This window comes from Pseudoxanthomonas taiwanensis, from assembly GCF_010093135.1.
Taxonomy (GTDB): Bacteria; Pseudomonadota; Gammaproteobacteria; order Xanthomonadales; family Xanthomonadaceae; genus Pseudoxanthomonas; species Pseudoxanthomonas taiwanensis.
In genome coordinates this window covers 1-42,771 of sequence record NZ_PDWK01000024.1, presented here as the reverse complement: position 1 = coordinate 42,771, position 42,771 = coordinate 1, and the positions used below count along the sequence as shown (strand labels likewise).

Annotated in this window: 40 protein-coding genes, 1 tRNA gene, 1 other RNA gene and 2 pseudogenes; 32 read left to right on the top strand and 12 right to left on the bottom strand. The window is 73.4% G+C overall.

The window, feature by feature from the left end; all coding sequences use genetic code 11:
• The first annotated feature begins 73 nt into the window (after positions 1-73).
• On the top strand, positions 74-484 hold the full coding sequence (locus CR938_RS06640) for a DUF6165 family protein (protein WP_162124247.1): 411 nt from the start codon (positions 74-76) through the stop codon (positions 482-484).
• On the opposite strand, the gene CR938_RS06635 is transcribed toward CR938_RS06640, so the two are convergent.
• Positions 457-3,507 (bottom strand): spermine/spermidine synthase domain-containing protein, encoded by a 3,051-nt coding sequence (locus tag CR938_RS06635; protein WP_162124246.1) that lies wholly within the window; start codon positions 3,505-3,507, stop codon positions 457-459. The two genes, CR938_RS06640 and CR938_RS06635, sit on opposite strands and share 28 nt — an antisense overlap.
• A gap of 15 nt (positions 3,508-3,522) precedes the next feature.
• Positions 3,523-4,560 carry a glycosyltransferase family 9 protein gene (locus tag CR938_RS06630; protein ID WP_162124245.1) on the bottom strand — a complete coding sequence of 346 codons (1,038 nt, stop codon included), beginning with the start codon at positions 4,558-4,560 and terminating at the stop codon, positions 3,523-3,525.
• 30 nt (positions 4,561-4,590) lie between these two features.
• On the opposite strand from CR938_RS06630, the gene CR938_RS06625 reads away from it, so the two are divergent.
• From CR938_RS06625 to CR938_RS06595, 7 genes and pseudogenes are all read left to right on the top strand, one after another.
• Positions 4,591-5,340 carry a 3-deoxy-D-manno-octulosonic acid kinase gene (locus CR938_RS06625; protein WP_162124244.1) on the top strand — a complete coding sequence of 250 codons (750 nt, stop codon included), beginning with the start codon at positions 4,591-4,593 and terminating at the stop codon, positions 5,338-5,340.
• The gene (locus CR938_RS06620) at positions 5,340-6,098 is read left to right on the top strand and encodes an MBL fold metallo-hydrolase (RefSeq protein ID WP_162124243.1); all 759 of its coding nucleotides are present in this window, start codon (positions 5,340-5,342) and stop codon (positions 6,096-6,098) included. Before CR938_RS06625 ends, CR938_RS06620 begins: the two co-directional genes overlap by 1 nt.
• Positions 6,095-7,113: pseudogene (gene moaA / locus CR938_RS06615) on the top strand (GTP 3',8-cyclase MoaA). The gene CR938_RS06620 and the pseudogene moaA overlap by 4 nt, the downstream one beginning before the upstream one ends.
• Positions 7,110-7,613 carry a cyclic pyranopterin monophosphate synthase MoaC gene (gene moaC, locus CR938_RS06610; protein ID WP_281350240.1) on the top strand — a complete coding sequence of 168 codons (504 nt, stop codon included), beginning with the start codon at positions 7,110-7,112 and terminating at the stop codon, positions 7,611-7,613. The pseudogene moaA and the gene moaC overlap by 4 nt, the downstream one beginning before the upstream one ends.
• Positions 7,613-7,855 (top strand): MoaD/ThiS family protein, encoded by a 243-nt coding sequence (locus CR938_RS06605; RefSeq protein ID WP_162124242.1) that lies wholly within the window; start codon positions 7,613-7,615, stop codon positions 7,853-7,855. Before moaC ends, CR938_RS06605 begins: the two co-directional genes overlap by 1 nt.
• A 1-nt stretch (position 7,856) precedes the next feature.
• Positions 7,857-8,302: pseudogene (locus CR938_RS06600) on the top strand (molybdenum cofactor biosynthesis protein MoaE).
• A gap of 13 nt (positions 8,303-8,315) precedes the next feature.
• Positions 8,316-9,344, top strand: coding sequence for a Vgb family protein (locus CR938_RS06595; RefSeq protein WP_162124241.1), 1,029 nt, complete (start codon positions 8,316-8,318; stop codon positions 9,342-9,344).
• Between the two features lie 235 nt (positions 9,345-9,579).
• On the opposite strand, the gene ffs is transcribed toward CR938_RS06595, so the two are convergent.
• An RNA gene (ffs, locus tag CR938_RS06590) (signal recognition particle sRNA small type) lies at positions 9,580-9,676 on the bottom strand.
• Between the two features lie 861 nt (positions 9,677-10,537).
• On the opposite strand from ffs, the gene CR938_RS06585 reads away from it, so the two are divergent.
• Complete coding sequence (locus CR938_RS06585; RefSeq protein WP_162124240.1) at positions 10,538-11,083, top strand: replication/maintenance protein RepL; 546 nt, start codon at positions 10,538-10,540, stop codon at positions 11,081-11,083.
• 80 nt (positions 11,084-11,163) lie between these two features.
• Here CR938_RS06585 and mobQ read toward each other — a convergent pair whose 3' ends face one another.
• Positions 11,164-12,627, bottom strand: a complete 1,464-nt coding sequence (gene mobQ / locus CR938_RS06580; protein WP_162124239.1) for a MobQ family relaxase — start codon at positions 12,625-12,627, stop codon at positions 11,164-11,166.
• 258 nt (positions 12,628-12,885) lie between these two features.
• Between mobQ and CR938_RS06575 the strand changes: the two genes are divergently transcribed.
• Positions 12,886-13,146, top strand: a complete 261-nt coding sequence (locus CR938_RS06575; protein WP_162124238.1) for a hypothetical protein — start codon at positions 12,886-12,888, stop codon at positions 13,144-13,146.
• Here CR938_RS06575 and CR938_RS06570 read toward each other — a convergent pair.
• The gene (locus tag CR938_RS06570; RefSeq protein WP_162124237.1) at positions 13,143-14,714 is read right to left on the bottom strand and encodes a DUF6538 domain-containing protein; all 1,572 of its coding nucleotides are present in this window, start codon (positions 14,712-14,714) and stop codon (positions 13,143-13,145) included. The genes CR938_RS06575 and CR938_RS06570 overlap by 4 nt on opposite strands.
• Positions 14,715-14,793: 79 nt before the next feature.
• Positions 14,794-14,886: transfer RNA gene (locus CR938_RS06565), tRNA-Ser, on the bottom strand.
• 131 nt (positions 14,887-15,017) lie between these two features.
• On the opposite strand from CR938_RS06565, the gene dnaX reads away from it, so the two are divergent.
• The 4 genes from dnaX (at position 15,018) to CR938_RS06545 (ending at position 18,151) form a co-directional block, all read left to right on the top strand.
• Entirely contained in the window at positions 15,018-16,802 is a 1,785-nt protein-coding gene (dnaX, locus tag CR938_RS06560; RefSeq protein ID WP_162124236.1) for a DNA polymerase III subunit gamma/tau, read from the top strand.
• 3 nt (positions 16,803-16,805) lie between these two features.
• Positions 16,806-17,126, top strand: a complete 321-nt coding sequence (locus CR938_RS06555) for a YbaB/EbfC family nucleoid-associated protein (RefSeq protein WP_162124235.1) — start codon at positions 16,806-16,808, stop codon at positions 17,124-17,126.
• A 7-nt stretch (positions 17,127-17,133) separates the two neighbouring features.
• Complete coding sequence (recR, locus tag CR938_RS06550; protein WP_162124234.1) at positions 17,134-17,730, top strand: recombination mediator RecR; 597 nt, start codon at positions 17,134-17,136, stop codon at positions 17,728-17,730.
• Between the two features lie 64 nt (positions 17,731-17,794).
• Positions 17,795-18,151 carry a histidine triad nucleotide-binding protein gene (locus CR938_RS06545; RefSeq protein WP_162124233.1) on the top strand — a complete coding sequence of 119 codons (357 nt, stop codon included), beginning with the start codon at positions 17,795-17,797 and terminating at the stop codon, positions 18,149-18,151.
• An 80-nt stretch (positions 18,152-18,231) separates the two neighbouring features.
• On the opposite strand, the gene CR938_RS06540 is transcribed toward CR938_RS06545, so the two are convergent.
• From CR938_RS06540 to CR938_RS06525, 4 genes are read right to left on the bottom strand one after another with little or no spacing between them, the layout of a single operon-like run.
• Positions 18,232-18,759 (bottom strand): Slp family lipoprotein, encoded by a 528-nt coding sequence (locus tag CR938_RS06540; protein ID WP_162124232.1) that lies wholly within the window; start codon positions 18,757-18,759, stop codon positions 18,232-18,234.
• A 15-nt stretch (positions 18,760-18,774) separates the two neighbouring features.
• Positions 18,775-20,709, bottom strand: coding sequence for a transglutaminase TgpA family protein (locus tag CR938_RS06535; protein ID WP_162124231.1), 1,935 nt, complete (start codon positions 20,707-20,709; stop codon positions 18,775-18,777).
• Positions 20,710-20,714: 5 nt separating this feature from the next.
• Positions 20,715-21,671, bottom strand: a complete 957-nt coding sequence (locus CR938_RS06530; RefSeq protein WP_162124230.1) for a DUF58 domain-containing protein — start codon at positions 21,669-21,671, stop codon at positions 20,715-20,717.
• A complete protein-coding gene (locus tag CR938_RS06525) occupies positions 21,671-22,627 on the bottom strand; it encodes an AAA family ATPase (RefSeq protein ID WP_246190996.1) in 957 nt (318 codons plus the stop codon). The genes CR938_RS06530 and CR938_RS06525 overlap by 1 nt, the downstream gene beginning before the upstream one ends.
• Positions 22,628-22,666: 39 nt before the next feature.
• Between CR938_RS06525 and CR938_RS06520 the strand changes: the two genes are divergently transcribed.
• From CR938_RS06520 to CR938_RS14795, 3 genes are read left to right on the top strand one after another with little or no spacing between them, the layout of a single operon-like run.
• Positions 22,667-24,535 carry a glycosyltransferase family 39 protein gene (locus CR938_RS06520; protein WP_162124229.1) on the top strand — a complete coding sequence of 623 codons (1,869 nt, stop codon included), beginning with the start codon at positions 22,667-22,669 and terminating at the stop codon, positions 24,533-24,535.
• 30 nt (positions 24,536-24,565) lie between these two features.
• Complete coding sequence (locus CR938_RS06515) at positions 24,566-25,588, top strand: glycosyltransferase family 2 protein (RefSeq protein WP_162124228.1); 1,023 nt, start codon at positions 24,566-24,568, stop codon at positions 25,586-25,588.
• The gene (locus CR938_RS14795) at positions 25,581-27,398 is read left to right on the top strand and encodes a hypothetical protein (protein WP_162124227.1); all 1,818 of its coding nucleotides are present in this window, start codon (positions 25,581-25,583) and stop codon (positions 27,396-27,398) included. The genes CR938_RS06515 and CR938_RS14795 overlap by 8 nt, the downstream gene beginning before the upstream one ends.
• A 4-nt stretch (positions 27,399-27,402) precedes the next feature.
• Here CR938_RS14795 and CR938_RS06505 read toward each other — a convergent pair whose 3' ends face one another.
• On the bottom strand, positions 27,403-27,975 hold the full coding sequence (locus CR938_RS06505) for a Maf family protein (protein WP_211365190.1): 573 nt from the start codon (positions 27,973-27,975) through the stop codon (positions 27,403-27,405).
• Positions 27,976-28,101: 126 nt separating this feature from the next.
• Between CR938_RS06505 and CR938_RS06500 the strand changes: the two genes are divergently transcribed.
• The 13 genes from CR938_RS06500 to CR938_RS06440 all read left to right on the top strand — a co-directional run bounded on the left by CR938_RS06500 (position 28,102) and on the right by CR938_RS06440 (position 39,260).
• A complete protein-coding gene (locus CR938_RS06500; protein WP_162124226.1) occupies positions 28,102-28,626 on the top strand; it encodes a YceD family protein in 525 nt (174 codons plus the stop codon).
• Positions 28,627-28,724: 98 nt separating this feature from the next.
• Positions 28,725-28,919 carry a 50S ribosomal protein L32 gene (gene rpmF, locus CR938_RS06495; protein ID WP_162124225.1) on the top strand — a complete coding sequence of 65 codons (195 nt, stop codon included), beginning with the start codon at positions 28,725-28,727 and terminating at the stop codon, positions 28,917-28,919.
• 86 nt (positions 28,920-29,005) lie between these two features.
• Complete coding sequence (locus CR938_RS06490) at positions 29,006-29,986, top strand: beta-ketoacyl-ACP synthase III (protein WP_162124224.1); 981 nt, start codon at positions 29,006-29,008, stop codon at positions 29,984-29,986.
• Between the two features lie 112 nt (positions 29,987-30,098).
• Positions 30,099-31,040, top strand: coding sequence for an ACP S-malonyltransferase (fabD, locus tag CR938_RS06485; protein ID WP_162124223.1), 942 nt, complete (start codon positions 30,099-30,101; stop codon positions 31,038-31,040).
• Between the two features lie 52 nt (positions 31,041-31,092).
• A complete protein-coding gene (gene fabG / locus CR938_RS06480) occupies positions 31,093-31,839 on the top strand; it encodes a 3-oxoacyl-ACP reductase FabG (protein ID WP_162124222.1) in 747 nt (248 codons plus the stop codon).
• A 177-nt stretch (positions 31,840-32,016) separates the two neighbouring features.
• The gene (gene acpP, locus CR938_RS06475) at positions 32,017-32,256 is read left to right on the top strand and encodes an acyl carrier protein (RefSeq protein ID WP_162124221.1); all 240 of its coding nucleotides are present in this window, start codon (positions 32,017-32,019) and stop codon (positions 32,254-32,256) included.
• A gap of 139 nt (positions 32,257-32,395) precedes the next feature.
• A complete protein-coding gene (gene fabF, locus CR938_RS06470) occupies positions 32,396-33,634 on the top strand; it encodes a beta-ketoacyl-ACP synthase II (RefSeq protein WP_162124220.1) in 1,239 nt (412 codons plus the stop codon).
• Between the two features lie 69 nt (positions 33,635-33,703).
• A complete protein-coding gene (locus CR938_RS06465; RefSeq protein ID WP_162124219.1) occupies positions 33,704-35,065 on the top strand; it encodes an aminodeoxychorismate synthase component I in 1,362 nt (453 codons plus the stop codon).
• A 78-nt stretch (positions 35,066-35,143) separates the two neighbouring features.
• Positions 35,144-36,184, top strand: coding sequence for an endolytic transglycosylase MltG (mltG, locus tag CR938_RS06460; protein WP_162124218.1), 1,041 nt, complete (start codon positions 35,144-35,146; stop codon positions 36,182-36,184).
• Positions 36,181-36,849 (top strand): dTMP kinase, encoded by a 669-nt coding sequence (gene tmk, locus CR938_RS06455; RefSeq protein WP_162124217.1) that lies wholly within the window; start codon positions 36,181-36,183, stop codon positions 36,847-36,849. Before mltG ends, tmk begins: the two co-directional genes overlap by 4 nt.
• Positions 36,846-37,802: a DNA polymerase III subunit delta' gene (locus CR938_RS06450; protein WP_162124216.1), complete on the top strand. Its 957-nt coding sequence runs from the start codon at positions 36,846-36,848 to the stop codon at positions 37,800-37,802. Before tmk ends, CR938_RS06450 begins: the two co-directional genes overlap by 4 nt.
• The gene (locus CR938_RS06445; protein ID WP_162124215.1) at positions 37,799-38,152 is read left to right on the top strand and encodes a PilZ domain-containing protein; all 354 of its coding nucleotides are present in this window, start codon (positions 37,799-37,801) and stop codon (positions 38,150-38,152) included. Before CR938_RS06450 ends, CR938_RS06445 begins: the two co-directional genes overlap by 4 nt.
• Before the next feature lie 94 nt (positions 38,153-38,246).
• Entirely contained in the window at positions 38,247-39,260 is a 1,014-nt protein-coding gene (locus CR938_RS06440; protein WP_162124214.1) for a DUF4380 domain-containing protein, read from the top strand.
• A gap of 16 nt (positions 39,261-39,276) precedes the next feature.
• On the opposite strand, the gene CR938_RS06435 is transcribed toward CR938_RS06440, so the two are convergent.
• Positions 39,277-41,352, bottom strand: a complete 2,076-nt coding sequence (locus CR938_RS06435; protein ID WP_162124213.1) for a 3-hydroxyacyl-CoA dehydrogenase NAD-binding domain-containing protein — start codon at positions 41,350-41,352, stop codon at positions 39,277-39,279.
• Between the two features lie 278 nt (positions 41,353-41,630).
• Here CR938_RS06435 and rpoE point away from each other — a divergent pair, with 278 nt between their 5' ends.
• Both rpoE and CR938_RS06425 read left to right on the top strand, forming a co-directional pair.
• A complete protein-coding gene (rpoE, locus tag CR938_RS06430; RefSeq protein ID WP_246190995.1) occupies positions 41,631-42,263 on the top strand; it encodes an RNA polymerase sigma factor RpoE in 633 nt (210 codons plus the stop codon).
• Positions 42,260-42,771 (top strand): sigma-E factor negative regulatory protein (locus CR938_RS06425; RefSeq protein ID WP_162124211.1); only part of this gene is annotated, 512 nt, incomplete at its 3' end. The genes rpoE and CR938_RS06425, both read left to right, overlap by 4 nt.

The following is a 42,771-nucleotide window of genomic DNA, read 5'->3' as shown; positions in this document are numbered from 1 at the left end:
GCCCCCGCGTCAGCCCCCGGTAGACCTGCCATGGCCTAGACTTGGCATCTTTCCGTCAGACCGTATTCCGCTCATGTCCGAGATCCTGGTGCCCGTTTCCTTCGGCGAACTGCTGGACAAGATCGCGATCCTGCAGATCAAGTCCGAGCGCATCCGCGACCCGGAGAAGCTGGCCAACGTGCGCAAGGAGCTGGAGGCGCTGGAGCGCACCTGGATGGCGCACCCGGTCGCCGCACGGGACATCGCCGGCCTGCGCGCCGAGCTGAAGGCGGTCAACGAGCGCCTGTGGGTGATCGAGGACGAGATCCGCCTGAAGGAGAAGGCCCAGGAGTTCGACGAGGAGTTCATCCGCCTGGCCCGCAGCGTGTACTTCGAGAACGACGAGCGCGCGCGGATCAAGAAGGCCATCAACCTCGCCCTGGGCTCGGCCTACGTCGAGGAGAAGTCCTACCAGGACTACCGCGCCGGCGGCTCCGCGCCCTGAGCCCGGCCCGCGCGCAGTTCCAGCGCGCGGACCCGCACCAGGTGCCGCACCAGCCGCAGCGGCTCGCCGTGCGGCACCGCCACCCCGTAGCCCTGGTGCAGGCGTTCGCCCTCCTCCGGCCGGCCGGCGCCCAGCGCGCCCAGCTGGGCCAGCAGCAGCGCCTGCTCCTGCCCCTCCAGCGGCAGCGCCTCCGGGCGCAGCAGCACCGCCTCGCCCAGGCGCAGCATGGCCTCGGCGTCGCGCGCGGCGGCCGCGGCGTACAGGTCCAGCAGGGCGCGCACCGGCGCCGGCTGCGCGCCGCGGTCGATCCAGGCCGGGGCGATCCACACCCGTTCCAGGGCCGCCGGCGGCAGGTGCCCCAGCGTCGCAGCGGCCATGGCCGCGGCCGCGCGCGTCCAGGTCGCCAGGTCGGCCACCGGGCCGGTGGACAGGCCCAGCAGCGCCTGCAGCTCCGGTTCGGCCGCGGCCAGCTCGTGCTGGCGGGCTGGCAGGGGCGTGGCGCGCGGCTGTTCGCCGGCCAGGGCGCGGGCCAGCGCCACGGCGCGCTGGCGGGCCAGCAGCCCGCCGTGGCCGGGCAGCGCCGGCACCTCCGGGCTGGCCGGCGGCGGCGTCCGTCCTTCCAGGAAGTCCAGTACCGGCAGGCCGTTGTCGGCCAGCCGCTGCAGGGTGTCGGCGCGGTCGGCGCGGAAGCGGGTGCGCGGCCCTTGCAGCGCCACCTGCGGATCGAAGTCGCTGTGCGGCCGCGCCCGGAAGGCGCGCACGTAGGTGGCCAGCAGGGCGCGGCCGCCGAGCCGGCGCAGGGTCAGCGACGCCTGGCCGTCCAGGCCCACGCGCGCGGTCTCGCGCGCCAGCGCCGCCGTCTCGCGCAGGCGCGCCGCGTCCGCCGGCGGGCAGCGTCGCGGACAGGCCCCCCCCACCAGGTCGTTGTCCTGGGCCAGCCACACCTCGGCGTCGCCGAAATGCTCCAGCAGCGCGGCCAGGATCGAGGCCAGCAGGGTGTCGTCGATCTCGTAGGTCTGCAGCCACTGCACCAGCAGGCCGTCCCCGGCCAGGTGGCCGCGCAGGAAGCGGTAGAACTGGCGCGTGAACAGTCCGGCCACGCCGCTGACCCAGGGGTTGGACGGCTCGGACACGATCACGTCGTAGGTGCGGCGGCCGCTGGCGTAGAAGCGGCGCGCGTCGTCGAAGTGCACCTGCGAGCGCGGGTCGTGCAGGGCGCGGTCGATGCGCGCGGCGAACAGGGCGGCGCCGGCGCGGTGCACCAGCGGCTCGATCTCCACCGTCTCCACGCGCCGCACGCGGTCGCTGCCCAGCAGGGTGTGGGTGGACAGGCCCAGGCCCCAGCCGATCACCCCGACCTGACGCGGCTGCGGGTGCAGGGCCAGCGGCAGCGCGCCCAGGGTGACCATGGTCAGCTCGTCGCCGCCGGGCGGCAGGTCCAGGCGCGCGGCCATGGCCCCGTCGGACTTGCCGTTGGTCAGCAGCGACACGGTGCCGGTTCCGGGTGCGCGCACCACGCCGATGGTGGCGGTCTTGCCGTCGCGCAGGAACGGCACCTCCAGCGACGCGTCCAGGCGCGCGTGGCCGGTGCGGAACACGCCGGACAGCTGTGCGCGCGGGTCCGGCCGGCCCCACACCAGCGCCACCAGCAGGCCGGCCGCGGCGGCGCCGGCCAGCAGCGCCAGGCGCGCGGCCGGCAGTTCCCGGCGCGCATGGGCCAGCAGCCAGAAGCCCACGGCGATGTCGCCGGCCGCGGCCAGGGCCACGCCCGGGCGCACGCCCAGCGCGGGCACCAGGACATGGGTCATCAGCAGCACGCCGGCGATGGCGCCCACGGTATTGGCCGCGTACAGCCGCCCGATCGAGGCCTCGCCGCCGCCGCCGCGCAGCAGGGCCAGGCTGAACAGCGGCAGGGTGGTGCCGGCGAAGAACGCCGCCGGCAGCATCACCGCCATGGCCACCCCGGCGCTGCCGAGCAGGAACAGGCGGTAGCCAGCGTCGGTGCGGGCCAGCGCCCGCATCAGCGCCGCGGTCCAGTCGAAGGACTGGGCGAAGGCCAGCAGCGACAGCAGCGCGGCCAGGCCCATGGCCCCCTGGGCCAGGCCGGCCGCGCGCAGCGGGTCGTGCAGGCGCGTGCCGCGCCGCCGCACCCAGGCCCCGCCCAGGGCCAGGCCCAGCAGGAACGCGGCCAGCATCAGCTCGAAGCTGTGCACGGTGGTGCCCAGGGCCTGGTTGAGCAGGCGGATCCAGCCGATCTCGTAGACGAAGGAACAGACCCCGGACACCAGGCCGGCCCACAGCACGCCGCGCAGCAGTCGCGGTGTGGTGGCCCCATGCCCGCGCGCGGGCGCGGCGGCCGGGGCGGCGTCCCGGTCCGCCCGGCGCGCCAGGCCGAGGGCGGCGGCGGCAACCGCCCGGTTGGCCAGGCCGGCCACCGCCCGCGCGCCGGGCCTGCCCAGCCGCGGCAGCAGCACGAAGGTGGCCAGCAGGGCGCCGCCGGCCGCGCCCAGGCTGTTGGCGAAGTACAGCCCGCCCAGCACCCGTGCGTCCTGGCCGCGGCTGGCGCGGATCCAGCCGGCGCTCAGCAGCGGGAAGGTGGCGCCCAGCAGCACGCAGGCCGGCAGGATCAGCAGCGCCGCGCTCAGCCACGGGTAGGCCTGCGCGGCGGGGCCGTCGCCGAGCGCGGCCAGGACGCGCTCCGACAGGCCGGTGCAGGCCAGGAACAGCGGGTGGAAGGCCAGCCCCAGCACGCCGATGGCGGCCTCGGCCACGGCGTAGGCCAGCACCAGGCGGCGCCAGCGCAGGCCCAGACGCGCCGCGGCCCAGGCACCCAGGGCCATGCCGCCCATGAAGATCGCCAGCACCAGGTTCTGCGCATGGGCGGTGGGGCCCAGCACCAGCCCCAGGTAGTGCGACCACAGCGACTGGTACACCAGTCCGGCGAAGCCGGAGACCGTGAACAGGCCCAGCACCGCCGCCGCGGGCAGGGCGGCGGGACGGGCGGGCGCGGCGGCGTGGCTCACGCCGCCACCACCGGGTCAGCGGCCGTGGTCGGCGCGGTAGCGCTCGAAGGCCTCGATGGCGTCGTCGACGGTGACAAGGTCCATCACCCCCTCGTGCTCGATCTTGGTGCCCCACCGCAGCGCCGAGGCGGGCTTGCCCAGGTAGCGGCGGGCCGCGGCGTCGGAGCGGGCCACGCAGTAGCGGCGGTCCGAGTACGGACCGCTGCGCGCCGGGTCGGTGGCCGCGTGCAGGCCCAGCACCCGGGTGCCCATGGCGTTGGCGATGTGCATGGGCCCGGAGTCGGGCGTGACCAGCAGGTCGGCCCGTTCCAGCAGGGCCGGCAGCTGCTTGAGCGTGTCCTTGCCCACCAGGTCCAGCGCCGGGGCGCGCATGGCCGCCAGGATGGCGTCGGCGGTGCGGCGCTCCCGCCCGCTGCGGCCGCCGCACAGCACCACGCGCCAGCCCCGCGCGGCGGCGTGGTCGGCCAGTGCGGCGTAGCGCTCGGCGCGCCAGTTGCGGCGGGCGTGGCTGGAGCAGGGCGAGACCATCAGCACCGGCGTGCCGTCCTCCGGCCACTGTGCGCGCGCCCACTCGCGGGCCGCCTCCGGCACCGGCAGGTTCCATTCCACCCGGTCCTGCCTCAGGCCCAGGGGCTCGGCGAAGCTGCCGATCACGTCCAGCACGTGCTGCAGGCCGGGGCGGTCGGGGATGCGCTCGCGTATGAACAGCCCGTGCAGCTCCTTCGAGCGCGAGCGGTCGTAGCCGATCCGGCGCCGGGCCGGGACGAAGGCCGACAGCAGGTTGGCGCGCGCCGACAGCTGCAGCTGCAGCAGCGCGTCGAAACGGCCGGGCAGCGCGCGGCGCAGGGCGCGCATGCCGGCCAGGCCGCTGGCCTTGTCGTAGACGTGGAAGGTCACGCCCTCCAGGCCCTCCAGCAGGCGGAAGCCGGCGCGGTCGATGACCCAGTGCAGCGGCGCGTCCGGCCAGGCGCGCTGGATGGTGCGTACCAGCGGCACCACGTGGGTCACGTCGCCGAGGGCGGACAGGCGCAGCAGGCAGATCGAGGGGGGCATCGGTCTCGGGGTGTTGTTAGACTCACGCGGATGGTCGCGTTCGACGCCAACGAAGCCTTGATGCCGTACCGCGCCGACGACGGTTACGGGGCCATTCTCTTCGACCGTGAACGGCTGCGGCAAGCCGGCGCGGAACTGTTCTCGCCCACGGCGTGGGGTGAACGTGCGCGGCCGGTGTCCTCCGGAGGACGCGGCGGCGCCTGGTTCGTGGACGCCCCGTTCGGGTCGTGCGTGCTGCGCCACTACCTGCGCGGCGGCCTGGCCGCGCACCTGAGCCGCGACCGCTACCTGTGGCGCGGCGCCGCCAGCACCCGCAGCTTCGCCGAGTTCCGGCTGATGCGCGAGCTGTACAAGCGCGGCCTGCCGGTGCCGCGGCCGCTGGCGGCCTGCTACCTGCGCACCGGCCTGCGCTACCGCGCCGCGATCCTGATGGAGCGGCTGGAGGGCGTGCGCTCGCTGGCCGACCGCGCCCTGGTGGCCGGCAGCGGCGCGCCGTGGGAGGAGACCGGGCGCCTGATCGCGCGCTTCCACCGCGAGGGCCTGGAGCACGCCGACCTCAACGCCCACAACATCCTGTTCGACGGCAACGGCCGCGGCTGGCTGATCGACTTCGACCGCGGCCGCCTGCGCATCCCGGCCACCGGCTGGCGCGAGGCCAACCTGCGCCGCCTGCACCGCTCGCTGCTGAAGGTGCGCGGCGAGCGCGCCCGCGAGGAGGTGGACAAGGACTTCGCCCGCCTGCGCCGCGCCTACGAGCTGGCCTGGAAGCGGGGCTGCTGATGGCCGCCTGGGCGCTGCGCCTGCACGGGGTCGGCAACGCGGCGGCGGTGGCGCTGGGTTCGGCCATGGCGAGCATCGAGCGCGACGGCGCGCCCTGGTTGACCATCGACTGCGGGGCCGAGGGCCTGACCGCCTTCCAGGCCCGCTACGGCCGCAGCCCGGACGCGATCTTCGTCACCCACGTGCACCTGGACCACGTGGCCGGGTTCGAGCGGCTGTTCGTCTCGGCGTATTTCGACCCGGCGCGGCGCGGCCGCGTGCGTCTGTACGTGCCGGCGCCGGTGGTGCCGCTGCTGCACCGCCGGGTGGGCGACTATCCCAACGTGCTGGCCGAGGGCGGTGCCAACTTCTGGGACGCCTTCCAGCTGGTGCCGGTGGGCGAGGCGTTCTGGCACGACGGCGTGCGCCTGGAGGTGTTCCCGGTGCGCCACCACTGGCCCGACACCGCCTTCGGCCTGCGCCTGCGAGGCAGCGTGGTCTGGAGCGGCGACACCCGCCCGATCCCGGAGATGCTGGCACGCTATGCCGACGCCGGCGAGCTGGTGGCCCACGACTGCGGGCTGCGCGGCAATCCCTCGCACACCGGCATCGACGACCTGGAGCGCGAGTACCCGGCCGAGCTGCGCCGGCGCATGCTGCTGTACCACTACGCCAGCCCGGCCGACGGCGAGGCCCTGGCCGCGCGCGGCTACGCCGTGGCGCGCCCCGACCAGGCTTGGCCCCTGGCTCCGCCCACGGCGATGACGGCGCAGCCATGAACATGGCATCCCACGGCGGCGGCCCGCGCGACCTGCGCGGCAGGCCGCTGCGGGACCTGCGCCTGTCGGTGATCGAGGCCTGCAATTTCCGTTGCGGCTACTGCATGCCGGCCGACCGCGTACCGGAGGACGCGGGCCTGGCCCCGGCCGGGCGCCTGTCCTTCGACCGGATCGAGACTCTGGTGCGCGGCTTCGCCGCCCTGGGCGTGCGCAAGCTGCGCCTGACCGGCGGCGAACCGCTGCTGCGCAGGGGGCTGCCGGAGCTGGTGGCGCGCCTGGCGCGCATCCCCGGCATCGCGGACCTGGCCCTGACCACCAACGGCGCGCTGCTGGCCGGCCAGGCCGAGGCCCTGCGCCAGGCCGGGCTGCACCGGCTGACGGTGAGCCTGGACGCGCTGGATCCGGCGGTGTTCGCCGCCATGTCCGGCGGCCGCGGCCGGGTGGAGGCGGTGCTGGAAGGCATCGCCGCCGCGGAGGCGGCCGGCTTTGCGCAGCTGAAGCTCAACTGCGTGGTGGTGCGCGGCCGCAACGAGGACCAGGTGCTGCCGCTGCTGGAGCGCTTCCGCGGCAGCGGCCACGTGCTGCGCTTCATCGAGTACATGGATGTGGGCACCTGCAACGGCTGGCGGCCGCAGGACGTGGTGCCCTCGGCCGAACTGCGCCGGCGCGTCGCCGCGCGCTGGCCGCTGCGGCCGCTGCCGCCGCGCTACCCGGGCGAGGTGGCCGAGCGCTACGCCTTCGCCGACGGGGCGGGGAGATCGGCTTCGTCAGCGCGGTGAGCGCGCCGTTCTGCGGCGGCTGCCACCGCGCCCGGGTCTCGGCCGACGGCCGCCTGTACACCTGCCTGTTCGCCACCGGTGGCTACGATCTGAAGCCGGCCCTGGCCGGCGGCCCGGAGACGGTGGCGGCGCAAGTGGCGGCCCTGTGGGCAAGGCGCGCCGACCGTTACAGCGAGCTGCGTGGCCGCCCGCGCACGCCGCGCAAGCACATCGAGATGTTCCTGATCGGAGGTTGAGTGGCCCGCAAGTCCCCCCCCGAACCGCGCTGAGCCACCTGGACGAGGCCGGACGCCCGGCGATGGTGGACGTGTCCGCCAAGGCCGTCACCGAGCGCGCGGCCACCGCCGAGTGCCGGGTGCGCTTCCCGGCCGCGGTGGCCGCGCAACTGCGCCAGGCCGGCCTGCGCACCGGCAAGGGCGGCATCGTCGAAACCGCGGTGGTCGCCGGTACCCTGGCGGCCAAGCGCACCCACGAGCTGGTTCCCTTCTGCCATGCCCTGCCGCTGGACGGCATCCGCATCACCGTGGACTGGCACGGTGAGCGCGAGCTGCGCATCGAGTGCGCCGTGCGCACCACCGCCCGCACCGGCGTGGAGATGGAGGCGCTGACCGGCGCCACCGTGGCCGCGCTGACCGTGTACGACATGAGCAAGGCGCTGTCGCACGCCATCGTCCTGGGGCCGGCGCGGCTGCTGGGCAAGCGCGGCGGCAGGCGCGACTTCGGGCAGGTGCGCTGATGGCCCGCCTGAGCCTGCTGTACTTCGCCGCGCTGCGCGAGGCCACGGGCCTGGCGCGCGAGGAGGTGGACAGCGCCGCCCCGGACCTGGCCGCGCTGTACGCCGAGGCCGCCGCGCGGCACGGCCTGGCCTGGCCGCGGCAGCGCCTGCGCGTGGCCGTGGACGGCGCCTTCGCGCGCTGGGAGGATCCGGTGCGCGAGGGCAGCGAGGTGGCCTTCATCCCGCCGGTGTCCGGAGGCTGAGATGCCTGCGCCCGTGACCGGATTCGAGCTGGCCGCCGCGCCCTTCCGGGTGGCGCCGCTGCGCGCCCGCCTGCTGTGTGCCCGGGCTGGCGGCTACGCCAGCTTCGAGGGGCGGGTACGCGATCACCATGACGGACGGCAGGTGCTGGGGCTGCGATACGAGGCCTACGAAGCACTGGCGATCAGCGAGGGGCGGCGCATCGTGACCGAGGCTGCGGCGCGCTTCCCGCTCACCGGCGTGCTGTGCGTGCACCGCACCGGCGAGCTGGCGGTGGGCGAGCTGGCGGTATGGGGGGGGCGGCCGCGGCGCACCGTGACGCCGCCTTCGCCGCCTGCCGCTACGTGATCGACCAGATCAAGGCGCGGGTGCCGATCTGGAAGCACGAGCGCTACGCCGACGGCCGGGCGCGGTGGCTGCACCCGGACCCCGCATCACCGGTTCCATGAGGGAGGGCAGGAGATGGCATTGGCAACACCCTGGGTCCGCCTGGCGGGCCTGCTGACCCTGGCCGCGGCCGCGGCCGCCACCGATGCGCAGGCGCGCGGCGCACTGCTGGTGGGCAACAAGTCGGCCAACACAGTGTGGTGGCTGGCGCTGGAGGGCGGCCGCCGCCTGCACGAGGCCGGGACCGGTCCCGGCCCGCACGAGATCGTGGTCAGCCCCGACGGCCGCACCGCCGCGGTCAGCGAGTACGGCCACGACCGGCCCGGCAACACCGTGGGCGTGTACGCCGCGCACGACGGCCGCCTGCTGCACCGGGTGGAGCGGGGCGGACACACCCGCCCGCACGGCATGCGTTTCGCCGCCGACGGCGGCCTGCTGGTGACCACCGAGCGCAGCCAGGCCCTGCTGCGGGTGGACCCGGCCGGCATCGAGCGCGTGTACGAGGTCGGTCCGGGCCTGGGCCACATGGTGGCGCTGTCGGCCGACGACCGTTACGCCTACGTCAGCAAGCTCACCGCCGGCAGCGTGGCGCGCGTGGACCTGGCCAGCGGCGAGGTGCTGGAGCGGCCGGCCGGCAAGGGCGCCGAGGGCATCGCCGTGGCCCCCGACGGCACGGTGTGGGTGAGCAACCGCAGCGCCGACACCGTGACCGTGCACGACCCGGACACCCTGGAAGTGCTGGCCACCCTGGACAGCCCGGGCTTCCCGATCCGCGTGGCCTTCACCGCCGACGGTGCCCACGCGGTGGTGACCAACGCCAGGGCCGCCACCCTGGCGGTGTTCTCCACACGGGACCGCACCCCGGTGGCCACGGTGCCGCTGGTGGAGGAGGGCGCGCGCTTCCGCGACACCATGCTCGGCCGCGACGCCCTGCCGATCGGTGCCATCGCCGACCCGGACGGCGGCCGCGTGTACGTGGCCGTCAGCGGTGCCAACCAGATCGCGGTGGTGGACACCGCCAGCTGGACCGTGGTCGAACGCTGGTCCACCGGCGACGAGCCGGATGCCCTGGCCATCGTCAGGGACTTGCCCGAGGCGCCCTGAGGGGCGGATGTGGGGAGGGGCGGACAGGGCACCGCCGCCCCGCATCCTGCAGGAAGACAGGAAACGCGCTGGCCCGCCGGCCTGCCCCGGCGCCCGCGTCGATCGATGCGCGCAGCCCGGCGCTGCCCCGTCCGCGGGATGGCCCGGGCCGTCGCCACGGCCCGCCAATGCGGGAGCCAACAGGCAACTGGCCGTGGATCACGGGGCCGGCTTTGCGCCTCACGAAAAGGCGGCGGCCCCGCCGGCTTGCCTCGGCGCCCGCGTCGATCGATACCGTTGCTGCCTTCCGGCCCTGGCGGGGTTTTCGACCTAGCGTCGCGAGGGGCCGACGGGGCCACCATGGACGCGGGCCGCGCATCGCGCGGCCCGGGTGAGCGGGCATTCTAGCCCATCGCGCCGGGGCGGCGCCAATCGTTTTCCAGGCTGGCGAATGCGCGCCTGCGCGCGTGGGCCGCGGTCGCAAACGGCGTTGGCCCGGAAACCGGCTGCCGGATGACTTCCGGTACAACGGGGACGCGACGCGGGGCAGAAGAGCGAGGGGGATTGCGGGGCGCCGCGCGCGCCGCGCCACCGGCTGCGCGGGGGCGGGCCAGGGGCGAACCGGACCGGCTCCGCCGGAGGCGCAAAGCAAAGGGGCCCCTTGCGGGGCCCCTTTGCGCAACTGGCGGAGAGAGGGGGAAAGCCCCAAACCACCACTAAACCCTTGTTTTTCCGAGAAAAACAACCCGGTGAGAGTTTGTACCAACTGGCGGACCAGCGTCGGCGCGTAGTGTAGCAGACTGCGGGCATTGTGCGGAAGCGCCCGCCCAGGTGCTGTTAGGCCGAAGGCAGGCCACCGGCAGGTGGCCCAAGGCTCCATGCCTGCCAAGGCACAAGGCCGCCGCAGGTGGCCGCATACCCTCTTACGCTCTTTCTTTATTACCCCCCTGCCATCTTCTTCATTTTTCCCTTGTTTTTAGCCTTTTCCTTCACTTCCTGTCTCTCGATTTGTAAACAGATGCTGTTTCTATCTTGTAAACAGCATCTGTTTACAACCTGAAACATGTTGTGTTTCACCCCGTGTTGCCGATCTGTCGCTTTTTCGTTTCTATTCGCAACAGGTGCGTTGACAAAGCGGACATATCGCCTACAACGTTGTAGGCGAGGCTGGCGGCTTGCCTTCCTTCGCATTCCCCCGCGATGGAATACCCACCATGACCCTCCAGAACAGAACCGAAACCGTCCCCGCCTCGGAAATCCCCTACGAAATCGACGCAGAAGCGGGGTTGACGGAGGCTGCTAAGCAGGCCTTGCTAGAAGCCGCTGCCGCAGGCGCAACGCTCGAAAAAACTGCTTACTACCGTGAACGTGGCCCGGTCTCGTTCGAGGATGAGGCGTATTTTTGTCTGACATTCCTCGACAATTTCATCAGCTTCCTTGATACCGGGCTGTCTCCGCAAGAACTGAAAGTTGCCGCCTACACGCTGCGTCAGATGGAGTATGGCAACCTGGTTTGTCTCTCCCAAACGTCCATCGCCAACGATCTCGGCCTGCACCGGCAGGCGGTGAATCGACACTTCCGAACCCTCACGGCAAAAGGGTTTTTCGTAAAAAAGAACGGGCATACGTTCGTGAACTCAACCCTGTTTGCCAAGGGCTTGACTACCCGGATGACCCCCGAACGAGTCGCCAACATCAAAGACGCCCACGACACAAGGGGCGGCAAGTTCAAGCCCACCCTGAAAGCCCGCACCAAGTAAGAAACGCCCCGCCTTCCGGCGGGGCGTGTGTTTTTGGATGGGTGTTAGACCTGGCCTCGGCTGCTGCCTCGGCTGCCCGTCTACCTGGTTCGCGTTACCGGCTTCATCCACGGCGGCACAAACGCCTGCGCCGCCCGTTCGCTAATTGCTGGCTTCTCCGCCGCCTGCTTGGCTTCCGCGTCCTTTCGCAACTGCCCGGCTATGGCCGGGCTCCACAAGCCCATCTTGGCCCATTCCCGCAACTTCTCCGCCTCGGTCAGTTCTCGCTTTGGCTTTGGCTTCTCCGGGTTACGTGCAACGTGTTCCCGCATGGCCGCGGCCCGCCGTCTCCACTCCGCCACCACCACGGCGGCCCGCTTTTCTGCCTGCTGCTGGCGACGGCTGGCCGCTTGCCACGCCTGCCGCGCCTGTTTCGCCTGCTCGCTGGCCTCGGCCAGCCGCCCACGCCGCCGCTCTGCCGACTCGGCGGCGGCTGTGGCTTCCGCGTCCTGTTCCCTGACCCATCCCGGCACCAACCCCAACCACGCCCGCAGGCGGTGGCTTTCTCGCCAGCTCTGGCCCTGCTGGCGGTGGTACTGCTCCCGCTTCTGTGCCAGTTCCAGCGCCTGCTGTCGGCCATAGGCTACGCGCTCGGCTTTGTGTACCTGCTCGTACTTCCGGCTGGCGTCATCGCGTAGCCGTTCCACGCGCTGGCCCACGCGCTCGGCTGCGTCCCTGGCCTTCCTCCACGGCCCCAACAGTCGCTGCCCCTGTGCTTTCCATGCCTCCTGCGGCGTCGGCTGCCGCTTCGTCGCAGGCGTGGCCGCCTGCTCGCGCTGCCGGTCCTTCCGGGCCTGCTCCTGCCCCATCCCTGCCGGGGTGGGGTGAATGTAGCGCGCACGCGCCGGCGTTCCGCCCCGGCGCTCGATCGCCGTGGCTTTCGGCCCCATGTGTCGCTGCGGCTCCTGCTCTTTGCCCTGTTCTTTCAGACTGCGGTGGTCAATCCGCTCCCGGCTCCCGGCCAGTTCCAGCGCCTTGTTGGCTTCCGCTGCCCACGTCTCCCGCCATTGCGTCAGTTCGTCCTTCCGCTCCTTCGTCCACTCTTTGCGGATTTTCTTGCCCCAGCCCTCGGCAGTGATTTCACGCATGGACACCATCACATGCGCGTGCGGGTTGTCGCCGTCCAAGTGGTGCCAAGCCACGGTGGCGACCATGCCTTGGTCAACACATTGCGACTTCACCCACGACCGCGTTAGCGCCTTCATCTGCTCGGCGGTCAGTTCACGCGGCAAGGCCATGTTGACCTCTCGGCACAACTGCGCGTCTTTCCGCTTCTCGACCCGCTCCACGCTGTTCCAGCATTTCGACGGGTCGGCCATCCACTCCGGCGCATTCGCTGGCGTCATCTGCTCCCAGCCATCGACCCCCCTTTTGCGGGTGTAGTCGTGGCGCAAGCCGGTACGCTCATCCACCATGTCCACGCCCAGGCGATAAGCCGCCGCCGCTACGCTGCTGCGTCCGCTCTTTCGGTCGATGACCTGCGCCGATAGATGGTAGATCGCCATGTTGTGTTGTGGTTCGCGGTTTTGCTTTTGCTCCTGCTTTTGCTTTGGCTCACCCCGTAGGGCGCACACATTGCCGAAGGCAATGTATAAGTGCGCCTTTGGCTCCTTCGCTTCGCTCTGTCGCGTCGGATTGGCTCGCCTCGCTTCGCTCGGCTACGCCCTTCATCCTGCGGCGCTGGCTCACTTCGTCAATGGCTGGCCCTTGCCAAATGCGACCCCCACCGCAGACTGCTGGTATTCCCATCAGTTCTAACCGTCATGGCAAAACGTACCCCCGACCAAATCGTCGCTGACTTGTCCGCCAAACTCGCCCGCGCAAAAGATCGCGCACGCTCTGCCCGCACCCACCGGCTTTGTCAGTTCGGTGGCGCGTTCGATTCGATCATCGATGACAAGCTGCTGGCCGCGCTTCGGCTCATGCCTGACGCTGACCTGGAACGCCTGCGCTCCAATCTGCGGGCTGGCGTTCTGCGTTATGCGCCCCCGGCTTCGCCGACCGCTTCCGTCGATAGCGTCTAACGCTTTTGCGTTGCCTTCCGGCGTCCGCTCCGTGCTGTCTCCGGGGCCGCGCCAATAGCCAGCAACGGCCGCAGGCCGTCAATGTCAATGACGCCCTCGGCGGCCCAGTCCAGGGCCGGCAGGCAGGCGGCGGCCGTCGCTCTCAGCGCCGAGCCGCCAGCCCCGTAGGTGGCGGCGTGGTCGGTATCCAGCGTGCTTGGCCCTTCGCTGCTCTCGTGGCCAACGAAGCGTTCCCGCCAGCCCTGGGCCACGCCTTTGCGGGTCATCGTCTGGATGACGGTGGCGCGGAAGGAGTGAAGCCCCATCCGGCCCTTGCCGCGCGGGGCAATGCCCCACGCTTTCAGGGCCGACAGAAACGCCTTCTGACTGGACGCGGCCGGGCCGTTCTGCGTCAGCAGGTTGCCGGGGAAAAGCCGGGACTCCCCGGCGGCCTTCCTGGCCTCCACCCGATCCAGCAGGCCCAGGGCCAGCAGGTCGGGGTGGATTGGCACCAGGCGAATGCTGGCCTCGGCCTTTACGGCCTTGTCTTCGGCCAGTTCGTTGATGTCCAGGACGGGCACGCCCTCGTGCTCGTCCGGCCCCACGTCCACCAGCTCCAACCGGGCCAGCTCGTTCGACCTGGCCCCGGTGTAAAGCGCCAGCACGGCCAGCCAGCGGTCTTTGAGCGTCGGCAGGATGGCGAACGCCTCGGGCGCAAACATCATCCGCAGTTGCTCGGCCTTGAACGCCTGGAAGCCGGTACCGCGCCGGCTAGCCTTGTCGGCCCGGGTCAGGCGGATATGCCCGGCGGCCGGATTGGCTTTGTCGTCGGGGTAGTAGCCGCTGGACGCGGCCCAGGTAAAGAACCGTTTGAGGTAGGACTGGACGGACTGCGCGGTCTTGCGCGCCAGGCCGCCGGCCATCAAGTGGTTGTAGAAGCCTGCGCAGTCCGCGCGGCCCAGTGTGTAGAGCCGGGTTCCCGGCTTGACGTAGGCGGCGAAGGTTTCGCCGGTCTTCTTCAACTTGTGGTAGGTCTTCAAGCGGGCCGGCGTGGTGAAGTTCGGCCGCTCGGCTTTCAGCCAGAAGTCCACGGCGCTGTCTGTCCGGCTGTTGTGGACGCCAGGCGGTGGGCCAGGTGGCGGCGGTACCGGCAGGGCCGACGGCGGCGGCTGGTTCGCCAGTGGGCCGGCCCCGCCGTACAACTCGGCCAGGAACCTGGCCGCCTCCTTGGCGGCCGCCATGTCGGCCGCCCTGTCGTCGGTGTCCGGGCCTTCCATCGACATGCCGGAGGCGGCATGTACCACCTTCCACTCTTTCGGCTTGCGTCCGCCAGTCAGGCCCAGCGCTTGCGCCAGGTCGTCATCGTCCTGTTTCCGCCACACCATCCCCGACGCCTCCACCCGTGCGATAGCCGCATGGTAGGCGAGCAACAACGCGCCTGACCATGCCAGCGCCAGGCGCGGATCATGCGTGCGAAGGCTGCGCCGGATCTCGCCGCGTCCGTCGAATTGGCGGCGCAGGTGCTTGGGAACGACCAGGCGGAAGGTGTAGCCGCTAGGGCGGTGGAGCAAGTAGCGAGGCAGGCGCATGAATGTACCAATCCATGTACCAGGCGCGTTCTCTCCGAAAAAAGAAAAACCCCTGTAAAAACAGGGGTTTAGGCGTATCTGGCGGAGAGAGGGGGATTCGAACCCCCGAGGCGGTTTATAGCCGCCTACACACTTTCCAGGCGTGCTCCTTCAACCACTCGGACACCTCTCCGGAACCTGGCAGGGCGCCGGAAGCGCCCTGTCGGGCGGCGAATTCTAACCCCAGCGGGCACTTGCCACAAGGCCGGCTTGCCGGCCGGGCGGGCATGGCACAATGCCGGTCCTGATCGAGCCGGTTGCCTGATGTCCTACCTCGTCCTCGCCCGCAAGTGGCGCCCGAAGCGCTTCTCCGAACTGGTCGGGCAGGAACACGTGGTCCGCGCGCTGGGCAATGCCCTGGACAGCGGGCGGGTGCACCACGCGTTCCTGTTCACCGGCACCCGGGGCGTGGGCAAGACCACCATCGCCCGCATCTTCGCCAAGTCGCTCAACTGCGAGCAGGGCACCAGCGCCGAGCCCTGCGGCCGGTGCGCGGCCTGTACCGACATCGACGCCGGCCGCTACATCGACCTGCTGGAGATCGACGCGGCCTCCAACACCGGCGTGGACGACGTGCGCGAGGTGATCGAGAACGCGCAGTACATGCCCTCGCGCGGCCGCTACAAGGTGTACCTCATCGACGAGGTGCACATGCTCTCCAAGGCGGCCTTCAACGCCCTGCTGAAGACCCTGGAGGAGCCGCCGGAGCACGTGAAGTTCCTGCTGGCCACCACCGACCCGCAGAAGCTGCCGATCACGGTGCTCTCGCGCTGCCTGCAGTTCAACCTCAAGCGGCTGGACGAGGGCCAGATCGAGGGCCAGATGACCAGGATCCTGGCTGCCGAGGGCATCGAGGCCGAGCCGGGGGCGATCCGCCAGCTCGCGCGGGCGGCCGACGGCAGCCTGCGCGACGGCCTGTCCCTGCTGGACCAGGCCATCGCCTACGCCGGCGGCGCGCTGCGCGAGGACGCGGTGCGGGCCATGCTCGGCAGCGTGGACCGCACCCAGGTGGCGGCGCTGCTGGACGCGTTGGCCGACGGCGACGGAGCGCGCCTGCTGCAGGTGGTGGCCACCCTGGCCGGCTTCGCTCCGGACTGGGGCAACGTGCTGGAGGCCCTGGCCGAGGCCCTGCACCGCATCCAGGTGCGGCAGCTGGTGCCCGGCGCGGCGCAGGACGACGAGGGCATCGCCGTGGACGCCTACGCGCCGCGGCTGCGCCCGGAGGTGGTGCAGCTGTGGTACCAGATGGCGGTCAACGGCCGCCGCGACCTGGACCTGGCCCCGTCGCCCCGCGTGGGCTTCGAGATGACCGTGCTGCGCATGCTGGCCTTCCGGCCCGAGGCCGATGCCGGTCCGCCGGCTTCCGGTGGCGCCGGCCTGCATGGCGGCGCGCGGCCGGCACCGGGGCCGGCGGCGGGCCTGTCCGCGGCACCGGCGCCGGCCGGCCCGGCACCGGCCGTGCCTCCGGCCGGGCCGGCCCGGGGCCTGGGGCGGACCGAACCGGCCTCGGTGGCCGGCCTGGCCCCGGACATCGTGATGCCGGCCGCCGCGCCCCGGCCGGCGCCCGCGCCCGCGGCGGAGCCGGCGGCCATGCCGCCACCGGAGCCGGTGGCGCCCGTGGCCGCGCCGTCGGCACCCGCCGCTTCGGGCGGGGTGATCGAGGACGCCGAGGACTGGCTGCGCCGGGTCGCCGCCTGCGACCTCCGCGGGCCGGCGCGCGAGCTGGCCGCGCATTCGGCCTTCGTGTCCCATGCCGGCGGGGTGCTGACCCTGGCCCTGGCGCCCGGCTTCGAGTACCTGCGCACGGAGAAGTCCACCGCGGTGCTGGCCGAGGCCCTGGGCGCCGGGCTGGGCGCGGTGCCGAAGATCGTGTTCCAGGTGGGCGAGCTGCCCGCCGAGACCCTGAACCAGCGGCTGGACCGCGAGCGCGACTCGCGCCAGGCGGCGGCCGAGGAGACCTTCCACAACGACCCGGCGGTGCGCCGCCTGGTCGAGCAGTACGGGGCCCGCGTGGTGCCCGATTCCATCCGACCCGCAGACGAGAACTGAACAATGCGCGGCAACATCGCCCAGCTCATGCAGCAGGCGCAGAAGATGCAGGAGAACCTGCAGCGCGCCCAGGAAGAACTGGCCCGGCTCGAGGTCACCGGCAGCGCCGGCGGCGGCATGGTCAGCGTGACCCTGACCGGCACCAAGGAGTGCCGCAAGGTGCGCATCGATCCGAGCATCCTCTCCGACCAGGAAATGGTCGAGGACCTGATCGCCGCCGCCTTCAACGACGCGTCCAACAAGGTCGATGCCGAATCCAAGGCGCGCATGAGCGCGGCCACCGCCGGCCTGCCGCTGCCGCCGGGGATGAAGCTGCCGTTCTGACCGCCCCGTGTCGCTGCTGCTCGAACAGCTGATCGAAGCCTTCCAGGTGCTGCCGGGGGTCGGCCGCAAGACCGCCCAGCGCATGGCCTACCACGTGCTCGAGCGCGGCCGCGACGGCGGCCGCCGCCTGGCCGGGGTGCTGGCCGAGGCGGTGGAGCGCATCGGCCACTGCAGCCAGTGCCGCGACTTCAGCGAGACCGAGGTGTGCGCGCTGTGCGCCGGCGCCGGCCGCGACCGCCAGCAGCTGTGCGTGGTGGAGACGCCGGCCGACCGCCTGGCCATCGAGACGGCCACCGGCTACCGCGGGCTGTACTTCGTGCTGCAGGGCCGGCTGTCGCCGCTGGACGGCATCGGCCCGCGCGAGCTGGGCCTGGACCTGCTGGCCCGGCGCCTGGAGGGCGGCGAGGTCGCCGAGATGATCGTGGCCACCTCGGCCACCGTGGAGGGCGAGGCCACCGCGCACTACCTGGCGCAGCTGGCCCGCCAGCACGGCGTGCGGCCCAGCCGCCTGGCCCAGGGCCTGCCGCTGGGCGGCGAGCTGGAGTACGTGGACCGCGGCACCCTTTCCCACGCCTTCGGCTCCCGCGCGGAGATGAAGGACTGAGCGCCCGCGCGGCGTGGCGCGCTAAGCTGGCCTTCCGGTCGCAGCCCCAAACCCCATCGCCACCATGACCGACACCATCTTCGGCAAGATCATCCGTCGCGAAATCCCGGCCACCATCGTCTATGAGGACGAGGACATCCTCGGTTTCAAGGACATCGCCCCGCAGGCGCCGGTGCATGTGCTGTTCGTGCCCAAGCACGAGCCGATCCGCACCCTGGACGATGCCAGGCCCGAGCACGCCCAGCTGCTGGGCCGGCTGATGCTGGCCGCGGCCGAGTACGCCCGCCGCCAGGGCCTGGAGCGGGATGGCTACCGGGTGGTGATGAACTGCCGCGACCACGCCGGCCAAACCGTGTTCCACATCCATCTGCACCTGCTGGCCGGCGCACCGCTGGGCCACTTCGGCGTCCCCGGCCGCTGAGCCCCGCCCCCCCGGATACGCGAGCGCCGCCCGGTGGGCGGCGCTCGTCGTCGTTCATGCGTGCCTGCGCGGGCGGGGGCTTACCACCACCACCACGGCCCCCAGTAGGGGCGCCAGTACGGCCCCCAGTACGGGTGCGGCGGGACCACCACTTCCACCTCCCGCACCTCCGGCCACAGGTAGACCACGTCGGCGGCCAGGCGCGGCAGGCGGTAGTCGTACTCGCCGATGCGCACGGTTTCGGTGCCCTCGACGCGGCCGATGAAGGTCACCTCGCGGCCGGGGGTGAACACCGCCGGGTCGTAGAAGCCGGCGCGGCAGGCCAGGAAGCGGCCCTGGCTGGCGTCCGGCGAGTTGCCGTCGGGGCGCCCGCTGGCGTTCAGCGGCAGGGCCACCATCTGGAAGCAGGTCATGTCCTGGCGCGGCTGGGTTTCGACCACGCGGCCGCCCCAGCGCACGGTGACGCCCGCCTGGGTGTCCGCCGCGGCCTGCTGCGGGGTCACGGCGGGGAAGTTGCCCTGCAGGGGCTGGGGTGCGGTGGCGCATGCGCCCAGCAGCGCGGCCGCCGCCGCGGCCAGGACGATGCGGAACGGATGGCGGACGGACATGCGGATTCTCCTCGTTCAGGGGCGATGCCGCGCCAGGTCACGCAGTAGCTGGCGCGGCGTCTGCGAGGCGCGAGCGTAGCGCGCGGCGACGAAACGTTGGCTGAGTATAAGCAGGGCCTGGCCCGAGCCGGGGCGGGCCGCGGCCACGCGCTGCGCCCAGGCCAGCGCCGGCTCGGGCGGGGCCCGGCCCAGGCCCAGTTTCTCGTAGCGCCGGCCCAGGCGGCGCCAGGCGCGCAGCAGCGGGTCGCGCTCGCGCTCGCCGCGCGCCAGCCGCCACACCATGGCGGCCACGGCCAGGGCCGCCAGCGCCGCGAACAGGGCCAGCAGCTGCGCGGGCGAGGCCCGCTCCAGGCCGAGCGTGCGCAGCATCGCCTGCTGGCGGGCGGCGTCGAACCCGAGCACCAGGTCGTTCCAGCCGCGGCGCAGCCAGTCGGCGAAGTCGCCCAGCGTGTCCAAGCGCAGCGGCGCCTGGCCGCCGGCGCCGGCGGCGCGCTGCTCGAGGGTGTCGTAGATGCGTTCGGGCGCCACCGCGGCGGTCGGATCCACCCGCACCCAGCCCTGGCCGTCCAGCCAGACCTCGACCCAGGCGTGGGCGTCCATGCGCCGCACCACCCAGTAACCACCGAACGGGTTGCGGTAGCCGCCGGTGTAGCCGGTGACCACTCGCGCCGGGATGCCGGCCGCGCGCATCAGCACGGTGAAGGCCGAGGCGAAGTGCTCGCAATAACCGGCGCGAGTCTGGAACAGGAACTCGTCCACCGCGTCGCGGCCGGGCAGCGGCGTGTCCAGGGTGTAGGCGAACTCCGCGCGAGTCCAGCCCAGGGCGCGCCCGATGATGGCGCGGTCGTCGCCGCCGGCCTGCTGCCGCCACTGCCGTGCCAGGGCCAGGGTGCGCGGGTTGCGCTCCGGCGGCAGCTGCAGGGCCTGCTGGCGCAGGCGCGGGCGCAGGGTGGGCTCGAACGCCACCGGCGGGGCCGAGCGCAGCCGCCAGCGGCTGGGCGAGGCCAGCGGCCGCTGCGCGGTCAGCGAGCCGTCCCCGCCCAGCCGCGCGCCCGCCGGCGCCGCCTCCGGCAGGTCCAGGGCAACCAGGTGGCGGTTGTCGGCCGGCTCCAGCTCGATCTCGTAGTCCCAGCCGGCATCGGCCAGCCGCACCTGCGCCGGGGGCAGGCCGCGCAACCACGGCGGGCGGGTCCAGGTCCGGCCGTCGTAGTGCCACAGCACCGGGCCGCGCCAGTACATCTGCTCCGGCCCGGGCATCGGGCCGAAGAACTGCGCGCGCAGCGCGGGGCGGTCGTCGGCCATCAGGTCCAGCCAGCCGCCCGGACTCATGCGGTCCGACAGCCCGGGTCTGGCCAGGGCGCGCTCGGGCACGCCCCACAGCGGCGTGGCCAGGCGCGGGAACAGCCAGAATGCGGCCAGGGTCAGCGGCAGGCCCAGGCCGACCAGGCGCGCGGTGGTGGCCAGGTGCCGGCGCAGCGGCGGCGGCGCCACGCCGGCCTCGGCATCGGCCAGGCGTTGCAGAGTCAGCAGGGCGGTCAGCGCCGCGGCCAGGGCCAGGACCATGGTCAGCGGCCCCTGGTCGAGCAGGAAGCCGGCGAAGGGTGCGAACAGGGCAAAGCCCAGCAGGCTGCGCGCGTCGCGCAGGCCGCGGGTTTCGGCCGGCTTGATCGCCAGCATCGCCGCCAGCAGCGCGCAGCCGGTGTCGCGGCCCGGGCGCGCGCCCATCGCGGCGAACACCGCGGCCAGCATGGCCAAGGTCAGCAGCAGGCGCAGCCAGCCCGGCCGGGGCCTGCGCCACGCCAGCGCCGCCACCGCCGCCGCCGCCAGGCCGAAGCCCAGGCCCAGCACCGGCGGCAGCAACAGCAGCAGCGGCAGCAGCGCCAGTCCGGCCGTGGCCAGGGCCCAGGCGCGGCTGTGCGGATCGAGCGGGGGCGTGGCGCGCGCGTCCATCGGCCTCACTCCGGTGGCAGCAGGGCCAGCGCCCGCAGGCAGGCGTGGCGGTGTTCATGGCCACGGCCCGGTCCCAGCTGCGGCTGGCCGGGCAGGCGCAGACGGTAGCGGCGGCCCTCGCGCTCGGCCTGGTCCACCCAGGCGGCCAGGCGGGCGATGCGCTGCTCGTAGGCCAGCCCGGCCAGCGCCTGCCAGTCCAGCAGCACGTCCAGGCCCTGGCTGCGCTCGAACTCGCGCACCACCAGGCCGTCGCGGCGCGCGCTGTGCTTCCAGGCGATGCTGCGCGGCGGATCGCCCGGACGATAGGCGCGCAGCTGCTCGGGGGATTCGCCGGTGCGGGCCGGGTGGCTGCGCCCGGCCTGGCCGCCGGCATCGGGCAGGGGCGGCGGCGTGGCTTCGGCGCGCGGATACACCAGCAGCGCCTGCCGCGGCCATACCCGCGCCCAGGCGCGGACCAGGCCCAGCGGCTGGGTGGTGGACAGGCGGATCCGGCCCGGCAGCAGCCAGCCGCGGCGGTGGGTCGGCACCGGCAGGACCAGCTCGGCGCGGCCGTCCTCGCCGAGGCTGGCGGTGGCGTGCGCGGCACCGAGGTCGGCGCGCAGCCCGCGGCGGCGCCGGCCGTCGCCGGCGGCCAGCGCCAGCTTCAGCCACAGCGTGTCGCCGGCCGGCACAGGTTCGGCCGAGACGGTCTCCACGCGCAGCCCGGACAGCTGCAGGTGGGCGAAGACCAGGCTGGCCAGCCCGGCCGCGCCCAGCAGCAGGGCCAGCAGCAGGGCCGGGTTGTTGTTGTAGTTGAGCGCGCCCAGCACCATCGCCACCACCAGCGCGCCGTAGAACAGGCCGAACCGCGTGGGCAGCACGTACACGCGGCGGCGGTCGATGGTCGCAGGCAACGCCTCGGCCGCGCGCGGGCGCTCCAGGGCCCGCAGGCGCTCGTACAGGCCGCGCCAGGCCTCGCGCATCAGTCCACCGGCACCGCTTGCAGCACCGCCCGCGCCAGGTTCTCGGCCGGGCCGGCCTCGGCCTCCGGCACCAGGCGGTGGCCGGCCACCGGCACGAACAGCGCCTGCACGTCCTCCGGCAGCACGTGGTCGCGCCCCAGCAACAGGGCGTGGGCGCGCGCGGCGCGCAGCAGCGCCAGGCCGGCGCGCGGCGACAGGCCCACGCGCAGGCCCGGATGGTGGCGGCTGCGCGCCAGCAGCGCCTGCACGTAGCCCACCAGCGCGTCGCTGGCGTACACCTGCGCCACCGCCCCGCGCAGCGCGCGCAGCGTGTCCGCGTCCAGCGCCGGGCGGGCGCGGGCGATCAGCTCCCGGCGGTCGGCGCCGGTGAGCAGGGCACGCTCGGACTCCGGGCTGGGGTAGCCCAGCGAGAAGCGCAGCAGGAAGCGGTCCAGCTGCGAGTCCGGCAGCGGGAAGGTGCCGGACAGGTCCACCGGGTTCTGCGTGGCGATCACGAAGAACGGATCGGGCAGGGGGTGGGTGGTCCCGTCCACGGTCACCTGGTGCTCGGCCATCGCCTCCAGCAGCGCGCTCTGCGTGCGCGGCGGCGCGCGGTTGATCTCGTCGGCCAGCAGCACGTGGGTGAACACCGGGCCGGGGTGGAACTGGAAGCGGCGCGTGGCCGCGTCGTACACCGACACGCCGAGCACGTCGGCCGGCAGCAGGTCGGAGGTGAACTGCACGCGCTGGAAGCCCAGGCCCATGGTCGCCGCCAGCGCATGGGCCAGTGTGGTCTTGCCCAGGCCCGGCAGGTCCTCGATCAGCACGTGGCCGCCGGCCAGCATGGCGACGAAGGCCAGGCGCACCTCGCGGGCCTTGCCCAGCACCAGCGAGTTGACCTGGTCTTGCGCGCGGGCCAGGGCCTCGCGCAGGGTGTCGGTTAGCATCGCTTCGGTGGAGCCTGTCGTTTGCGCCATCGCAGCCGTTTCCTGGAGAACGCACGGAGTGTAGCGGGAATGCAGGGAGAACTACGCGCGCGCCGCACCTTCCTCGCCCTGTGGGGCGTGGCCCTGTTGCTGAAGGTGGCGGTGGCCGCGCGGCTGCCCCTGTTCGTGGACGAGGCGTTCTACTGGCAGGAGTCGCGCCACCTGGCGCTGGCCTATTCGGACCTGCCGGGCATGACCGCGTGGCTGGTCCGGCTGGGCACGCTGCTTGGTGGCGACCACGTGCTGGCGGTGCGCCTGCCGTTCCTGCTGCTGGGCGCGCTGGTGCCGTGGTGGGTGGTGCGCATCGGCCGGCGCTGGTTCGGCGTCATCGCCGGCTGGAACGCCGGCAGCCTGGCGGTGCTGCTGCCGCTGCTGGGTGCGCTGGGGGTGATGGCCCTGCCGGACGTGCCGCTGGCTTTCGCCACCGTGCTGTGTCTGCACGCCGGCGTGCGCCTGCTGCGCGAGGTCTCGCCGGCGGCCGTGCTGGAGCTGGCCGCGGGCCTGGCCCTGGGCGCGCTGAGCCACTACCGCTTCGGCGGGGTGATCGTGGCCGGCGCGGCGGCGATGCTGTGCCTGCCGCAGGGGCGGCGCCTGGCGCGCGACCCGCGGGTGATCCTGGCGCTGGCCTTCGGCGCGCTGGCCTGGGCGCCGCTGCTGCTGTGGAACCTGGAGAACGGCGAGGCCGGGCTGCGCTTCCAGCTGGTGGACCGCCACCCGTGGGCGCCGCACGCCGGCGGCCTGGCGTTCCTGCCGGTGCAGGCGCTGGTCGCGACGCCGCCGCTGTTCGTGCTGCTGGCCGTGGCCGCATGGCGGCACGTGCGCCCGCAGCGGGCCACGCGGCCGCAGTGGCAGTTCCTGGGCCTGTTCGGCGCGATCGTGCTGGCGGGCATCTTCGCGCTGGGCTTCGTCACCGACAGCGAGCGGGTCAGCTTCCACTGGCCGGTGCCCGGCTACCTGGCCCTGCTGCCGGCCGGCGCGGCCATGCTCGCCCGCCTGGCGCCGCGCTGGCAGCGCCTGGTGTGGGGCGTGGCCGGGCTGGGGCTGTGTGCGGTGCTGGGCTGGCTGCTGGCCGTGTCGGCGCCATCGATGCGCGCCGCCAGCGCCGGCAGCAAGCACTATCCGCGCAACTTCGCCGGATGGTCGGCACTGGCCGAGGCCGTGCGCGGGGAACTGGCGCGGATGCCGCCGGGCACGCGCCTGCTGGTGGACGACTTCAAGCTCGGCGCCGAGCTGGGCTTCGAGCTGGGCGACGCACGCATCGCGGTGCTGGACCACCCGCTCAACCATGCGCACGGGCGGGCGCCGCAGCTGCGGCTGTGGGGCCTGGAGGGCCCGCCCGCGGCCGGGGTGGCGCAGCCGGCGCTGCTGGTGCTGGCGCCCGGGCACGTGCCGTTCAAGGCGCTGCTGGACCGCTACCACGCCGTGTGCGGGATGCTCGGCCCGCTGCCGCCGCCGGCGCGCACCGTGCTGGTGGACCACGGCGCGCAGCGCTTCCTGCTGCTGCGCCTGCCGGCGCGGCGCTCGCCGCCGCGGCAGGGCTGCGTGACTCCGGCGCTGGCCTGGATCGACGCGCCCGGGCCGGGGGAGGAGGTCGCCGCGCCGTTCACGGTGCGCGGCTGGGCGTTCAAGGAAGGGGTGGGGCTGGCCCGGGTCGAGGTGACCCTGGACGGCGCGGTGGTGGCCGAGGCCGAGTACGGCGCACCGCTGGACGTGCGCGGGCATTTCCCGGGCTCCACCGATCCCCACCATCCGCACGTGGGCTTCCAGGCGCGCGTGGACGTGCCCGCCAGCCTGGCCGGCCGCCGCTGGCTGGGCCTGCGCCTGCACGGCGCCGACGGCAGCGTGGAGGAGTGGCCCGAGGTGCCGGTGCGGATCGTCAGCGCCGCGGCGCGCCGGTAATATCCGGCTCCCTTCCGGAGGAATCCCGCCATGGACCAGCCCAGTGCCGGTGCCGGCACCTTGCGTGTCGCGCTGCTGGTGCCGTGCCGCAACGAGGCCGCCACCGTCGCGGAGGTGGTGGCCGCCTTCCGCCGCAGCCTGCCGCAGGCGCAGTGCCACGTGCTGGACAACGCCTCCGACGACGGCACCGCCGGGCTGGCGCGCCAGGCCGGCGCGGTGGTGCACCCGGTGCCGCTGCGCGGCAAGGGCAACGTGGTGCGGCGGGCCTTCGCCGACATCGAGGCCGACGTCTACGTCATGGTCGACGGCGACGCCACCTACGACGCCGAGGCCGCACCGCGGCTGGTCCGGCGCCTGCTGGAGGAGGGGCTGGACATGGTGGTCGGTGCGCGTGTGGACCAGGACCCGGCCGCGTACCGCGCCGGGCACCGCTTCGGCAACCGCCTGCTGACCCGCTGCGTGGGGCTGCTGTTCGGCAACAGCTTCCAGGACATGCTGTCCGGCTACCGGGTGTTCTCGCGCCGCTACGTCAAGTCGTTCCCGGCGCACGCGGCCGGCTTCGAGATCGAGACCGAGCTGGCGGTGCACGCCCTGCAGCTGCGCATGCCGGTGGCCGAGGTGCCGACCCGCTACTTCGCGCGGCCGGAAGGCTCGACCAGCAAGCTCAACACCTGGCGCGACGGCGCCCGCATCCTGGCCACCATCCTGCGCCTGTTCAAGGCCGAGAGGCCGCTGCTGTTCTTCTCGATCATCGCCGCGGCCAGCATGCTGCTGTCACTGGTGCTGGCCGTGCCGCTGCTGCTGACCTTCCTGGAGACCGGGCTGGTGCCGCGCCTGCCCACCGCGGTGCTGTGCTCCGGCCTGGCGCTACTGGCGGCCCTGGCGCTGGCCTGCGGGCTGATCCTGGACACGGTCACCCGCGGCCGGGTCGAGGCCAAGCGCCTGGCCTACCTGGCCATCCCGCGCACGCAGGGCACCGTGCCCGGCCTGGCCCAGGCGACCGGGGAGGAGGCGGATGCCTGGGGCGTGGCGCGGGAGGCGGCCGGTGGCTGAGCGCTTCCCGCGGCTTGCGGCCGCCGCGCGCCGGCTGGCCGTCCATTGCGGTTTCCAGTCGCGGCGCGGGCGGGCAACCGCCACCGTCGCGGTCGCCGCGCTGTGCGCGCTGCTGGCCCTGCTGCGCGGCCAGGACATGAACTGGGACCTGCGCAACTACCACCTGCACAACGCCTGGGCGTGGCTGCAGGGGCGGGTGGGCCTGGACCTGGCCCCGGCGCAGATGCAGAGCTACTTCGCGCCGTGGCTGGACCTGCCGTACTACCTGCTGGCCTTGCATGCGCCGGCGCCGCTGGCCGGGCTGCTGCTGGGCCTGCTGCACGGTCTGGCCTTCCTGCCGGCGGCCTGGGTCGCCTGGCGCATGCTCGAGGGCGATGCGCGGCGCGGCTGGCTGGCGCCGCTGCTGGCCCTGTCCGGGCTGGCGGGCGCCGCGTTCCTGGCGGAGCTGGGCAACACCATGGGCGATGCCAGCACCGCGCCGCGGGTGCTCGGCGCGCTGGCCCTGGCGTTGCCCGAGGGTGGGCGGTGGCGTGGGGCGCGCCTGGCCTGGGCCGGCCTGCTGCTGGGCGCGGCGGTGGCGCTGAAGCTGACCAATGCGGTCTACGCCGTGGCCCTGGGCCTGGCGGTGCTGGCCGCCCCCGGACGCTGGACGGCGCGGCTGTGGGCGGCCACGCGCCTGGCGGCCGCCGCGCTGGCCGTGTTCGCGCTGCTGGACGGGCCCTGGCTGTGGACCCTGTGGCACACCTTCGGCAACCCGCTGTTCCCGCAGTTCAATGCCTGGTTCCAGGCGCCGCTGGCGCAGCCGGTGTCGGTGGCCGACGTGCGCTGGCTGCCGTCCAGCCTGGGCGAGGCGCTGCTGCGCCCGCTGCTGTTCACCGCCAGGCCGCACCTGGTCAGCGAGGTCGGCATGCGCCAGCTCATCTGGGCGCTGCTGTACCTGGCCGCGCTGGCAACGCTGGCCGCCTGGCCGCTGCGGCGCCTGCGTGCATGCGCCCGGCCGGCCACGGGCGATGCCGCGGTGGCGCGCTTGTTCACGGTGTTCTTCGTGGCCGGCTTCGTGCTGTGGCTGGCGCTGTTCAGCATCCACCGCTACCTGGTGGTGCTGGAGCTGCTGGCGCCGCTGGCGCTGTGGGGACTGCTGCAGCGGCTGCTGCCGCCGCGCCGCGTCGGGCGCGTGGCCGGTCCGGCGATCGCGCTGTCGGCGCTGGTGGCACTCAGCGGCTGGGGCGACTGGGGGCACGCCGGCTGGCGGCGCGAGGCGTTCCGGGTGGAGCGGCCGGCCGGGCCGGCGCCGGCGGCGGTGCTGCTGGTCGGTGACCAGCCGCAGGCCTGGCGGCTGCCGTTCCTGTGGACGGACACCACCTACGCCTCGGTGGGCTCGAACTTCCCCGAGTCGGCGGCCTACGCCGACCGGATCCGGCGGATCGCCGCCTCCGGCGCGGTGCTGGCCATGCTTTCGCCCGGCGAGTCCGCCGTGCCGATCGAGCGCCGCGCGCAGCGCATCGAACGGCTCAACCGCTGGGCCGCGCGGCTTGGCCTGGACGACGGCGACTGCGCGCTGATGCGGGCCCTGGCCCGGCGCAACCGCCGCCTCGACCTGGCGCCGGACGGCGGGCCGTGCCGGTTCGTGGCCGCGGACGATGCCGCGGCGGCGCTGGCGCAGGCCGATGCCGCCCTGATGGCGCAGGCGCAGCAGATCCTGTCCCGCTACGGACTGGCGCTGGACGCGGACGGCTGCCGCGACCATGCCAGCTGGATCGGCGACCAGGCGTTCGCGTACCGGCTGTGCCCGGTGCGCGGCGGCGGCTGAGCGCTCAGGGCAGGGTGAAGCCGGCCTCGCGCAGCAGCCGCGACAGGGCGATCAGGGGCAGGCCGACCAGCGCCGTGGGGTCGGTGGACTCGATCGCGTCGAACAGGGTGATGCCCAGACCCTCGCACTTGAAGCTGCCGGCGCAGTCGAACGGCTGCTCGGCGTCCACGTAGCGGCCGATCTCCTCCGCCGTGAGCCGGCGCAACCGCACCACGGTGCGGTCGGCCGCCACCAGCGCGCGGCCCGGTCCCTGCAGGCACACCGTGGTGTGGAAGGCCACGGCCTTGCCGCTCATCGCCGTCAGCTGCGCCACCGCGCCCTCGCGGCCGCCGGGCTTGCCGAGCGGGCGGCCGTCCAGCTCGGCCACCTGGTCCGAACCGATCACCCAGGAATCCGGATGCCGCAGGGCCACGGCCTGGGCCTTGGCCTTGGCCAGCCGCAGGGCCAGGGCGGCCGGCGCCTCGCCCGGCAGCGGCCGCTCGTCCACCTCCGGCCGGGCGGTCCGGAAGGGCAGGCGCAGGCGTTGCAGCAGTTCACGGCGGTAGGGCGAAGTGGAGGCCAGGACGAGCATGGGCATGGGGGCGGGGAAGGCGCACAATGGAAGACCAGTGTGGGCGCGCGTGTGCGCCGCGGCAACGGTGCGCGGGTCACGCGCGCGTGCGGTTTGACACCACGCGGCCCAGTCCTTAACATTCAGCGGCTTATGTCCGCAGGTGCGTCTGTCGTGCAGGTACCCGAATCGCTGGACGCCTGGCGGATGGTCGCCGCGAGGCGCCGTTTCGAGGGGCGTCTGCCGTTGTCGGCGATGGCCCGGCTCGGCGGCTGCCTGGCCGATGCCGAGGGCGAATGCAGCTTCGTGCTGGAGTTCGGCCAGGACGCGCTGCAGGTGCCGTTCATCGAGCTGACCATCGAGGCGGGCCTGCCGCTGGTGTGCCAGCGCAGCCTGGAGCGGGTCGTGCTGCCGGTGCAGCTGGTGCAGCGGCTGGGCCTGATCCGTGACGAGGCCGACGAGGCCGCGTTGCCGCCGGGCTACGAGTCGCTGCTGGTGCCGGAGGACGGTCAGCTGCGCCCGGCCGACCTGGTCGAGGACGAGCTGGTCCTGGCGGTGCCGGTGGTGCCGGTGGCCCCGGGCAGCGAGCCGGTCGAAAGGACCTGGCCGGCGGACGAGGAGGAACTGCGGGCAGCCAGTCCGTTCGCGGCGCTGGCGGCCCTCAAGAAGGACAAGTAGGACGGCCGCGCCGCCGCCGCAGGCGCCCTTGCAATGGCACCGGCGGGTGGCATCGAGGTCCCACAGTTACGCAATCAAATCCGAGTTGGAGCAATCCCATGGCTGTTCAGAAATCCCGTGTCACCCCGTCCCGCCGCGGCCAGCGCCGTTCCCATGACGCGCTGACGGCCAAGCAGCTGTCGACCGACCCGACCACCGGCGAGATCCATATCCGCCACCACATCACCGCCGACGGCTACTACCGTGGGCGCAAGGTGATCACCACCAAGGCCCCGGTGGTCGAGGAAGACTGAGTTGGACCCTGCCGGCGCGCGCATCCTGCGCGCGCCGGACGGCAATTCGTGGTGCGGCTCCCGAGGGAGCCCAATCGGGAGCTTGCATGAGCGGACGCATCTATTCGCGTATCGCCGGAACCGGCAGCTATCTGCCGGAGAAGGTGGTGACCAACGACGACCTGGCCAGGGTGGTCGACACCAGCGACGAGTGGATCCGCACCCGCACAGGCATCCGTGAGCGGCGCGTCGCCGCCGAAGGGCAGACCACCAGCGAGCTCGGCTACCAGGCCGCGCTGCGCGCGCTGGAGGCCGCCGGTGCCGCCCCGTCCGACATCGAACTGATCGTGGTGGGCACGACCACGCCCGACGTGGTGTTCCCGTCCACCGCCTGCCTGATCCAGCAGAAGCTCGGCATCGCCGGCTGCCCGGCGTTCGACGTCAACGCCGCCTGCTCGGGCTTCATCTTCGCCCTGAGCGTGGCCGACCAGTTCATCCGCAGCGGCGCGGTGAAGACCGCGCTGGTGATCGGCGCCGAGACCCTGACCCGCATGGTGGACTGGACCGACCGCACCACCTGCGTGCTGTTCGGCGACGGCGCCGGCGCGGTGGTGCTCAAGGCCGACGCCGAGACCGGCATCCTTTCCACCCACCTGCACGCCGACGGCAGCAAGCGCGACCTGCTGCAGTGCCCGGTGGGCGTGTCCAGCGGCTTCCAGAAGGACGCCGACAACGCCGGCGTGCGCATCCTCATGACCGGCAACGAGGTGTTCAAGCACGCGGTCAAGGCGCTGGACGGCGTGGTCGACGAGACCCTGGCCGCCAACGGCCTGGACAAGCGCGACCTCGACTGGCTGATCCCGCACCAGGCCAACCTGCGTATCATCGAGGCCACCGCCAAGCGCCTGGAGATGCCGATGGACCGCGTGGTCGTCACCGTGGACCGCCACGGCAACACCTCCGCCGGTTCGGTGCCGCTGGCGCTGGACGAGGCGGTGCGCTCGGGCCGCGTGCAGCGCGGCCAGCTGCTGCTGCTGGAGGCCTTCGGCGGCGGCTTCACCTGGGGCTCGGCGCTGCTGCGCTACTGAGTGCATGGCGGCGGGCGCAGGTGCGCCCGCGCCGTGGCACATACGCCGTGGTACAGACAAACCCGGCGTTTCGCCCGTATCATCGCCGCACTTTCGCCAATTGCGCACGCGCGTGACCCAACCGACGCTTGCTTTCGTTTTCCCCGGACAGGGTTCCCAGTCCGTGGGCATGCTGGCCGACCTGGCCCAATCCCACCCGGTGATCCGCGAGACCTTCGCCGAGGCCTCGGAGGGCGCGGGCGTGGACCTGTGGAGCCTGGCCCAGCAGGGCCCGGAAGAGACCCTCAACCAGACCGAGTACACCCAGCCGGCCCTGCTGGCCGCGGGCGTGGCCGTGTGGCGCGCCTGGCAGGCGCAGGGCGGGCCGCAGCCGGCCATGCTGGCCGGCCACAGCCTGGGCGAGTACACCGCCCTGGTCGCCGCCGGCGCGCTGTCGCTGCATGACGGCGCGCGCCTGGTGCGCCTGCGCGGCCAGCTGATGCAGGAGGCCGCCCCGGCCGGCACCGGCGCCATGGCCGCGGTGCTCGGCGCCGAGGATGCCGTGGTCGAGGAGGTCTGCACGCAGGCTTCCGGCAGCGGCGTGGTGGTGCCGGCCAACTACAACTCCCCCGGCCAGATCGTGATCGGCGGCGAGGCCGCCGCGGTGGACGCGGCGCTGGCGCTGCTGGCCGGGCGCGGCGTGCGCAAGGCGGTCAAGCTGGCCGTGAGCGTGCCCTCGCACACCCCGCTGATGCGCCAGGCGGCCGAGCGCCTGGGCGAAGCGCTGGCCTCGGTGCAGTGGCAGGCGCCGGCGCTGCCGGTGGTGCAGAACGTGGACGCGCAGGTGCACGATGGCGTGGACGCCATCCGCGACGCGCTGGTGCGCCAGCTCTACCTGCCGGTGCGCTGGACCGGCTGCGTGCAGGCGCTGGCCGCGCGCGGCGCCACCCGCGTCGCCGAGTGCGGCCCGGGCAAGGTGCTGGCCGGCCTGGTCAAGCGCATCGACAAGTCGCTGGAGGCGCGCGCCATCGGTGCCGCGGCGGACTTCGAGGCGGCGCTGGCGGACTGGCGCTGACCCCACAGACCGCGGCCGCATCCGGCCGCATGCAACGGAACACGAGGACGAGATGAGCAACCTGCCCCTGAGCGGCGAGATCGCCCTGGTCACCGGCGCCAGCCGCGGCATCGGCGCGGCCATCGCCGACGAGCTGGCCGCGCGCGGCGCCACCGTGGTCGGCACCGCCACCACCGATGCCGGTGCCGAGGCCATCGGCGCGCGCCTGGCGGACAAGGGCGGCCACGGCCGCAAGCTGGACGTCACCGACGGCGCGGCGGTGGAGGCGCTGATCGACGCCATCGCCAAGGAGTTCGGCCCGGTCTCGATCCTGGTCAACAACGCCGGCATCACCCGCGACAACCTGCTGATGCGGATGAAGGACGAGGACTGGCAGGCCATCCTCGACACCAACCTGACCAGCGTCTACCGCACCTGCAAGGCGGTCATGCGCGGCATGATGAAGGCGCGCAAGGGCCGCATCATCAACATCGCCTCGGTGATCGGCGCCACCGGCAACGCCGGCCAGGCCAACTACGCCGCGGCCAAGGCCGGCATCATCGCCTTCAGCAAGTCGCTGGCCAAGGAGATCGGCAGCCGCGGCGTGACCGTCAACGTGGTCGCGCCGGGCTTCATCGACACCGACATGACCCGCCAGCTGCCGGAGGAGGCGAAGAACGCCATGCTCGGGCAGATCGCCCTGGGCCGCTTCGGCGAGCCGGCAGACATCGCCCGCGCCGTGGCCTTCCTGGCCGGGCCGGACGCCGGCTACATCACCGGCGAAACCCTGCACGTGAACGGCGGCATGTACATGGCCTGATCCGGCCTCCGCCTGGACCTGCAGGAGTTGGCGTAAGCTTTTGATTCGGCTGCGGTTGCGGGAAATGGCCCGGGGCCGCGCCTTTTGACTACACTATCCGCCCTGTGGAAAGTGAAACCCGTGCCGCCGCCTGAGGCGGTCCGACCGACAAACCCCTCCGCCTGGAGCAGCAAACCCATGAGCACCATCGAAGAGCGCGTCAAGAAAATCGTCGTCGAACAGCTCGGCGTCAAGGAAGAAGAAGTGACCAACAGCGCCTCGTTCGTCGACGACCTGGGCGCCGACTCGCTCGACACCGTCGAGCTGGTGATGGCCCTCGAGGAAGAGTTCGAGTGCGAGATCCCGGACGAAGAGGCCGAGAAGATCACCTCCGTCCAGCAGGCGATCGACTACATCAAGGCCCACGTCAAGAACTGACGCGTGCCCAGACCGCGGGCCGGGCTTCGGCCCGCGGCGCAAGTACACAAACCGGGGCCGCTGTGTGCGGCCCCGTGCGCGTCTGGCGGGCACGTACGCCGCCGGACGGGCCGATGCAGCTATTCACTAGGAGCCGTCAATGAGCCAGCGTCGCGTCGTAGTCACCGGCATGGGCATGGTCACCCCGTTGGGCAACGACCTGGCCAGCAGCTGGGACGGAATCATCCACGGCCGTTCCGGCATTGGTCCGGTCACCCATTTCGATGCGTCGGCGTTCAGCACCCGCATCGCCGGCGAGATCCGTGGCTTCGATCCCACCGCCTTCATCCCGCCGAAGGAGGCGAAGAAGATGGAGCCGTTCATCCACTACGGACTGGCGGCTTCCTTCATGGCGATGGACGACGCCGGCCTGGAGGTGACCGAGGCCAACGCCGAGCGCATCGGCGCGATCATCGGCTCGGGCATCGGCGGCATCCTCGGCATCGAGGAGCAGACCGCCAAGTACCTGGAAGGCGGCCCGCGCAAGATCTCGCCGTTCTACGTGCCCAGCACGATCATCAACATGCTCCCGGGTCAGCTGAGCATCCTCAAGGGCATCAAGGGCCCGAACTTCTCCGCGGTCTCGGCCTGCGCCACCTCCAACCACTCCATCGGCGTGGCCATGCGCATGATCCAGTACGGCGACGCCGACGTGATGATCGCCGGCGGCGCCGAGCGCGGCTCCTCGCCGACCTCGATGGGCGGCTTTTGCTCGATGAAGGCCATGTCCACGCGCAACGACGAGCCCGAGCGTGCCTCGCGCCCGTGGGACGCCGAGCGCGACGGCTTCGTGCTGGGCGACGGCGCCGGCATCCTGGTGCTGGAGGAGTACGAGCACGCCAAGGCCCGCGGCGCGCGCATCTACGCCGAGCTGGCCGGCTTCGGCTCCAGCGCCGACGCCAACCACATGACCGCCCCGTGCGAGGACGGCGAGGGCGCCGCGCGCTGCATGCTGGCCGCGCTGCGCGACGCCGGCCTGGCGCCGGAGCAGGTGGACTACCTCAACGCGCACGGTACTTCGACGCCGCTGGGCGACCTGGCCGAGACCCTGGCGGTCAAGCGCGCCTTCGGCGACCACGCCTACAAGCTGATGGTCAGCTCGACCAAGTCCATGACCGGCCACCTGCTGGGCGCGGCCGGCGGCGTGGAGGCGATTTTCTCGGTGCTGGCCATCCACCACGGCATCGTCCCGCCGACGATCAACCTGGAGAACCCGGGCGAGGGCTGCGACCTGGACTACGTGCCCAACACCGCGCGCCAGGCGAAGGTGGACGTGGCCATGTCCAACGGCTTCGGCTTCGGCGGCACCAACGGCACCCTGGTGTTCCGCCGCATCTGACGGCCTGCCGGCCCGGCGACGGGCCGGCGCGGGCTTCCGGCCAGGTGCCATCCCGCGTCCATGACCGCCATGCCGCACCTGCGACCGCTCCCCGGCCACACCGACCTGCTGGCGCTGCACCGGGTGGACCCGGCGCGCTATCCGCTGCTGCTGGAATCGGTGGCGGCGGGCACCGCGCAGGGACGCTGGGACCTGCTGCTGCGCGCCGACGGCGGCGGCCTGCGCCTGGACCATGACGGCACCACCCGCACGCTGGACGGCGCGCCGCTGCCCGGCGGCTTCCTGCAGGCGCTGGACGCGGCCTGGCTGCGCGCACGCGCCGGCCATGGCGCGGCGGACCCCGACTGGCCGTTCCAGGGCGGCTGGGCACTGCTGCTGGACTACGAACCGGCCGCCCAGGCCGAGCCGGTACTGCGCCTGCCCGTGCGTGGCGCCGGCCGCCCCGTCGCCCTGGCGCTGCGCTGCCCGGCGGCGGTGCTGCGCGACCGTGCCAGCGGCCGCTGCGTGGCGCTGGCCGAGCCCGGCCACGCGCCGCTGCTGGAGGCCATCGCCGCCGACCTGGCGGCGGTGTGCGCGCTGCCGCCGCTGCCGCCCTGGCAGCCGCCGGCGGAAGCGGGCGAGGACGAGCCGCGGCGCTTCCTGGACGGCGTGGAGCGGGTGCTGGCCTGCCTGCGCGCCGGCGACGTGTTCCAGGCCAACCTCTCGCGCGGCTGGCACGCGCGCTTCCGGCAGGCGCCGGATCCGGCCGCGCTGTACGCGCGCCTGCGCCAGGCCAACCCGGCGCCGTTCGCCGGGCTGTTCGCCGGCGCGGGCTGGGCGGTGGCCAGTTCCTCGCCGGAGCGGCTGGTGGCGGTGCGCGGACGGCGCGTGGAGACCCGGCCGATCGCCGGCACCCGCCCGCGCCTCCCCGGCGACGACGACGCGGCACGCATCCGCGAGCTGGTCGGCCACCCCAAGGAGCGCGCCGAGCACGTGATGCTGATCGACCTGGAGCGCAACGACCTGGGCCGCGTGTGCGAGCCGGGCAGCGTTCAGGTGGACGAGCTGATGACGGTGGAGAGTTACGCCCACGTCCATCACATCGTCAGCAACGTGCGCGGCACCCTGCGCGCGGAGGTGACGCCGGGGCAGGTGATCGCCGCGGTGTTCCCCGGCGGCACCATCACCGGCTGCCCCAAGGTGCGCTGCATGCAGGTCATCGCCGAGCTGGAGCAGGCGCCGCGCGGCGCCTACACCGGCGCCTTCGGCTGGCTGGACCGGCGCGGCGACCTGGACCTGAACATTCTGATCCGCAGCGCCGAGCTGCAGGGCGATGCGCTGGCCTTCCGCACCGGTGCCGGCATCGTGGCCGACTCGGTGCCGGCGCGCGAACTGGACGAGACCCGGGCCAAGGCGCGCGGCCTGCTGCGCGCCCTCGGCGTGCCCGGATGAGCGCGGGCGGACGTGCGGTCGCGGTATCCTGAGCGCACCGGATCGGACGAGGTGGTTGTGGCAGGCGGAACGAAACGCATGCGCTGGTGGTGGGTGGTTCCGCTGTGCCTGGGGCTGGCATGCGCGGTCGCGGCGGGCGTGGCCTGGGTGCATTTCCAGCGCTTCGCCGACACGCCGGCGGTGGGCCCGGATGCCGCGCCGAGCGTGGTGGTCGAGCGCGGTGACGGCTTCCGCACCGTGCTGCGCAAGCTGCGCGCGGCCGGTGTGGCTGTCGGCCACGACCTGGAATGGCAGCTGCTGGCGCGGCAGATGGACGCGGCCGGCCGGATCAAGGTCGGCGAGTACGCGCTGGAGCCCGGCATGAGCCCGCGCACGCTGCTGCAGCGCATGCGCGAGGGACGGGTGTTCCGCTGCCGCTTCCCCCTGGTCGAGGGCTGGAACTTCCGCCAGCTGCGCGCCGCCCTGGACGCGGCCGAGCCGCTGCGGCACGAGACCACCGGCATGGACGACGCCGCGGTGATGGCGGCCATCGGCAAGCCCGGCCAGCACCCGGAGGGGCGCTTCCTGCCGGAGACCTACCTGTACCAGCGCGGCGACAGCGACCTGGACCTGCTGCGCCGCGCCCACGCGGCCATGGAACAGGCGCTGGCCGAGGCCTGGGAGGCGCGCGCGCCGGACCTGCCGCTGCAGTCGCCGGAGGAGGCGCTGATCCTGGCCTCGATCGTGGAGAAGGAGACCGGCCAGGCGCACGAGCGCCCGCAGATCGCCGGCGTGTTCACCCGCCGCCTGCGCAAGGGCATGCTGCTGCAGACCGACCCGACCGTGATCTACGGCCTGGGCAGTGCCTTTGACGGCAACCTGCGCAAGCGCGACCTGCTCGCCGACACCCCGTACAACTCCTACACCCGCCCGGGCCTGCCGCCCACGCCGATCGCCATGCCCGGCCGCGCCGCGCTGCAGGCGGCGGTGAACCCGGCCCCGGGCGACGCCCTGTACTTCGTCTCGCGCAACGACGGCAGCCACGTGTTCTCGGCCACCTATGCCGAGCACGCCGCCGCGGTGGACTGCTACCAGCGCCGCCGCAACTGCCCGGCGGCCGCCGCGGGGGAGCAGCGATGAGCGCGCCGGCGGTCCTGCCGCGGCATCCGCGGCTGATCAGCCTGGAAGGCGGCGAGGGCGCGGGCAAGAGCACCGCCCTGGCCAGCGTGCGCGAGCTGCTGCTGCGGCGCGGCCACGAAGTGGTGCTGACCCGCGAACCGGGAGGCACGCCGCTGGCCGAGCGCATCCGCACCCTGCTGCTGGACGGCCGCGGCGCCGAGGACGAGCCGCTGCTGCCGGAGACCGAGCTGCTGCTGATGTTCGCCGCGCGCGCCCAGCACGTGGCGCAGGTGGTGCGCCCGGCGCTGGAGCGTGGCGCCTTCGTGGTCAGCGACCGCTTCACCGATTCCAGCTACGCCTACCAGGGCCACGGCCGCGGCCTGGACCCGCAATGGATCGCCGAGCTGGAGCGCCGCGCCGTGGGCCTGCGCCCCGGCCTGACCCTGCTGCTGGACCTGGACGTGCGCGAGGGCCGCGCCCGCACCAGCGGCCGCGACCTGTGGCCGGACCGCATCGAGCGCGAGCAGGACGAGTTCTTCGAGCGCGTGCGCGCCGGCTTCCGCGCGCGCGCGCAGGCCGAGCCGGAGCGTTTCCGGGTGATCGACGCGGCCCGGCCGCCGCAGGCCGTGGCCGCGGCGGTGGCCGCGGCGGTGGCCGACTGGCTGGACGCGCAGGAGCGGGCATGAGCACGCTGGCGCCCTGGCAGCAGCGCGTCTACGACCAGGCCGTGGCGGCGCTGGCCTCCGGCCGCATGGGCCACGCCCTGCTGCTCTGCGGCCCGGAGGGCATGGGCAAGCGCGCGCTGGCCGAGCGCCTGGCCGCGCACGTGCTGGGGCAGGGCGATCCGGCGCACGCGCAGCGCGCCGCCCAGCTGCTGGCCGCCGGCACCCATCCGGACCTGCACGTGGTCACCCTGGAGCCGAACCGTGACGGCAGCCGCCTGCGCAGCGAGATCGTGATCGAGCAGGTGCGCGAGCTGTCGCAGCAGCTGGCGCTGACCCCGCAGTACGGCGAGGCGCAGGTGGCCATCATCGACCCGGCCGAAGCGCTCAACCCCGCCGCCTGCAACGCCCTGCTCAAGACCCTGGAGGAACCGGCCCCGGGCCGCTACCTGTGGCTGGTCAGCTCGCGCCCGGCGCGGCTGCCGGCCACCATCCGCAGCCGCTGCCAGCGCCTGGAGGTGCGCCTGCCGCCGCGCGAAGAGGCGATGGCCTGGCTGCTTTCGCGCGGCCACGCGCAGGAGGCGGCGGCCGAGGCGCTGGAGGCGGCGCGCGGCCATCCCGGCCTGGCCGACGCCTGGCTGCAGGGCGACGGCCTGGCGCTGCGCCGCGAGGTGGCCGCCGACCTGGCGCAGCTGGAGGCCGGGCGCGCCGATCCGGTGGAGGTGGCGCAGCGCTGGGCCGGCGACGGGCGCGCCGAGGAGCGGCTGCGCCACGCGGCCGAGCACGCCGTCGCCCGGGCCGCGTCCGGCTTGACCGATCCGGCGCGATTGCACAAGCTGGCGGAGTGGTTCGACGCGGCCAACCGCGCGCGCGACCTGCTGAGGAGCACGGTGCGCGCGGACCTGGTGATGGCCGAGCTGTTGCTCGCCTGGCGTGACGGGGCCGCGAAGACGACCGGCAATAGGGGGAACGCATGAGTGCTGCGAGCGGACGCCAGGGCATCCTGTCGCTGGCGGTGAAGGACAAGGCGCAGCTGTATTCGGCATACATGCCGTTCATCCGCAACGGCGCGATCTTCGTGCCCACGCCCAAGCGCTACTTCCTCGGCGACGAGGTGTTCCTGCTGCTGACCCTGCCCGATTCCAGCGACCGCCTGCCCATCGCCGGCAAGGTGGTGTGGGTCACGCCGGTCGGCGCGCAGGGCAACCGTAGCGCCGGCATCGGCGTGCAGTTCCCGGACACCCCGGAAGGCGAGGCGGTGAAGAACCGCATCGAGACCCTGCTGGCCGGCAGCCTCGGCGCGGACCGCCCGACCCAGACCATGTGAGCCGGGCGCGCGCACGGCGCGCGCCGGCACCGCCGCCGGCCCGGCCGGCGGCGCCCCTCTTCGCCCGCCGCCAGGGGGGGCCAGGCGCGCACGGGTGCTGGTCCTGGCGAGGGCGGCCGCCGGTGGCGCGGCCGCCGCGCCGCATCCGTCCACGGTCCGCCTGGAGGGCACGCTGGCGGTCGAGGGGGCCCCGCGCCTGGGCGGCCGCCTGCTGCACCTGTCGCTGCCAGGCAGGCCCAACCTGCTGCTCGTGGGCGACGCGGTGCGGGCCCGGCCGGAGCCGGAGCCCGATGCCGACGGCCCGCACATCCCCTACATGGGCCACGAGGTGTGGGTCGGCCCGCAGGCGGACTGGTGGCGGTTCCAGGACCTCAATCCCGCGCGCCGGCGCGCGGCGGCGCAGTGGCCGCCGGATCCGTGGCTGGCGCACGCGCCGGCGCGGGTGCTGGAGCAGGGCGAGGGCCACCTGCGCCTGGAGGGCGCGCCCAGCCCGGTCAGCGGCGTGCGGCTGGTCCATGGCTTCACCCTGGCGCCGGACCGGCCGGCCATCGCGCTGGAGGTGGAGATGCGCAACATCCGCCGGGAGCCCGTGGCGCGCGACATCTGGTTCAACTCGCGGGTGCCGCCGGAAACGCGCGTGTTCGTGCCGGTCGCCGCCGATGGCGGCGGTGTGCGTGTGCGTTCCGACACCGGCGGGGGCTACGACGGCCTGGTGGTGCGCACGGCCGACGGCCTGCTGAGCCTGGAACTGGAACCGCCCGGCCCGGGCCTGCACGGCCGCCGCGGCAAGGTGTTCATCCAGCCGGCGGCCGGCTGGATCGCCGGCTTCCGCGCCGGGCAGGCCTTCCTCATCCGCTTCGACCACCAGCCGCCGGAACGCATCCACCCGGAGCAGGGCCAGGTGGAGCTGTACATGGACTGGCGTCCGGACGCGGCCGACACCGGCATGCTCGAGCTGGAGGTGCACGGCCCGTACACCACCCTGGCGCCGGGCGCGGCGGTGCGGGCGCGCGAGGAATGGACCGTGCTGCCCTACCCGGGGCAGGACACGCCGCAGGCGCAGGCCGCGTTCCTGCCACGCCTGCTGGAGGCGGCCGGCGTGCGCTGACGCCGGCCGCGGCCGCTCATTCCGGCGGCTGGCGCAGCAGCGGGTTGTCCCAGCCCGGGCGCGGGGCGAAGCGGTCGCCGTGGCGCGCCTGCAGGGCCTTGAGCTTCTCCAGCAGGGCGTCGGCGCCGGCGCTGCGGATGTACTGGATCGGGCCGCCGCGGAACGGGGCAAAGCCGGTGCCGAAGATCACGCCCGCATCCAGCAGGTCGGCGTCGTCCACCACGCCGTCGTGCAGGCAGGCCACCGCCTCGTTGAGCAGCGGCAGGATGAGGCGGTCCTCCAGGTCGGACGGGGCCTGGTAGCCCTGCGGCACCGGCGGCTTGACCGGCTTGCTGCCCTTCTCGGTCTTCTCCCACTTGTACAGGCCCTGGCCGTCCTTCTTGCCGCGCTTGCCCGGCTCCACCGCGGACAGCGCCGCCGGCAGCTGCAGGCCCAGGAACGGCGACAGCTCGGCGCCCACGCCCTGGGCCACGTCCAGGCCCACGGTGTCGATCAGCTCGATCGGGCCCATCGGCATGCCGAAGTTGACCGCGGCCTTGTCGATCACCGCGCCGGGGATGCCCTCCGCGTAGGCGTGCGCGGCCTCCAGCATGTACGGGAACAGCACGCGGTTGACCAGGAAGCCCGGGGTGCCGGCCACCGGCACCGGGAACTTGTCCAGCGCCTTGCAGAAGGCGGCCAGACGGCGCACCGTGGCCTCGTCCAGGCCGGCGTGGCGGACGATCTCCACCAGCGGCATCTGCGCCACCGGGTTGAAGTAGTGCAGGCCGGCGAACCGGGCCGGGCGGGCAATGTGTCCGCGCAGCTCGTCCAGCGGGATGGACGAGGTGTTGGTCACCAGCAGCGCGTCGGGCTTCATCCGCGGCTCCAGCGCCTGGTACAGCTCGCGCTTGGCCTCCGGGTTCTCGATGATCGCCTCGATCACCAGGTCGGCCTTCGCCACACCGTCGCCGGCCAGGTCGCCCTGCAGGCGCGCGGCCACCTCGGCGCGCCTGGCCTCGTCCTTGACCTTCTTCCTGAAAAGCTCCTGGGCGCGCGCCAGGGCGCCGTCGATGAAGCGCTGCTCGCGGTCCTGCAGGGTGACGGTGAAGCCCTTGTACGCGGCCCAGGCAGCGATGTCGCCGCCCATCACGCCGGCGCCGACCACGTGCACATGGGCGATGCCGTGCTCCCTGCCGCCCAGGCCCTTGAGCCGCTCGCTGAGGAAGAAGATGCGGATCAGGTTGCGCGCGGTGGCGCTGCCGGCCAGCTTGACCACGCCGCGCCGCTCGGCGGCCAGGCGGCCCTGGATGCCGGCACCGCCGCTGCGCTGCCAGGTGGAGATCAGCGTGTAGGGTGCCGGATAGTGCTCCTTGCGCGCCTTGCGCGCGACCTGCTTGGCCATCTGCGGCGCCAGCAACTGGCGGGCCGGCCAGGTGTTGGTCAGCCAGCCGAGCAGGCGCTGGCGCAGCGGGCGGGTGGTGCCCTGCAGGGCCAGCGAGGCGGCCGTGTCCTCCAGCAGCGCCGGCTCGGCGACCTTGTCCACCAGGCCCATGGACCGGGCGGCCTGCGCCGACACGGTGCGGCCGGTCAGCATCAGGTCCATGGCCGCCGGCGCGCCGACCAGGCGCGGCAGGCGCGCGGTGCCGCCCCAGCCGGGGAAGATGCCCAGGCGGGTCTCCGGCAGGCCGATGCGGGTGGACGGGTGGCTGGAGGCGACGCGGTAGTCGCAGGCCAGGGCCAGCTCGGCGCCGCCGCCCAGGCAGTGGCCGTGGACCGCGGCCACGGTCGGGCAGGGCAGCTCGGCCAGCTTCTGGAACACGGTCTGGCCACGCCGGATGGCATCCTCCACCGTGCCGCGGCGGTCGAACTCCTGGAACTCCTTCAGGTCGGCGCCGGCGATGAACCCGGCCGGCTTGCCCGAGCGCACCACCACGGCGCGCGGCGGGTCGATGGCCAGGCGCTCGACGATGTCGTCCAGCTCGATCAGCACGTCCTGGGAGAGCGCGTTGACCGGCGCGTCCTGGCGGTCCAGGGTCAACACCACCACGCCGTCGTCGCGGCGGGTGACCTGCCAGTGGCTGAATCGGAGTCCGTCGAAGCCTGGAAGCATGGCGAAAACCATCCGGTCATGTATGGAAGGGGCGGCTATCATCCCGAGGTTGTTTCTGCCGCGTCAAATCCACATACACGGCAGGGCAGGCCCGGCGCCCCCCCTTGGCGCCACGGCACGCGCGACCCTACGCGCGGTCCGGTTAAGGTCCTGCATGGCCGGCGCCGGGCGCGCCGGTCCCCGGATCCGGTGGCGGCCCCCGCCAGGCCGCTGAACTTTTTCCGGCAATGGCGGTCACAGAGCGCGGCCCCGGCCGAGCTGGACAGGAGTACGGCCCGGTGGCCGAAGGAACGCAACAGAAGGATTCCAACCAGGACCTGGACCTCGGTCTGGTCCGCAGGGTGCAGGCCGGCGACAGCGCCGCCTTCGACCTGCTGGTGCGCAAGTACCAGCACCGGATCGTCGGGCTGATCGGCCGCTACATCCCGGACTGGAGCGAGTGCCAGGACGTCGCCCAGGAGACTTTCCTGCGCGCCTACCGCGCGATCGGAAGCTTCCGGGGCGAGGCCCAGTTCTACACGTGGTTGCACCGGATCGCCGTGAACACCGCCAAGAACCACCTCGTAGCCCACAACCGCCGTCCGCCCACGGACGACATCGACGCGGCCGAGGCCGCCCAGTACGAGGCCGGCTCGCGCCTGCGCGACACCGACACGCCCGAGCGCGAAGCCATGCGCGGCGAGCTGGAGCGCGCGGTGATGGCGGCCGTGGAACGGCTGCCCGAGGAGCTGCGCGTGGCCATCACCCTGCGCGAAGTCGAGGGCCTGAGCTACGAGGAGATCGCCCAGCGCATGGGCTGCCCGATCGGCACGGTCCGCTCGCGCATCTTCCGCGCGCGCGAGGCCATCGACGCCGAGCTGCGGCCCCTAGTCGAAGTCCGGAGTGCCACCCGGGAGCGGAACCGTCCATGACCCAGCAGCAGTACCCCAACCGCGGCGCCGGGGGCGCCGACCGGATCGAGACCCACTACCGCCAGCAGCTCTCCGCGCTGGTGGACGGCGAGCTGGCGCCCGACGAGGCCCGCTTCCTGCTGCGCCGCCTGCAGCACGACCAGGAGCTGGCCGGCTGCTACGAGCGCTGGCAGCTGTGGGGCCAGGTGATGCGCGGCGAGGTGCGCGAGGCGGTGGCCACCGACCTGGGCCGGCGCGTGGCCGAGGCGGTGCGCGCCGAGGCCGAGACCGCGGCCGCGGCGGCCGCCGGGCGGCGCCGGAGCTGGATGCGCTGGGGCGGCGGTGCCGCGCTGGCCGCCTCGGTGGCCGTGGTGGCGCTGCTGGCCGGTCGGCCGGAGCTGGCCCCGCAGCCGGGTGTGCCGGCCGCCTCGGTGGCCGGTCGTGCCGACACGGCCCCGGAGCCGCGCGACGCGGCCGCGCCGGTGGCCGTGCAGGCGCACGCCGAGCCGCAGCTGGCCGCGGTGCCACC

Bases quoted from the DNA above. Each gene is read 5' to 3' on its own strand.
- mobQ (WP_162124239.1), bottom strand. From the start codon at position 12,627: ATGGCGATCTACCATCTATCGGCGCAGGTCATCGACCGAAAGAGCGGA.
- CR938_RS06490 (WP_162124224.1), top strand. From the start codon at position 29,006: ATGAGCGGACGCATCTATTCGCGTATCGCCGGAACCGGCAGCTATCTG.
- CR938_RS06630 (WP_162124245.1), bottom strand. From the start codon at position 4,560: ATGCCCCCCTCGATCTGCCTGCTGCGCCTGTCCGCCCTCGGCGACGTG.
- CR938_RS06620 (WP_162124243.1), top strand. From the start codon at position 5,340: ATGGCCGCCTGGGCGCTGCGCCTGCACGGGGTCGGCAACGCGGCGGCG.
- CR938_RS06515 (WP_162124228.1), top strand. From the start codon at position 24,566: ATGGACCAGCCCAGTGCCGGTGCCGGCACCTTGCGTGTCGCGCTGCTG.
- fabF (WP_162124220.1), top strand. From the start codon at position 32,396: ATGAGCCAGCGTCGCGTCGTAGTCACCGGCATGGGCATGGTCACCCCG.
- dnaX (WP_162124236.1), top strand. From the start codon at position 15,018: ATGTCCTACCTCGTCCTCGCCCGCAAGTGGCGCCCGAAGCGCTTCTCC.
- CR938_RS06530 (WP_162124230.1), bottom strand. From the start codon at position 21,671: ATGCGCGAGGCCTGGCGCGGCCTGTACGAGCGCCTGCGGGCCCTGGAG.
- CR938_RS06450 (WP_162124216.1), top strand. From the start codon at position 36,846: ATGAGCACGCTGGCGCCCTGGCAGCAGCGCGTCTACGACCAGGCCGTG.
- CR938_RS06640 (WP_162124247.1), top strand. From the start codon at position 74: ATGTCCGAGATCCTGGTGCCCGTTTCCTTCGGCGAACTGCTGGACAAG.
- CR938_RS06435 (WP_162124213.1), bottom strand. From the start codon at position 41,352: ATGCTTCCAGGCTTCGACGGACTCCGATTCAGCCACTGGCAGGTCACC.
- CR938_RS06465 (WP_162124219.1), top strand. From the start codon at position 33,704: ATGCCGCACCTGCGACCGCTCCCCGGCCACACCGACCTGCTGGCGCTG.
- CR938_RS06570 (WP_162124237.1), bottom strand. From the start codon at position 14,714: ATGCGCCTGCCTCGCTACTTGCTCCACCGCCCTAGCGGCTACACCTTC.
- CR938_RS06595 (WP_162124241.1), top strand. From the start codon at position 8,316: ATGGCATTGGCAACACCCTGGGTCCGCCTGGCGGGCCTGCTGACCCTG.
- CR938_RS06520 (WP_162124229.1), top strand. From the start codon at position 22,667: ATGCAGGGAGAACTACGCGCGCGCCGCACCTTCCTCGCCCTGTGGGGC.
- CR938_RS06555 (WP_162124235.1), top strand. From the start codon at position 16,806: ATGCGCGGCAACATCGCCCAGCTCATGCAGCAGGCGCAGAAGATGCAG.
- CR938_RS06540 (WP_162124232.1), bottom strand. From the start codon at position 18,759: ATGTCCGTCCGCCATCCGTTCCGCATCGTCCTGGCCGCGGCGGCGGCC.
- tmk (WP_162124217.1), top strand. From the start codon at position 36,181: ATGAGCGCGCCGGCGGTCCTGCCGCGGCATCCGCGGCTGATCAGCCTG.
- CR938_RS06525 (WP_246190996.1), bottom strand. From the start codon at position 22,627: ATGGCGCAAACGACAGGCTCCACCGAAGCGATGCTAACCGACACCCTG.
- CR938_RS06505 (WP_211365190.1), bottom strand. From the start codon at position 27,975: ATGCCCATGCTCGTCCTGGCCTCCACTTCGCCCTACCGCCGTGAACTG.
- CR938_RS06575 (WP_162124238.1), top strand. From the start codon at position 12,886: ATGGCAAAACGTACCCCCGACCAAATCGTCGCTGACTTGTCCGCCAAA.
- CR938_RS06500 (WP_162124226.1), top strand. From the start codon at position 28,102: ATGTCCGCAGGTGCGTCTGTCGTGCAGGTACCCGAATCGCTGGACGCC.
- CR938_RS06445 (WP_162124215.1), top strand. From the start codon at position 37,799: ATGAGTGCTGCGAGCGGACGCCAGGGCATCCTGTCGCTGGCGGTGAAG.
- CR938_RS06535 (WP_162124231.1), bottom strand. From the start codon at position 20,709: ATGGACGCGCGCGCCACGCCCCCGCTCGATCCGCACAGCCGCGCCTGG.
- fabG (WP_162124222.1), top strand. From the start codon at position 31,093: ATGAGCAACCTGCCCCTGAGCGGCGAGATCGCCCTGGTCACCGGCGCC.
- mltG (WP_162124218.1), top strand. From the start codon at position 35,144: ATGCGCTGGTGGTGGGTGGTTCCGCTGTGCCTGGGGCTGGCATGCGCG.
- CR938_RS06545 (WP_162124233.1), top strand. From the start codon at position 17,795: ATGACCGACACCATCTTCGGCAAGATCATCCGTCGCGAAATCCCGGCC.
- CR938_RS06605 (WP_162124242.1), top strand. From the start codon at position 7,613: ATGGCCCGCCTGAGCCTGCTGTACTTCGCCGCGCTGCGCGAGGCCACG.
- rpmF (WP_162124225.1), top strand. From the start codon at position 28,725: ATGGCTGTTCAGAAATCCCGTGTCACCCCGTCCCGCCGCGGCCAGCGC.
- CR938_RS06625 (WP_162124244.1), top strand. From the start codon at position 4,591: ATGGTCGCGTTCGACGCCAACGAAGCCTTGATGCCGTACCGCGCCGAC.
- acpP (WP_162124221.1), top strand. From the start codon at position 32,017: ATGAGCACCATCGAAGAGCGCGTCAAGAAAATCGTCGTCGAACAGCTC.
- CR938_RS06585 (WP_162124240.1), top strand. From the start codon at position 10,538: ATGACCCTCCAGAACAGAACCGAAACCGTCCCCGCCTCGGAAATCCCC.